This is a genomic window from Roseburia sp. AF02-12, assembly GCF_003461765.1.
GTDB lineage: Bacteria > Bacillota > Clostridia > Lachnospirales > Lachnospiraceae > Roseburia_C > Roseburia_C amylophila.
Genome location: NZ_QTXS01000001.1, coordinates 349,744 through 407,414, shown reverse-complemented (window position 1 = coordinate 407,414; position 57,671 = coordinate 349,744). Strand labels below are relative to the sequence as shown.

The 57,671-nt window shown below is 40.4% G+C and carries 50 protein-coding genes and 1 pseudogene (2 of these 51 only partly in view); 9 read left to right on the top strand and 42 right to left on the bottom strand.

Going from position 1 to position 57,671, the window contains the following annotated elements; genetic code table 11:
• Window positions 1-937, bottom strand: partial view of a GPR endopeptidase gene (gpr, locus tag DV740_RS01905; protein ID WP_117840937.1) — the 5' portion only. Its footprint begins 11 nt before the window's first position; only the first 937 of its 948 coding nucleotides appear in the window; it begins with the start codon at window positions 935-937; its stop codon lies off the left edge, out of view.
• A gap of 192 nt (window positions 938-1,129) precedes the next feature.
• Between gpr and rpsT the strand changes: the two genes are divergently transcribed.
• Window positions 1,130-1,393, top strand: a complete 264-nt coding sequence (gene rpsT, locus DV740_RS01900; protein WP_022243092.1) for a 30S ribosomal protein S20 — start codon at window positions 1,130-1,132, stop codon at window positions 1,391-1,393.
• Between the two features lie 73 nt (window positions 1,394-1,466).
• Here the strand turns inward: rpsT and holA are convergent, their stop codons facing one another.
• The 12 genes from holA to argC all read right to left on the bottom strand — a co-directional run bounded on the left by holA (window position 1,467) and on the right by argC (window position 15,054).
• Window positions 1,467-2,444, bottom strand: a complete 978-nt coding sequence (gene holA / locus DV740_RS01895; RefSeq protein WP_117840936.1) for a DNA polymerase III subunit delta — start codon at window positions 2,442-2,444, stop codon at window positions 1,467-1,469.
• 43 nt (window positions 2,445-2,487) lie between these two features.
• Window positions 2,488-4,893, bottom strand: a complete 2,406-nt coding sequence (locus DV740_RS01890; RefSeq protein ID WP_278336390.1) for a DNA internalization-related competence protein ComEC/Rec2 — start codon at window positions 4,891-4,893, stop codon at window positions 2,488-2,490.
• A 203-nt stretch (window positions 4,894-5,096) separates the two neighbouring features.
• On the bottom strand, window positions 5,097-6,059 hold the full coding sequence (locus tag DV740_RS01885) for a GerMN domain-containing protein (protein ID WP_118087370.1): 963 nt from the start codon (window positions 6,057-6,059) through the stop codon (window positions 5,097-5,099).
• Between the two features lie 10 nt (window positions 6,060-6,069).
• Window positions 6,070-7,518 carry a sensor histidine kinase gene (locus DV740_RS01880; RefSeq protein ID WP_022243096.1) on the bottom strand — a complete coding sequence of 483 codons (1,449 nt, stop codon included), beginning with the start codon at window positions 7,516-7,518 and terminating at the stop codon, window positions 6,070-6,072.
• 33 nt (window positions 7,519-7,551) lie between these two features.
• On the bottom strand, window positions 7,552-8,241 hold the full coding sequence (locus DV740_RS01875; RefSeq protein WP_022243097.1) for a response regulator transcription factor: 690 nt from the start codon (window positions 8,239-8,241) through the stop codon (window positions 7,552-7,554).
• Between the two features lie 8 nt (window positions 8,242-8,249).
• Entirely contained in the window at window positions 8,250-8,825 is a 576-nt protein-coding gene (locus DV740_RS01870) for a ComEA family DNA-binding protein (protein WP_022243098.1), read from the bottom strand.
• 106 nt (window positions 8,826-8,931) lie between these two features.
• A complete protein-coding gene (locus DV740_RS01865) occupies window positions 8,932-10,077 on the bottom strand; it encodes a hypothetical protein (protein WP_118087369.1) in 1,146 nt (381 codons plus the stop codon).
• A gap of 9 nt (window positions 10,078-10,086) precedes the next feature.
• Window positions 10,087-11,280, bottom strand: coding sequence for an aspartate aminotransferase family protein (locus DV740_RS01860; RefSeq protein ID WP_118087368.1), 1,194 nt, complete (start codon window positions 11,278-11,280; stop codon window positions 10,087-10,089).
• Window positions 11,273-12,172 carry an acetylglutamate kinase gene (gene argB / locus DV740_RS01855; protein WP_022243101.1) on the bottom strand — a complete coding sequence of 300 codons (900 nt, stop codon included), beginning with the start codon at window positions 12,170-12,172 and terminating at the stop codon, window positions 11,273-11,275. The genes DV740_RS01860 and argB overlap by 8 nt, the downstream gene beginning before the upstream one ends.
• A gap of 65 nt (window positions 12,173-12,237) precedes the next feature.
• Window positions 12,238-13,461, bottom strand: a complete 1,224-nt coding sequence (gene argJ, locus DV740_RS01850) for a bifunctional glutamate N-acetyltransferase/amino-acid acetyltransferase ArgJ (RefSeq protein ID WP_117947635.1) — start codon at window positions 13,459-13,461, stop codon at window positions 12,238-12,240.
• A 63-nt stretch (window positions 13,462-13,524) separates the two neighbouring features.
• The gene (locus DV740_RS01845; protein ID WP_117696967.1) at window positions 13,525-13,986 is read right to left on the bottom strand and encodes a GNAT family N-acetyltransferase; all 462 of its coding nucleotides are present in this window, start codon (window positions 13,984-13,986) and stop codon (window positions 13,525-13,527) included.
• A gap of 12 nt (window positions 13,987-13,998) precedes the next feature.
• Window positions 13,999-15,054 carry an N-acetyl-gamma-glutamyl-phosphate reductase gene (gene argC, locus DV740_RS01840; protein WP_118087945.1) on the bottom strand — a complete coding sequence of 352 codons (1,056 nt, stop codon included), beginning with the start codon at window positions 15,052-15,054 and terminating at the stop codon, window positions 13,999-14,001.
• 315 nt (window positions 15,055-15,369) lie between these two features.
• On the opposite strand from argC, the gene DV740_RS01835 reads away from it, so the two are divergent.
• The gene (locus DV740_RS01835) at window positions 15,370-16,596 is read left to right on the top strand and encodes an argininosuccinate synthase (protein ID WP_022243105.1); all 1,227 of its coding nucleotides are present in this window, start codon (window positions 15,370-15,372) and stop codon (window positions 16,594-16,596) included.
• A gap of 70 nt (window positions 16,597-16,666) precedes the next feature.
• Here DV740_RS01835 and pdxR read toward each other — a convergent pair whose 3' ends face one another.
• From pdxR to DV740_RS01815, 4 genes are all read right to left on the bottom strand, one after another.
• Complete coding sequence (gene pdxR, locus DV740_RS01830) at window positions 16,667-18,076, bottom strand: MocR-like pyridoxine biosynthesis transcription factor PdxR (protein ID WP_118087367.1); 1,410 nt, start codon at window positions 18,074-18,076, stop codon at window positions 16,667-16,669.
• Window positions 18,077-18,088: 12 nt separating this feature from the next.
• Window positions 18,089-18,940: a DUF2225 domain-containing protein gene (locus DV740_RS01825; RefSeq protein WP_118056799.1), complete on the bottom strand. Its 852-nt coding sequence runs from the start codon at window positions 18,938-18,940 to the stop codon at window positions 18,089-18,091.
• Window positions 18,941-18,955: 15 nt separating this feature from the next.
• Complete coding sequence (locus tag DV740_RS01820) at window positions 18,956-20,626, bottom strand: glutamine--tRNA ligase/YqeY domain fusion protein (RefSeq protein WP_022243108.1); 1,671 nt, start codon at window positions 20,624-20,626, stop codon at window positions 18,956-18,958.
• 120 nt (window positions 20,627-20,746) lie between these two features.
• Window positions 20,747-21,607: a hypothetical protein gene (locus tag DV740_RS01815; RefSeq protein WP_117699271.1), complete on the bottom strand. Its 861-nt coding sequence runs from the start codon at window positions 21,605-21,607 to the stop codon at window positions 20,747-20,749.
• A gap of 250 nt (window positions 21,608-21,857) precedes the next feature.
• Between DV740_RS01815 and DV740_RS01810 the strand changes: the two genes are divergently transcribed.
• The 3 genes from DV740_RS01810 (at window position 21,858) to htpG (ending at window position 29,398) form a co-directional block, all read left to right on the top strand.
• Window positions 21,858-26,105, top strand: coding sequence for a 2-hydroxyacyl-CoA dehydratase (locus DV740_RS01810; protein ID WP_118056800.1), 4,248 nt, complete (start codon window positions 21,858-21,860; stop codon window positions 26,103-26,105).
• A gap of 7 nt (window positions 26,106-26,112) precedes the next feature.
• A complete protein-coding gene (locus DV740_RS01805; protein WP_118056801.1) occupies window positions 26,113-27,069 on the top strand; it encodes a glycosyltransferase family 2 protein in 957 nt (318 codons plus the stop codon).
• A 217-nt stretch (window positions 27,070-27,286) separates the two neighbouring features.
• Window positions 27,287-29,398, top strand: a complete 2,112-nt coding sequence (gene htpG / locus DV740_RS01800; RefSeq protein ID WP_118087366.1) for a molecular chaperone HtpG — start codon at window positions 27,287-27,289, stop codon at window positions 29,396-29,398.
• Window positions 29,399-29,496: 98 nt separating this feature from the next.
• On the opposite strand, the gene DV740_RS01795 is transcribed toward htpG, so the two are convergent.
• The 20 genes and pseudogenes from DV740_RS01795 to DV740_RS01700 form a co-directional block, all read right to left on the bottom strand.
• Window positions 29,497-30,486, bottom strand: coding sequence for a peptidylprolyl isomerase (locus DV740_RS01795; RefSeq protein WP_118087365.1), 990 nt, complete (start codon window positions 30,484-30,486; stop codon window positions 29,497-29,499).
• Window positions 30,487-30,533: 47 nt separating this feature from the next.
• Complete coding sequence (locus DV740_RS01790; RefSeq protein ID WP_118087364.1) at window positions 30,534-31,937, bottom strand: NAD(P)/FAD-dependent oxidoreductase; 1,404 nt, start codon at window positions 31,935-31,937, stop codon at window positions 30,534-30,536.
• Between the two features lie 17 nt (window positions 31,938-31,954).
• Window positions 31,955-32,215: a glyoxalase gene (locus DV740_RS01785; RefSeq protein ID WP_117947628.1), complete on the bottom strand. Its 261-nt coding sequence runs from the start codon at window positions 32,213-32,215 to the stop codon at window positions 31,955-31,957.
• Between the two features lie 18 nt (window positions 32,216-32,233).
• On the bottom strand, window positions 32,234-32,839 hold the full coding sequence (locus tag DV740_RS01780; protein ID WP_242994193.1) for a Maf family protein: 606 nt from the start codon (window positions 32,837-32,839) through the stop codon (window positions 32,234-32,236).
• 531 nt (window positions 32,840-33,370) lie between these two features.
• On the bottom strand, window positions 33,371-36,988 hold the full coding sequence (gene addA, locus DV740_RS01775) for a helicase-exonuclease AddAB subunit AddA (protein WP_118087362.1): 3,618 nt from the start codon (window positions 36,986-36,988) through the stop codon (window positions 33,371-33,373).
• Window positions 36,989-36,991: 3 nt separating this feature from the next.
• A complete protein-coding gene (gene addB / locus DV740_RS01770) occupies window positions 36,992-40,420 on the bottom strand; it encodes a helicase-exonuclease AddAB subunit AddB (RefSeq protein ID WP_118087361.1) in 3,429 nt (1,142 codons plus the stop codon).
• 1 nt (window position 40,421) lies between these two features.
• Window positions 40,422-41,432, bottom strand: a complete 1,011-nt coding sequence (locus DV740_RS01765; RefSeq protein WP_117699096.1) for a LacI family DNA-binding transcriptional regulator — start codon at window positions 41,430-41,432, stop codon at window positions 40,422-40,424.
• 44 nt (window positions 41,433-41,476) lie between these two features.
• A complete protein-coding gene (locus tag DV740_RS01760) occupies window positions 41,477-42,070 on the bottom strand; it encodes a ribonuclease H1 domain-containing protein (protein ID WP_118087360.1) in 594 nt (197 codons plus the stop codon).
• 105 nt (window positions 42,071-42,175) lie between these two features.
• Window positions 42,176-42,853 (bottom strand): DUF6198 family protein, encoded by a 678-nt coding sequence (locus tag DV740_RS01755; protein WP_255415045.1) that lies wholly within the window; start codon window positions 42,851-42,853, stop codon window positions 42,176-42,178.
• Window positions 42,854-42,889: 36 nt separating this feature from the next.
• Window positions 42,890-43,432 (bottom strand): DUF3877 family protein, encoded by a 543-nt coding sequence (locus DV740_RS01750; RefSeq protein WP_118087359.1) that lies wholly within the window; start codon window positions 43,430-43,432, stop codon window positions 42,890-42,892.
• A gap of 98 nt (window positions 43,433-43,530) precedes the next feature.
• Window positions 43,531-44,406 (bottom strand): hypothetical protein, encoded by an 876-nt coding sequence (locus tag DV740_RS01745; protein ID WP_118087358.1) that lies wholly within the window; start codon window positions 44,404-44,406, stop codon window positions 43,531-43,533.
• Window positions 44,407-44,697: 291 nt separating this feature from the next.
• Entirely contained in the window at window positions 44,698-44,934 is a 237-nt protein-coding gene (locus DV740_RS01740) for a hypothetical protein (protein ID WP_117699318.1), read from the bottom strand.
• A gap of 266 nt (window positions 44,935-45,200) precedes the next feature.
• Window positions 45,201-45,515, bottom strand: coding sequence for an XRE family transcriptional regulator (locus DV740_RS01735; RefSeq protein WP_242986319.1), 315 nt, complete (start codon window positions 45,513-45,515; stop codon window positions 45,201-45,203).
• A 250-nt stretch (window positions 45,516-45,765) separates the two neighbouring features.
• Window positions 45,766-45,987: a hypothetical protein gene (locus tag DV740_RS01730; RefSeq protein ID WP_242986320.1), complete on the bottom strand. Its 222-nt coding sequence runs from the start codon at window positions 45,985-45,987 to the stop codon at window positions 45,766-45,768.
• Window positions 45,974-46,222 (bottom strand): hypothetical protein, encoded by a 249-nt coding sequence (locus tag DV740_RS01725; protein WP_117840915.1) that lies wholly within the window; start codon window positions 46,220-46,222, stop codon window positions 45,974-45,976. Before DV740_RS01725 ends, DV740_RS01730 begins: the two co-directional genes overlap by 14 nt.
• 4 nt (window positions 46,223-46,226) lie before the next feature.
• Complete coding sequence (locus DV740_RS01720) at window positions 46,227-46,784, bottom strand: hypothetical protein (RefSeq protein ID WP_242988719.1); 558 nt, start codon at window positions 46,782-46,784, stop codon at window positions 46,227-46,229.
• Window positions 46,785-47,258: 474 nt separating this feature from the next.
• Window positions 47,259-48,146: pseudogene (locus tag DV740_RS01715) on the bottom strand (type IV secretory system conjugative DNA transfer family protein); the annotation flags it as partial.
• Between the two features lie 105 nt (window positions 48,147-48,251).
• A complete protein-coding gene (locus tag DV740_RS01710) occupies window positions 48,252-48,524 on the bottom strand; it encodes a hypothetical protein (protein WP_242986327.1) in 273 nt (90 codons plus the stop codon).
• 448 nt (window positions 48,525-48,972) lie between these two features.
• Entirely contained in the window at window positions 48,973-49,284 is a 312-nt protein-coding gene (locus tag DV740_RS01705; protein ID WP_117699360.1) for a type II toxin-antitoxin system RelE/ParE family toxin, read from the bottom strand.
• Window positions 49,274-49,534 (bottom strand): type II toxin-antitoxin system Phd/YefM family antitoxin, encoded by a 261-nt coding sequence (locus DV740_RS01700; protein ID WP_117699361.1) that lies wholly within the window; start codon window positions 49,532-49,534, stop codon window positions 49,274-49,276. Before DV740_RS01700 ends, DV740_RS01705 begins: the two co-directional genes overlap by 11 nt.
• 300 nt (window positions 49,535-49,834) lie before the next feature.
• Here DV740_RS01700 and DV740_RS01695 point away from each other — a divergent pair, with 300 nt between their 5' ends.
• From DV740_RS01695 to DV740_RS01685, 3 genes are all read left to right on the top strand, one after another.
• A complete protein-coding gene (locus tag DV740_RS01695; protein ID WP_117840908.1) occupies window positions 49,835-50,416 on the top strand; it encodes a methyltransferase family protein in 582 nt (193 codons plus the stop codon).
• A 140-nt stretch (window positions 50,417-50,556) separates the two neighbouring features.
• Entirely contained in the window at window positions 50,557-51,057 is a 501-nt protein-coding gene (locus DV740_RS01690; protein ID WP_197420879.1) for a helix-turn-helix domain-containing protein, read from the top strand.
• Between the two features lie 60 nt (window positions 51,058-51,117).
• The gene (locus DV740_RS01685) at window positions 51,118-51,561 is read left to right on the top strand and encodes a GNAT family N-acetyltransferase (protein WP_117840906.1); all 444 of its coding nucleotides are present in this window, start codon (window positions 51,118-51,120) and stop codon (window positions 51,559-51,561) included.
• 477 nt (window positions 51,562-52,038) lie between these two features.
• On the opposite strand, the gene prfA is transcribed toward DV740_RS01685, so the two are convergent.
• The 5 genes from prfA to rho form a co-directional block, all read right to left on the bottom strand.
• Window positions 52,039-53,112 (bottom strand): peptide chain release factor 1, encoded by a 1,074-nt coding sequence (prfA, locus tag DV740_RS01680; protein WP_022243126.1) that lies wholly within the window; start codon window positions 53,110-53,112, stop codon window positions 52,039-52,041.
• Window position 53,113: 1 nt separating this feature from the next.
• A complete protein-coding gene (prmC, locus tag DV740_RS01675) occupies window positions 53,114-53,944 on the bottom strand; it encodes a peptide chain release factor N(5)-glutamine methyltransferase (protein ID WP_118087357.1) in 831 nt (276 codons plus the stop codon).
• A gap of 18 nt (window positions 53,945-53,962) precedes the next feature.
• Window positions 53,963-54,883: a DUF1385 domain-containing protein gene (locus DV740_RS01670; protein ID WP_118056814.1), complete on the bottom strand. Its 921-nt coding sequence runs from the start codon at window positions 54,881-54,883 to the stop codon at window positions 53,963-53,965.
• An 80-nt stretch (window positions 54,884-54,963) separates the two neighbouring features.
• Window positions 54,964-55,164, bottom strand: a complete 201-nt coding sequence (gene rpmE / locus DV740_RS01665; RefSeq protein WP_022243129.1) for a 50S ribosomal protein L31 — start codon at window positions 55,162-55,164, stop codon at window positions 54,964-54,966.
• Between the two features lie 129 nt (window positions 55,165-55,293).
• Window positions 55,294-56,772 carry a transcription termination factor Rho gene (gene rho / locus DV740_RS01660; RefSeq protein ID WP_117699010.1) on the bottom strand — a complete coding sequence of 493 codons (1,479 nt, stop codon included), beginning with the start codon at window positions 56,770-56,772 and terminating at the stop codon, window positions 55,294-55,296.
• Between the two features lie 208 nt (window positions 56,773-56,980).
• Between rho and DV740_RS01655 the strand changes: the two genes are divergently transcribed.
• Window positions 56,981-57,671: the 5' portion of an NAD(P)-dependent malic enzyme gene (locus tag DV740_RS01655; RefSeq protein WP_022243131.1), read on the top strand. The gene runs 461 nt beyond the window's last position; 691 of the gene's 1,152 nt are visible here — the first part of the coding sequence; it begins with the start codon at window positions 56,981-56,983; the stop codon falls past the right edge of the window.

Below are 57,671 nucleotides of genomic sequence, written 5' to 3'. Positions count from 1 at the left end.
AGAATGCCAGATTCAGTCCCTCTGATATGGTATAGCTCAGCCTTTTTACCGCTTCATCAATATCTTTTGGGGTTACAAACATTGCATTCAAATGTGGAGATAAAAGTTCTCTTGCCAGCTCATGCTTTTCAATTTCATCCAGACCTGCCAGCCCATTTCCCACACTTTTTAGCTGCGCTGACTCCCGCATGGCTCCGATTAAGTCACTCATGGTATCTGAAACTATCGTTGCGGCATCTACTACGGTAGGAATTCCTATGGCAATTACCGGAATTCCCATGCTTTCTTTATTAATGGCGTGCCTGTGATTGCCCACACCGGAACCGGGATTGATTCCGGTATCCGTAATCTGGATGGTACGGTTCAGACGCTTCACGCTGCGGGCCGCCAGTGCATCCACCACAATTACAATATCCGGTTTCGTCTCTTCAATGACTCCCCGGACAATCTCTCCTGATTCCATGCCGGTCTGTGCCATTACGCCCGGCACAATTCCGCTTATCTGGCTCCTCACCTTATTTCCAAAGGCATATTGTCCATATTCCTTGATAATGTGCCTGGTAATCATCATATTATCTACTACATAAGGTCCTAATGCATCCGGTGTCACTTCCCGGTTACCAAGACCCACTACCAATATCTTGAGTTCTTCTTTTTTCCCCGGCAGCATGGTTTCAATCACTTTTGCCAGCTGCCCGGACACTTCTCTGTGATAATCCTCATCTTCTTCCATCATGTCCGAAGCCTCAATGGTAATATAGGTTCCCTTCGGTTTTTTCATTGCCTTTGCTCCGTTTTCTGTGTCAATGAACACTCTTGTAATCATGATTTCCGGTGAAATTCTCTCCTCATCTACCCGTACTCCCTTTACTTCAATATGATCTTCATCAAATTTTTCTCTCGTCTCTAATGCGAGGTCTGTTCTTATCTGAAACATAGCTTCACTTCCTGTAAACAATTTTTCCAAATAAATTTTCTTTATTATTTTTTACATTTTTTCTCCAAATATGTATTGACAGATGTAAATATGTGGGATAAACTATCATAGTATGTTTACATTAGAACGTCCGTGTCCGGCTTTAATGAAACAACCAAAAACAATAAAACAATCATATTGGAGGTGTACAGGTTGGCTAACATTAAATCTGCTAAGAAAAGAATTCTTGTAAATCAGACCAAAGCTGATAGAAACAAGGCTATTAGATCAAAAGTTAAAACATCTATTAAGAAAGTAGACGCTGCAATCGCTGCAAACGATAAAGAGGCTGCTGCTGCTGCATTAGTTGCTGCAACATCTGAAATCAACAAAGCTGCTACTAAGGGTGTTTATCACAAGAACACTTCTTCCAGAAAGATTTCACGCTTAAACAAAGCTGTGAACAAGATGGCATAATTGCCGGAAGAGCATAGATTATAAACGATTATAAAAAAGAACGTTTCGTACCGTCATTCGAAACGTTCTTTTTTTATGCACTGTATTTTACAATCAGAAGTTCTACGGCTAACTGGTCTGCCATTCTTCCCGTCTTGACATCCTCTTCTGCCTGTCCGCAGTCTTCAATTGCTTCCTTTAACTGATTTATTTTAAAAGCTCCTGCCTGCCGAAGATTCTTCTGCACTGCAAAGCTTGGCATCCCTGCAGTCTTTGCAATACTGACAGCAGGATATCCTTTTGCTGACATACTTTTTATCAAAAGCAGATTCTGGAACTGTCTTGCAATCAGGAATAAAATCCGCATGGGTGCTTCCTTTAATGCCAGTAAATCGTAATATAAGTCCAAAGCCTTCTTCTGATTCCTGGCAGAGATGGCATCAATCATTTCAAAGATTTTATTTTCCGTCTGTCCGGTACAGATTGCCTCTACATCTGCCGCAGAAATCTCTGTCTTATCCAATGTATAACAGATAAGCTTTTCTAATTCCTTATCAATATTTTCCATATCGGAACCGGTCTTTGACAGGAAAAGCTGCATCACGGACTGGGTAATTTTCTTCCCTTCCCGCTGGATTCTGCCCAGTATCCAGCGGACCAGCATATCTTCCTTCGGGGTCTCAAATTCTACGGCACTTCCAGCCCTGGATGCCGCTTTAAATAATTTGGAACGCTTATCCACTTCTTCTTCCACAAAAACAAAGCAGGTGGATTCCGGCACCTGGCTCATATATTCTGCCAGGTCATCACAGCTGTTTTTAAAGAAGCCACTGTTTTCCACCAGAATCATACGCTTTTCTTTAAAAAATGGCAGTGTCTCCGATAAATCAATCAGTTCCTTTGGATTAATATCCTTTCCCTCATATGCTGAAAAATTCATCGTATCATCCGGCTCTACCAGTGCATGTTTTAGCTTATCACGATACTGCCGTTTCAGATAGTCTTCCGTTCCATATAAAAGATATACGTTTTTTAATTGTCCCATTTTAATGTCATTATCTATTGTTTTCATAAAGGATATTATACTATATTTTTACTTCTTTATCAAAGCATACTTACCGAAAGCTTTGAATTGTGATCCTTCCCTTTTCCTCTTCCAGCGAAATCTGACCGCCTTCCATCGTATCAAAAATTTCTGCCGAAGCTTCTTTTAATCGATTTATGGTCTCCTGATGAGGGTGTCCATATCGGTTGTTTTCCCCACAGGAAATCAATGCCAGTTCCGGCGAAAGTGCTTTTAAAAATTTTTCTGTCGAGGAATACTTTGAGCCATGATGTCCTACTTTAAGAAAATCTACTTTCCACAACCGCTGCTTTTCTAAGAGCCAATTTTCTTCTGCTTCTCCGGCATCTCCGGTAAATATCCCGGAAATATATTTCGTCTGATAGAGCAATATCATGGATTTTCCATTCTCATCCTCTGCCTGATACTCTCCGTCCGGAAGGAGGCAGCTTATGGTATCCTCGCCACTTCTTATGCAATCTCCTTCTTTCATATATACGATGGGAATGTTTCTCCGCTCTGCCAGTGCACATATGCTCTGATAATTCTTTACATCCGGCTGTTTTCCAGGCAATATAATATTTTCAACAGAATACTCCGTCTCAAGAACTTCTAACAATCCGTTCACATGGTCTTCGTCATAATGGCTTATAAACCAATAATCTATCTTTGTGATTCCATTGCTTTTTAGAAATGGCAAAATCCGATACGTTCCCACCTTAGACACATCAGTGCTTCCGCCATCCAGAAAAAGATTGGTATCTTCCCCCAGTCGTACATAGATGCCATCTCCCTGCCCCACATCAAGAACTGCCATAAGATGATTACTCTTTACCGGACGAAGAACCAGAAGTAACACCACGCTTCCAATCAAAACAATCGGAAACTTTCTAAGGAGTATATTTGTATTTGTATTTGTATTTCTATTCCCATCTCTGTTTCCGCTTTTCTTTGTCCGGTTTTTTATCAGCAAGCAGGTGGCTGCAAGCATCAGATAATAGAATATGATGCGCTGTATCGGCCACTGTCCTACTATCTTCGTAGCTCCCGGGAGCCGGCTGCACCAGCTGACTCCAACATAAATTCCGTCCAGCAATAATTCCAACATCATGATTACCGGTCCCGCAAACAGCCTTCCTACAACAATTTTTCCCATACACATGAGCAATGTTGCAGTTATTCCATTTATTAAAACTACACTTAACAAAGAAACTATCAGTAGATTCAGAAGCAAAGCATAGACCGGCACTTCATAATAATAGTATGCCACCAGTGGAAGTGTTGTAAGTTGAACGGAAAGCGAAACTAAAAAGTTCTGCCGGATTTGCCGTTTCCATATTTCCCGTATTTTATTTGCCGCCTTATCGCCTGTTTTCCGTTCCTGTGTTTGCTGTTTTTGCTCCCTTGGAAACAACTGTTCAATACATTTTGCCACTACTACCACACCAAGAATTGCAGCTACCGAAAACTGGAGTCCTGCATTTTCAACCAGATACGGGTTTTTCCATAAAAGCACCAGCACTGCCACAGAAAGAGCGGTTCTGCTATCATAGCTTCGCCCGGACAGCTTGGCTGCCATAAGAAGTGCAAACATAATCCATGCCCGGATAGCAGATATTCCCATCCCGGTCATTTTCACATAACAGAACAAAAATACAACCGCTGCCGTACAGGCACAAAGAGAATTTCCTTTTTTTCTAAGAAGTCCATAACAGAACAGTCCAATGCAGGAAATATGCATTCCACTGATTACCAGCACATGGCTGGCTCCTGCCTGTTGAAAGACTGTTGAAACCTCCTTTTCCAAAAGTTCTTTATCTCCTAAAAGCATTGTTCCAAGAATCCCAGCATTTCTTTCCGATAAATTATTTATATAATCTTCTTTTAACTTTTCTTCTATCATAAATAATTTCTCTGCCAGTACATCTTCTCTTCCATATTCCCCACAAATCCTTTCGGCATCAAAATGATAATCCATATTCAGACTGTGATAATATTGAAATTCATCATAATTACCATCATTGGCAGCGCGATTCAGTTGTCGGATATTTCCTTCTAATACAATGGTTGTTCCAATACGACACGATTGGTCAGATGGTTCTTGCTTCAGTCGAACCAGGACAGAATTGGTTTTATAGGTTTTATCTCCAATCCGTAAGAAAACATGATTAAGATATAATCTTGTCTGATTGTTTTTTCGTTCTTTTTTCTCTATCTTCCCCTGTAAAATTGTCTTTTCATTTTCCGTCTGCCAGCCTCTGGAAGCATCTGTTTCTACAAAAAGGCTGGTCTCCTGCTCTTTTAAAATCGTCTCAATGGTATAGCTTTGCTGCTGCATATACCAGATTCTTGCAATTCCCAGCAGAAAAAATCCTATTCCAAGTACTGCTGTAAACCGGTATACCCTCCGTTTTCTTTGCCGCAGGGCATACAGCAGATACATCTGACACCCTGCCACAAAGCTGATAAAGATAACTTTTATGACCGTCGGAACAGACAGGCAGACAATAATACCACACAGGAACAATATCGTTCCATAGCATAAGGGGCGTTTTATAATTTCGATATAACCCCTCCTAAATATTTTTCTAAGATGTTTCTTCTTAATATGCTGCTTATAAGATATGTTACTTATAAGATACTTCTTCTTAAGACCTTCTACTAAGGTGTCTCTTCTGTTTGTGCTTCTGTAGATACCGTCTCGTTCTCATCTGCACTTACCACATAGTCAAGGTTCCGTTCATAAAGCTGGTCTAATGCAAAACTATCCCGGTAAACACCGCTGGTCTTTCCGTTTACAGAAATCTGCACCTTACTGATGGTTGAAATCTCCGATAAAGAGTCTACAATAGAATAAATGACAATTGGCTCCTGTATTTCATAATTCTGATTCAGGAACGCCTCATCTAATGTAACATAGCAGGTTCCATTGGTTGTCGTAACATTGACAAGATTTGTTCCTTCCGGAAGTGGTGCTTTCAAATTCTTATCATCCGGTCCCTTTAAAAGATTCTCCATAATCAGTTTTTCCAAGGAAATGTTACTGCTGTACTGTACTTCTTTTTCGCATTCTACCAGTCCGTTTCCATCAGCATTTGCATAATATAAATGTAATGTTGTTGTCTGAATGGAATTAATCTGTTTTCCCGGATTCTCAACAAAGCTTTCTTCTGTCATCAGTCCGATTACATTATCCCGGCTGTCTGCCAACGGTGCATCTCCCACATAAAAAGATACATATTTTACATCCGGAAGCTGTACCAGTGTCTTTACCACTGCTGCCCGGCACAACACCTCATCCGTAGACTGCATTTTGGAATAATTATCATTAAAGTAAAGGAACAGCTGATTGCTTTCCAGTGACCAGTCTGTAATTGTAACATCACCAGGAACCGGTTTCTGATACTCCACACTATCCGTATTGGTGCACAACGCATCTAAAAGAGTGGCTATCATGTCCTCTGTCTTGCCCTCTTTTAAATCATATGGCTGCTCTACCACTTTTGTTTTTTCTTTATTCAGATAATAAATATGATACGCCGGGTCATCTGTCTCCTGTCTGCCACACCCTGTGAACAGCGATACCAGAAAGATAAAACTCAGCCATCCTGCAATTTTCTTCATGCCAGACCTCCTAGGCAATGTAATTCAGCGGAATCCGCACAGTAAAGAGCGTTCCCTCACCCTCTGTACTAAATACCTTAATTGCACCACGGTGCATTAATATTGCATTTCTTGTAATGGCAAGTCCCAGTCCGGTTCCACCTATTTCTCTGGAATGGGACTTGTCTACGCGGTAGAATCTTTCATAAATATGCTCTAAGGAATCCTCCGGAATACCGATGCCGGAATCCTCTACCTTAAGATAGAAATACTGATAATCTGCATTCAAGGACACATGTACCCAACCGTCTTCCTTATTGTATTTGATTGCATTTTCCACCAGATTGGTAATGGCAAGCGTCAGCTTTACCTCATCAATTTCCGCTGTAACAGGCCGGAAGCTTTCCAACACTAGATCTACATGCTGTTTTTCCGCAATCGGTTTTAATCTCTTTAAAATTAAATCCAGCATCTCATTGATGTTAACTGACGTGATATTCAAATCTGATGCAGACTTGTCCATCTTAACCAGCGAGAGCAAATCATTGATAATTTTATTTTCACGTTCAATTTCATTTCCAATGTCTAACATAAATTCACGATACAGTTCTACCGGAACATCTTCCTGTCCATTCAGTGAGTCTGCCAGTACCTTCATAGAAGTAAGCGGTGTTTTCAGCTCATGGGACACATTGGACACAAATTCCTGTCTGGAGTCATCCAGCATCTTCATTCTGCTATAAAGTTTATTAAATTTTTCCGAAATCTGAACTGTTTCAGAATAATCCTTAATCATCAGCTCCCCATCACTGGTTCCATATCCATTCTGAATCTCAGCAATAGAGGATGCCATATTCTTCAACGGGTTTGTCAGACGAACGGATAAAAATACGCTGACTGCAAACAGTAAAACTGCCCCGAAAATCTGAAGCACTAATGCAGCATTTCTCATATATTCCAGATTGGCAAGAATACTATCTGTCGAAACACTGATAAGAAGCACTCCGATAATACTCTTCTCCCCTGACTCTACGTTATCTGTAGTCAGCGGAATAGTCATTTCCACATAATGATTATCCACATCATAATTCATAGAATCCTCACCGCGGAATGACTTTATGACTTCTTCTGAAATAATTGTTTTATCGGTATCCAGATCATAAGTATCTTTTATAATATGAAAAGAAGAATCTATCAGAAGAATTCTTCCATCATAAATACGTGACATCTGCTGCAACTGTGAAGTGATGCTTTCCGACTCCGCTCCATTGATATAATCTGTGGAGACCATCTGGTTTGCAAGAATCTTTGCCTGACCAATTACATCTACACTCCGGTTAGAAACCGCATGTTTCTCATACGCAGTTAAAATTCCGGTCCGGATTAAAATTCCGGTCAAAATACCAATCAGCATAAAAAGACAAATCAGCCGGAATTTCATGCTTTTCAAAAAATTGCGAATACCTTTTTTTCTATTCATAAGTCTGTACCTTCATCCTCTGCTATATCGCTGTTATTTCTGATAGAAATAACCTACACCCCATTTCGTATGCACATATTTTGGCTCACTCGGATTCGGTTCAATCTTCTCACGCAGTCTACGCACATGAACATCCACCGTTCTGACATCGCCCGGATATTCATAACCCCATACCAGATTCAGCAGATTCTCACGGCTGTATACCTTATTCGGATTCATAACAAGAAGCTCTAACAAGTCAAATTCCTTGGCTGTCAGATTAATCTCTCTTCCCTGGACAAACAGTCTGCGGCTCTCACAGTCTAATTTTAAATCGCCGCTCTCTATCACTTTGGAATTTTCTTCCTTCGGTTCACTGGCAGCAGTTCTTCGCATAATTGCTTTGATTCTGGCTTTCACCTCAAGAATATTAAACGGCTTGGTGATATAATCATCTGCACCATATTCCAGTCCTAAGATTTTATCCATATCATCGCCTTTTGCTGTCAGCATGACGATTGGCATATTAGAAAACTCCCGGATTGCCTGACACACTTCAAATCCATCCATCTTCGGAAGCATGATATCCAGTAAAATCATATCAAACTTATTCTCCTGTGCCAGATGCAGTGCCTCTTCACCATCATACGCACAGGTTACTTCCATTCCATCCTGTTCCAATGAAAAACGGATTCCTTTCACTATTAATTTTTCGTCGTCCACAACCAGAACTTTTTTTGCCATTTTACACCTCAGTTAACCATTATATTATCTTTTATTTTTTCAAAAACGCCATTTTTAATTCCGGGAATATTCATTAAATCTTCAATGGTCTGAAATGCGCCATTCTTTTCCCGGTAAGAAATAATTGTCTCAGCTTTTGATTCTCCAATTCCGGAAAGTGTCATAAGCTGTTCCTTTGATGCAGTATTCAGATTGATTCTGCCATCCTCCGGCTCTGCTGCCGAATCAGCACTCCCTGTCTGCTGCAAAAGGTAAGTTTCCTGATCCGGCACCTTTATCATCTGTCCGTCAACAACCGGTTCTGCCTGATTGAGTGCCTCTTTTGCTGCAGCATCCTTTAAGCCTCCTGCCAGTTCTAATACATCGCAGACCCTGGCTCCTTCTGCCACTTCATATACCCCCGGGTGCACTACCTCACCACAGACATATACATAACAAGAAGCCGGCGGGCATAAGACAGCTTCTGTAACCTCTTCACTCTCCATTTGCGTATCCGGCTCAAAATATACGGTATCTTCTTTTCCACATGCCGTATATATAATCCCACAATATAAAGCCAGAGCTAATAACCCGACTTTTTTCATCCGTATCACTCCCTTACATAAATTCTGTTATGCAAGAAAGTCCCCTAATGCTTACTGTTTTCTATTTTAACGAAAATTTGCCCTTTATACAAGTAGTATTTTCAAATTATTCCTGTGGCAGGCTTCCACCATTCCACAATGCCTTCATCTGCCTTGTAAATTCTGACCAGAACTCACCTGCATTTGCAGCATCCGCTACCAGCTGGCTGTTCTGATACTGCATAAAAGCTGCCTGTTCTGCTTCATCCCGGCTGGCACCTTCATCTGTAGAAATATGACCAGTCATTGCATGCAGGGTATCCACTTCTTCTTTTTCTATAAAAGCAGCAAAATCAGACGCCATATCTTTTTCCCCCGAAAATTCATTTACCAAAAGGATCCCCGTTCTGGCAACCCCCTGCATCGGTGTGGTATCGTCTAACATCGGCAGCCCGCAAACGCCATAATTTTCTGCTGTCATCTTATTTAAATCATCAGAATCAATGATTGCACACAAAGATGCTCCCTGATTAAAATTCTCCACCACCTGATTTCTGTCAATTTCATCCGTATCAATCCCCACAGTTTCTGAAAGGTTTTTAAAGAAAGTTAATTCATCATTATATTTTTCTCCATATGTCGTCAAAAGGGTATAGTCCGTCTCATTCCATTCCACTTCAGTCCCCACAAATGGATAATCATAAAATCCATCTGCCACATTCCATTCCAGCAGATTTCCTACACCTTCTCCTAAAAGGTTATTCTGTCCATAGTCTAAAATTTCCGAAATACTCTCCGGTGCTTCCAGGAAATTCTCTTTCTGATATACCATCACCAGTGTATCAAAAAACAATGGGTATTCTTCTTCCGTTGCAACACCATATAAATACGCCTTGTCTTTTGCATCATTCCAGGCAAGATACAAATCCGGATAGTCTTCTTCCGTCATCGTTGCATCATAAATCTGTTCAAGGTAAGATTCCTCATCTACATAACGGATCCCCACTGCGATACCGGTTTTGGCATAATAATCCACTGCACACTGTTCAAAATAATTCCTGCAGTCTGCATCGCTGTACCAAAAGGATAGCTCCTTTTGTGCTGCTTCATATGCTTCTTTTGTTTCCTGCTCAGATGTTATCTGCTCTTTTCTATCTGTTTTTAACTCTGTTTTGCCAGTTTCTTTGCTGCTGTAAAATGCAGCCGCTGACAGCAGGATAACTCCCACTGCCAGCGTTGTTGTTTCTATAATTTCCTTTGTTTTCTTTTTCATATACCCTGCCTATATACGATCCAGTACTTTTTTCAATTTCGATATCATTTCATCCACATGCTCTTTTTCAATCACAAGCGGCGGCACCATACGGATTACATCTGCGCCAGCGGTTATAATAATTAAGCCTTCTTTTAACGCATCTGTTGCGATGCTTCCAACCGGTTTTGTGCTTACGAGTCCCTGCATCAGTCCCATGCCACGGCGGGCTGTAATAAAATCATATTCTTCTACCAGCTTATCCAGTTCTGTCTCCAGATACTGTGCGATTTCTTTTACATGGTCTGTAAGCTTTAATTCTTCAAATAAGTCCATTACCTTACTGACCGCTGCTCCGACAAACGGATTACCTCCATATGTGGTTCCATGGTCACCCGGTGCCAAGGATTTCTCTGCCACATGTTCTGTCATGGCAAAAGCTCCTACCGGGACACCACATCCCAATGCCTTGGCACTGGTCATAATATCCGGTTTAATCCCATAATGCTGCCATGCAAACATTTCTCCGGTTCTTCCCATTCCACACTGGATTTCATCTAAAATAAGAAGAATATCTTTTTCTTTGCAGAGTGCAGAAATCTCTTTCATAAAGGATTCCTCTGCCGGATAAATACCGCCTTCTCCCTGCACGGTTTCAAAGATAATGGCACATGTTTTTTCCGTTACCTGTGCTTTCACACTTTCAATATCATTAAAATCTGCAAATTTCACACCACCACAGAGTGGCTCAAATGGTTCTCTGTAATGGGCATTTCCGGTTACGGATAATGCACCCAGGGTTCTTCCATGGAAGGAATGGTTCATGGCTATAATCTCATGGTCTGCATGACCATCTCTGGTATAGGCATATTTTTTTGCTGCCTTAATTGCTCCCTCAATGGCTTCTGCTCCACTGTTGGTGAAGAAAACCCTGTCCATTTTGGAAACTTTTAAGAATTTCTCTGCAGCTTCCATAATCGGGACATTATAATAAAGATTTGAAGTATGTGTAATTTTATCAATCTGGTCTTTCAATGCCTGCTTATACGCTTCATTGCTGTATCCTAACGCTTCTACCGCAATACCTGCCGCAAAATCAAGATACTTCTTTCCATCGGTATCATAAAGATATACGCCCTCACCATGATCTAATACCAGAGGGAAACGATTATAAGTATGTAATAATGCTTTATCTTCACAATCCATATATTCCTGTTTATTCATGATAAAACTTTTCCTCCGCATCTCCTAAAATTGCTGTTCCGATTCCTCGGTTTGTAAAGATTTCCAGTAACAGACAATGTGCAATTCTACCATCTAAGATATGTACTCTGGACACACCATTTTCAATGGCATCGATACAGTTATTTAATTTTGGAAGCATTCCGCCGCCAATATAACCATCTTCAATCAGCTTGTGTGCATCTGAAATCTTAAGTTCGGAAATCAGTGTAGATTTATCATCCGGATCTTTGTATACACCTTCAATATCTGTAAGGAATGCAAGCTTTTCTGCCTGTACGGCACGGGCAATTGCACACGCTGCATCGTCCGCATTGATATTGTAAGTATCATAATTATCATCAAGACCTACCGGGCAGATAATCGGCAGGAAATCTTTTTCGAGAAGATCATATAAAATCTTTGGATTTACTTCCTTAACTTCACCCACATACCCGATATCCTGTCCATTGGATAATTTCTTATTTACCTTCAGCAGTCCACCATCTTTACCGCTGATACCTACTGCGTTCACGCCAAGCTTTTCTACCATCTGAACCAGTGATTTATTGACTTTTCCAAGAACCATCTCTGCAATTTCCATGGTAGGTGCATCGGTTTTACGAAGTCCATTGATAAATTCCGGCTCCATTCCGGCTTTTGCAACCCATTTGCTGATTTCCTTACCGCCACCATGAACGATAATCGGTTTGAAACCAACCAGTTTTAAAAGAGTTACATCCTGGATAACGCTCTGCTTTAACTCTTCATCTACCATTGCACTTCCGCCGTATTTTACTACGATAATTTTGCGGTTGAAACGCTGGATATATGGCAATGCCTCAATTAATACCTCAGCTTTTTTCAATATTTCCTGCATACTGTTTTCTTCCATCTGACCAATCCTCTTTCCTTTTCTTAAAAAATCTTTTTTCATATATTTTTTCAATCAAATCTTTTTTAAGAACGATAATCTGCATTTATTTTAATATAATCATAGGTCAAATCACAGCCCCATGCTGTTGCACAGGCTTCACCCATCTTCATATCTGCAATGGCAGTTACTTCTTTTTCAGATAAAATCTTAGTTGCCTCTTCCTCGGAATAATCTACGGCAACACCATCTTTGATAATCATCAGCTTGCCGGCTGCACTTTCAAAGTAAAGGTCAACCTGCTCCGGATCAAATTCCACGCCGGAATAGCCCAATGCACATAGGATTCTTCCCCAGTTAGCATCATGTCCAAAGATTGCAGCCTTGGTAAGGCTTGATGTTACTACGGATTTGCTTAAGATAACCGCATCTTCTTTGGATGCCGCATGCACTACTTTTACTTCAAATAAAGCAGTTGCGCCTTCGCCATCTCCTGCCATCATCTTAGCCAGTGCTTCATTGACATAATAAAGTGCTTCACAGAATATTTCGTAATCTTCATTCTTCTCTTTGATTTTTTCATTGCCTGCAAGGCCATTTGCCAGTACCAGGCAGGTGTCGTTGGTGGAAGTATCTCCATCTACGGAAATCATGTTATAAGTATCTGTTACGGTACTGCTCAGTGCTTCCTGCAACATTTCTTTTGAAATTGCCGCATCTGTTGTGATAAAGCTTAACATGGTACACATATTCGGATGAATCATGCCAGAGCCTTTACACATTCCACCGATGGTAACCTTCTTACCGGAAAGCTCTACCTCCACTGCAGCCTCTTTCTCATGGGTATCTGTTGTCATAATGGCAAGTGCTGCATTATGTCCACTAGTTAAATCACCACTTAATTTTTTACTCATCTGTTCCACACCGGCACAGATACGGTCAATCGGAAGCTGCTTTCCAATTACTCCTGTGGATGCCACAAGAACTGCATCCTCCGGAATATCCATTAACTCTGAAGTTTTCTTTGCGGTATCTTTGCAATATCCTAATCCTTCTGTTCCGGTACATGCATTGGCAATTCCGGCATTTACTACAACTGCCTGTGCAAATGCACTGTTCTTTACAATGTCCTTATCCCATTTTACCGGTGCTGCCTTTACGACATTCGTGGTAAATGTTCCGGCAACTGCACATGGCTCTGTGGAATAAATCATTGCCATATCTGTTCTGTCTTTATACTTAATACCTGCTGCTGTGGATGCAGCCTGAAAACCTTCTGCTGCGGTAACGCCGCCTTCTACTTTTTTCATAATATGCCTCCTGTCCTGCTTTCCTCTGTCTTTTATCTTAAGCTGTCTGCTTTCCAAATTTATTTATGGATTAAATACAGTTACATTTTCTGGATTCAAATCAAATTCATAATAATTCATATCCTTCCGGAATGTCCAGCCCATATTCTTCCAGAATCCATTGCCCAGCTCATTACTGGTAAATGCCACCAGATTTACTTTGTTGATGCCCTCTTTTTTCAATGCTTCCATTGCCATCATTGCCATTGCTTTTCCAATACCATGTTTCCGGTAATCCTCATGGACGCATACATGATAAAAGCATCCTCTTCTTCCATCCTGTCCGCAAAGAATAGCTCCTACGATTTTTCCATCCATACATGCCACAATACTGGTGTCCGGATTTCTTCGGATAAAACGTTTCACATTTTCTTCCGAATCATCAATGCTCCGGATGCCAAATCCATGAATGCTCATCCAGAGTGCATGGACTTCATTAAAATCGTCTTCTTTCATTGTTCTTAATATATATGTAGCTTCTGCCATATTCTCTCCTGCTTACGGGAACATCGGTACCAGTTCGAGACCTTCCGATTCCTTTAATCCAAATAATAAATTCATATTCTGAACCGCCTGACCGGCTGCTCCTTTTACCAGATTATCCAGCGCACCCATCATAATCACTCTTCCGGTACGCTCATCTACTACAAAGTTCACATCTACATAGTTGCTTCCTTCTACCCATTTGGTTTCCGGGCACACACCATCCTCTAATACCCTGACGAATTTCTCGTTCTTATAATATTTTTCATAAGCTGCACGAAGCTCTTCTTTGGTTGGATAACTTCCGTCTGCTTTCTTCACCAGTGATGCGTACTCTGTTGCTAAGATACCACGGTTCATCGGAACAAGATGTGGTGTAAAGCTGATGGTAATCTCTTTTCCGGCTGCATAACCTAACTGTTCTTCAATTTCCGGTGTGTGTCTGTGGGTTGCCACGCCATATGCCTTCATATTTTCATTTACTTCACAGAACAGATTATTGACCTTTGCTCCACGTCCTGCACCGGAAGTACCGCTCTTTGCATCCACAATCAATGTATTGGCATCAATCAGGCCCTCTTTTACCAACGGATATGCGGTTAAAATAGAACAGGTGGTATAGCATCCCGGGTTGGCTACCAGTCTTGCATTTTTCACCTTTTCACGATTGATTTCGCAAAGTCCGTAAACGGCTTCTTCAATAAACTGTGGACTCTTATGCTCAATTTTATACCATTTTTCATAAGTAGCCACATCTTTAATACGGTAATCTGCGCTCAAATCAATTACCTTTGTCTCGGATAAAATCTTCTCATTCAATACAGAGCCAAGGAAACCCTGCGGTGTTGCTGTAAAGATAACATCTACCTGCTTTACCAGCTCTTCTATATTATCATCGAGACAGGTATCCTCTACGATTTCAAACATATTACGATAAACATCTGCATACTTCTTATCTATATAACTTCTGGAGCCATACCACTTAATCTCTACGGAAGGATGTCCCATAAGAATCCTTACCAGTTCTGCTCCTGCATATCCGGTTGCTCCGATAATTCCTGCTTTAATCATTTTTACATCTTCTTTCTTCTTAAGATTATGGCACACACGAAATCTGCATGCCATTTACAGTGCATAATTATACATTCGTTTTATACATTATGCAAGTATTATTTTCTGTTTTCACGCTTTTTCAGTTAATTTGTGATTCTATAAGTCTTCTTTTATTAATATATTATCCGTTTTTTATACATAAATATGTACCCTTTGTATATAATTATGCATTTTTATAAGTATATTATGTATATTTTTTCGCTTGCGTATTTAATTTTTTTGTTGTATATTAGTCCTAGTTAAAAAACATCTGAAGAAAGGATACCTATTATTATGAAAGAAAAAGTTGTTTTAGCGTACTCTGGTGGACTTGATACAACCGCTATCATCCCATGGTTAAAAGAAAATTATGATTATGAAGTAATCTGCTGCTGCGTTGACTGCGGACAGGGTGAAGAGCTGGATGGCCTTGATGAAAGAGCAAAATTATCCGGTGCAACCAAATTATATATTGAAGATATTACAGATGAATTCTGTGATGACTATATTGTTCCATGTGTTCAGGCAGATGCCGTATATGAGAACAAATATCTCTTAGGAACTTCTATGGCTCGTCCTGGTATTGCCAAGAAATTAGTTGAAATTGCACGAAAAGAAAATGCTGTTGCTATCTGCCACGGTGCAACCGGTAAGGGAAATGACCAGATTCGTTTCGAGCTTTCTATCAAAGCACTTGCTCCTGATATTAAAATTATTGCTCCTTGGCGTGATGACAAATGGAAAATGGATTCCCGTGAATCCGAAATTGAATACTGCAAAGCACATGGCATTCATCTTCCATTCTCTACTGACCAGAGCTACAGCCGTGACCGTAACTTATGGCACATCAGCCACGAAGGTCTTGAGTTAGAGGATCCTGCAAATGAGCCAAACTATGACCACCTTTTAGTTCTTGGTGTTTCTCCGGAAAAAGCTCCGGATGAGGGTGAATACGTAACCATGACCTTTGAAAAAGGTGTTCCTACTGCTGTTAATGGAAAGAAAATGAAAGTTTCCGATATCATCCGTGAATTAAACCGTTTAGGCGGCAAACATGGAATTGGTATCATCGATATCGTAGAAAACCGTGTTGTTGGTATGAAATCCCGTGGTGTATATGAAACTCCTGGCGGAACTATCCTGATGGAAGCACATCGTCAGTTAGAGGAACTCGTATTAGACCGTGCTACTATGGATGTAAAAAAAGATATGGGCAATCGTATGGCTCAGATTGTTTACGAAGGAAAATGGTTCACACCTTTACGTGAAGCAGTTCAGGCATTCGTTGAGTCTACCCAGGAATATGTAACCGGTGAAGTAAAATTCAAGCTCTACAAAGGAAACATCATCAAAGCCGGAACAACTTCTCCATACTCTCTCTACAGTGAGTCACTGGCAAGCTTTACAACCGGAGACCTTTATGATCACCATGATGCAGATGGATTCATCACACTGTTTGGTCTTCCATTAAAAGTTCGTGCTATGAAAATGCAGGAATTAGAAAAAAATAACCAGAAATAGAATTTTCTAACGCAATATAGAATGTAAAAAAGGCATTACATTCGACAGCCGCCGATATGTAATGTCTTTTTTATTTATCCAGAATCTCTCTTAATACAGCAAGACCCTGTTCCATTTCATCTTCTGTCAGATTACCATATCCAAGCACCAGTGTCGGAACTTTCTTTTCCTTTGGCCTTTGAATCACATATTCACCCAGTCCATGAATTTCAATATGCTGCTCTCTCGCCTGCTCTACCACTTCTTCTTCCTTCCACTTCACATCCAGTTCTACCAATACATGCAGGCCGGCATTATCACCGTAAATGCGGCAGACCCAGTCTTCCTGCTTTAAAAGACGCATAAAAGTATCATGCTTATTCTTATAGTTATTACGCATACGGTTCAGATGCCGTTCAAAATGCCCTTCTTCCATAAAATGGCACAATACTTCCTGACTGTTCCGCGGCACCGTACAGGCATAGAAACCACAGGAACTGTGGTACCGCTCCATCAGGGAATGGGGCAATACCATAAAACTGATTCGAAGAGAAGGTGCAATACTTTTTGAAAAAGTTCCTATATAAATCACATGCTCTCCGGTATCATTTCCCCACAAAGCCGGAATCGGCTTTCCTTTATAACGGAACTCACTATCGTGGTCATCTTCTATGATATAACGTTCTTCTCCTTCAGACGCCCACTGTAAAAGTTCCAGCCTTCTTCGCAGCGGCATGACATTTCCCAACGGGAACTGATGGGATGGCATGACATAAACCATATCCGGATTTTCTTTCCGGATAGCCTCCATACAAATTCCATCTTCATCAATTTCTTCTGCCAGCACCCGATATCCCATATTACAGAAAGTATAATATGCCTGCAAATAAGTATAATTCTCCATTGCCACTTTCTTATCCCGCCCCATAATCTGAGCTAACAATAACAGAAGATACTCATTACCGGCACCAATAAGAATCTGTTTTTCATCGCAGACTACCCCTCTCGCCTGATAGAGATAGCGGCTGATTGCCATTCTAAGATTCAGTTCTCCCTTTGGATTTCCCGAAAGCAATAAATCCGGGTTATCCTCCGGCACTACACTCTTATGCATCCGATACCATATTCCATAGGGAAAATGCTTCCGGTCAATCTCATAAGGAGAAAAACTGATTTCATACTGCTTTTTCTGCCGCTCCATGAGTCTTCCCTCTTCTGGCTTTTCCTGTCCACGGCTCAGTTGATACAGCATGCTGATATCGCATACAAAATAGCCTGCGCAGGGTTTTGGTTCAATATAACCCTCTGCTGTAAGCTGTTCATATGCCAGTTCCACGGTACTCCTGCTGATTTGCAGATTTTTGGCCATAAAACGAGTAGACGGTAATTTTTCCCCCGGGGAAATCTTACCGTCTGCTATATCCTTACGAATGTATTCGTAAATCTGCTCATAAAGTGCGCGTGGAGAATCCGGCTGTAAATCAATCCATAATTCCTTCATCCCGTTATCCACCTATCGATTTTTCTTAAGCTCTTTTAAAATAATTTCTTTTAATTCCAAGGATTTATCCTTAATCTTACGATTTGCACTTGCGGAACTCAAAACACGGCTTAAGCATTTTGATGTTACATCATACTGCTTATAATGGAATGCCATATTTGCAAGAAGATAATCCATCGTACTCTGATCCATTCCACAAATCGGGAACATCTCTGTACTTACTGCCTTCATCATGCCATCATAGGCCTCTTTATAGAAAGATTCCTCTTCCTGTCTGCAGGCTGCTGCCTCTTCTTTTTTACCGGCAGTCTCTAATTCCTCTGCTTTGGTGCGAAGCAACCATGCAAGAATCAGACAGTTATATGCTTTTTCACTGGTTCTCGCTTTCTTTACCATCGAATTAAACAAGGATAACTTATGCATTTCAATTGCCTTATCATAATCCCATGTTGCATCGTCAGATGGTGCCTGCGGATGAAAATTCCGGCTAATCTGTTCCTTAATCAATTTAATCTGACCCATGGTAATATGTTCAAAATAACGATTCAGAGAAGTATATCCGCAATTCGGGCAGGATGCCACATCATATTTCAAAGAATCCACATACTGCTGTCTCGGTCTCAAATCTGCATCCGGCTCCAATCGCTTCACCTTACCGGCTTTTACCATTTTCGTCTTAAATTCTTTATCACATACCGGGCAGCGCACGGTCTTATCTAAAAGGAAATCCTCTTCCTTTGGCTGTGCTACGGCTGTTTCTACTTTTTCTTTTGTTTTCTTTTCTGTTGCTTTCTCATCGGCATAAAGGTCTGTACTGTCAGTTGCCTTTATTCCGAATTTTTCCAATCCAGTAAATAAATTCATATCTATTCCTCCGCTCTACTGCTGAGCTGGCAGTTTATAAGAACTCTTTAGTGAAACGATGCGGTTAAATACCAGTGCATCTTCTTTTGAATCTTTCGCGTCTACACAGAAATATCCCTGTCGTACAAACTGGAAGCTGTCATATCCTTTTGCATCTGCAAGACCTGGCTCTACATAGCACTCTTTTAATACGGTAAGAGAATTCGGATTTAAGTTCAGGCTTCCGTCTTCGTTATATACGCCCAACTCTTCGTCCACAATATTCTCGTATAATCTTACTTCTGCTTTCACTGCGGTTGGTGCTGCTACCCAGTGAATGGTTCCTTTTACCTTTCTTCCATCCGGGCTGTTTCCGCCTCTGGATTCCGGGTCATAGGTACAGTGAATCTCTGTCACTTTTCCGTTCTCGTCTTTTACAAAGCTGTTGCATTTCACAAAATATGCATGCATCAGACGCACTTCGTTACCCGGGAACATACGGAAATATTTTCTCGGCGGTTCTTCCATGAAATCTTCTCTGTCAATGTAAAGTTCTCTTGCAAACGGAACCTTACGGCTGCCTAGAGCTTCATTTTCCATATTATTGACCACATCAAAGTATTCTATCTGATCTTCTGGATAATTGTCAATAATAACCTTAATTGGATCTAATACTGCCATCACGCGGGAACGTTTTAATTTCAAATCCTCACGGATACAATATTCTAACATTGCATAATCTACCGAACTGTTTGCCTTAGAAACGCCGCACAGCTCTACGAACATTTTAATAGACTCCGGTGTAAAGCCTCTTCTTCTCAAAGCGGCAATGGATACCAGACGCGGGTCATCCCATCCATCTACAATATGCTCCTCTACCAGCTTCTTAATGTAACGCTTACCGGTTACCACATTGGTAAGATATAATTTTGCAAACTCAATCTGCTTTGGTGGATTCTCATACTCTAACTCACGGACAACCCAGTCATATAAAGGTCTGTGGTCTTCGAATTCCAGCGTACAGATAGAATGTGTAATTCCTTCAATGGCATCCTCGATTGGATGTGCAAAATCATACATCGGATAAATGCACCATTTATCCCCTGTATTCTGATGAGTCATATGTGCCACACGGTAAATAACTGGGTCACGCATATTCATATTTGGAGAAGCCATATCAATTCTGGCACGCAATACCTTTTCACCGTCTGCATACCTGCCATCTTTCATTGCTTCAAACAGTTCTAAGTTCTCTTCTACACTTCTACCGGCTGACGGATCTTCTTTTCCCGGCTCCTTTAAGGTTCCGCGGTACTCGCGCATCTCTTCTGCGCTTAAGTCAGAAACATATGCTTTCCCTTTCTTAATCAGTTTTACAGCTGCTTCATACATCTGATCAAAATAATTGGATGCAAAAAACAATCTGTCGCCCCAATCCGCACCCAGCCATTTAATATCCTCTTTGATTGACTCTACGAATTCGCTTCGCTCTTTGGTCGGATTGGTATCGTCAAAACGCATATTAAATAAGCCGTTATATTCCTGTGCAAGTCCATAATTTAAAAGAATAGATTTGGCATGTCCGATATGCAAATAGCCATTTGGCTCCGGTGGAAATCTGGTATGCACCGTTTTGCAATGTCCTTCTGCTAAATCTTTGTCGATAATCTGCTCAATAAAATTCTTGGAGACAGCTTCGTTTTCCATTTTGTCTTCCTCCTGGGTTCGTTTCTTCGCTAATATATCTATTATAAAGTCAAACGTCTGCTAAATCAATAACGATTTTTGGAGTTCCGTCAAAATGTTGTCCGGTCGCATTTTCCTTTTCTAGCTGTGCTTAATATGCTGATGGGTAAACAGATGATCCTGACAATATTCGTAATTGCCATCGCACTTGGAGCAGAAACGGAATTCCAGGTTTGGATCATCCAGCTCGGTTCTTCCGCAGACTGCACATTTATGCTTTGTCACCATGCTGCCTCTCCTCGGTTCCTGCATCTGAGCCTTAAATACCTGCTTCCGGTGAATTTCCTTCGGGGATACCCTTCTGTAATTTCTGGTAGACAGGAAGAAAATCAGGAAGTTTAAAATAGACATAATGATAGCAATTCTTCCGCCCCAGCTGGTTAAAATCAGATTAATTGCAATCAATACTGCGTATACCACTGCCATCCACTTCATTTTTACCGGAATAATAAAGAACAGTAAAATCTGCATTTCCGGATACATGACCGCAAAGGCAAGGAATATGGTCAGATTGATATAATTCGTAGTGAAAGTAAGGCTTGAAATCAATGAAATTGTTTCTAAGCTTCCTGTTCCGGCTGCTGCATATATTCCATATAAAATAAACGCTCCGATTACGGTAAATAACATTCCGCCGAAAATATAAACATTAAAACGGAATGTGCCCCAGCTCCGTTCCAGTGCAGAACCAAGCTGATAATAAAGAAGCGCCATAATCAGCAGTGAGAATACTCTGGTGTCTGTCGGCATCAGAATCCAGGTAATCAGTCTCCATACCTGTCCATGCAGAATATGATAAGGGCTTAAGGTCAGCATCAACATAAAATTCGGATTTACCGTATAAATCACAAATCCGATGCAATATGCTGCAATCAGATAAATCATCAGATTCGGGATGGCGTATTTTCCAATTTTGCGCTCCATTTTATTCAAAAAATTCATATTACACCTCATATTTCATAAATTAGTTTATTGCAATCTGTCTACTATTATAGAAGTATCCCCAAAGATTTGTCAACGACACCGGGACTTCTTCATAAAAATTTCAGATTCCCCACTATTTCTAAACAATCCATAAATTCTTTTATTAGGAATTGTTTTTTGAAAAATACTGTCGTATAATGGATTTTGTTTTGGAATTTATGAAACACATTATTAATATGAAGTAACAGACTAATACAGGGTGATTATTATGGAAAACAAAAATCTTAACAAACTGGGAATAGACATCGGTTCCACAACCGTTAAAATTGCTGTTCTTGGAAAAAATAACGAGCTGCTGTTTGCAGACTATGAAAGACATTTTGCCAATATCCGTGAAACCTTAACGGATTTATTAAAAAAGGCATTTGATAAGCTTGGGAATTTAAAGCTGGCACCGATGATTACCGGTTCCGGCGGACTTACCCTTGCCAAGCATCTTGGCATTCCGTTTGTGCAGGAGGTTATTTCCGTATCTACTGCCTTACAGGACTATGCGCCACAGACTGACGTTGCCATTGAGCTTGGTGGTGAGGATGCCAAAATTATTTATTTTGAAGGTGGTAATGTTGAGCAGCGTATGAATGGTATCTGTGCCGGTGGTACCGGTTCCTTTATTGACCAGATGGCATCTTTGATCCAGACAGATGCATCCGGTCTGAATGAGTATGCCAAAAATTATGATGCCATCTATCCGATTGCTGCACGATGCGGTGTATTTGCAAAAACCGATATCCAGCCATTGATTAATGAAGGTGCTACCAGAGAGGACTTATCTGCTTCTATTTTCCAGGCAGTCGTAAACCAGACCATCAGTGGTCTTGCCTGTGGAAAACCAATCCGTGGTCACGTTGCTTTCTTAGGTGGACCACTGCACTTCCTTTCTGAATTAAAGGAAGCTTTCATCCGTACCTTAAAACTGGATGATGAACACATTATTGCACCGGAAAATTCCCACCTGTTTGCAGCCATTGGTTCTGCATTAAATTATAAAGAAGATGTCACTTACGATTTATCCGATATTTTAGACAAATTGTCTTCTGATATTAAAATGGAATTTGAAGTAGCCCGTATGGAGCCTCTTTTTGCAACCCAGGCTGACTATGACGCCTTTACTGCCCGTCATAACGGACACAATGTAAAGACAGCGGACCTTTCTACTTACAAAGGAAACTGCTATCTTGGAATTGATGCCGGTTCCACCACAACCAAAATTGCACTGGCAGGAGAAGACGGTTCTCTTCTCTATTCTTTCTATAGCAGCAACAACGGAAGTCCTCTGGCTACTGCAATCAAATCCATCAAGGAAATCTATTCCTTATTACCGGCGGATGCACATATTGTACACTCCTGCTCCACCGGTTATGGAGAGGCTTTATTAAAAGCTGCCCTTATGTTGGATGACGGTGAGGTAGAAACCGTTGCCCACTACTATGCAGCGGCATTCTTTGACCCGGATGTAGACTGTATCTTAGACATCGGTGGTCAGGATATGAAATGCATCAAGATTAAGAACCAGACCGTTGACAGTGTTCAGTTAAATGAAGCCTGCTCTTCCGGATGCGGTTCCTTTATCGAGACTTTTGCAAAATCATTAAATTACAGTGTGCAGGATTTTGCCAAAGAAGCTTTATTTGCTGAAAACCCAATTGACCTTGGAACCCGTTGTACCGTATTTATGAATTCCAAGGTAAAACAGGCTCAGAAGGAAGGTGCAAGTGTTGCTGATATTTCCGCCGGTCTTGCTTATTCCGTTATCAAGAATGCTCTTTTCAAGGTTATCAAGCTTTCCGATGCAAAGGATTTAGGTGAGCATATCGTAGTTCAGGGTGGAACCTTCTACAATGATGCGGTACTCCGGAGCTTTGAAAAAATTTCCGGCTGTGAAGCAGTAAGACCTGATATTGCAGGAATCATGGGTGCTTTTGGTGCTGCTTTAATTGCAAGGGAGCGTCATGAGGAAGGTTACCAGACTTCCATGCTTTCCATTGATGAAATCAATGCACTGACCTTTGATACCAAGCTGACCCGCTGTCAGGGATGTACCAACCACTGTCTTTTAACCATCAACCGTTTCTCCGGCAACCGTTCCTACATTACCGGTAACCGTTGTGAACGTGGACTTGGCAAAGAAAAGAATAAAGAAAATATTCCAAACCTTTTTGAATATAAGAATGAACGGCTTTTTGCTTATCCTCCACTGAAGAAAGAAGAAGCCACCCGCGGAACCGTAGGACTTCCGAGAGTATTAAATATGTATGAGAATTACCCATTCTGGGCAACCTTCTTTGCAGCTTTAAAATTTGAAGTAGTACTCTCTCCACAGTCAACCAGAAAGATTTACGAGCTGGGTATTGATTCCATTCCAAGCGAGTCCGAATGTTATCCGGCCAAACTTGCCCACGGTCATGTATCCTGGCTGATTCAGCATCAGGTAGATTTCATTTTCTACCCATGTATTCCTTATGAAAGAAATGAATTCCCGGATTCTAACAATCACTACAACTGCCCAATTGTTACATCCTATGCCGAAAATATCAAGAATAATGTAGATGAAATTACTTCAGGTCAGGTTCGTTTCTTAAATCCGTTTATGGCATTTACCAACCTTGACGTTCTGACCGAGCAGTTAGTACATACCTTTACCGAAGAGTTCTCCATTCCGGCAGAAGAAATCAAAGCTGCCGCGAGAACTGCATGGCAGGAGCTTTCCAATGCCAGAGAGGATATCAAACGCAAGGGCGAAGAAACTTTAGCATATTTAAAAGAGACTGGGAAACGTGGTATTGTACTTGCCGGCCGTCCATATCATGTGGATCCGGAAATCAACCATGGTATTCCGGAACTGATTAATTCCTATGGTCTAGCTGTACTTACAGAGGATTCCGTAGCACATCTCCATGAAGTAGAGCGTCCGCTTATCGTTATGGATCAGTGGATGTATCACTCCAGACTGTATGCTGCAGCAAACTTTGTAAAGACACAGGATAACCTTGATTTAATCCAGTTGAATTCCTTCGGTTGTGGATTAGATGCCGTTACAACAGACTGCGTCAATGACATTCTAAGCAAATCCGGCAAGATTTATACCTGCCTGAAAATCGATGAGGTAAATAACTTAGGGGCTGCAAGAATCCGTATCCGTTCTCTTCTTGCTGCTATCCGTGTCAAAGAAAAACGTCATGAAAAACGTACCATCGTTCCCGCTAACTTTAACCGTGTAGTATTTACCGAAGAGATGCGTGACAGTTACACAATTCTCTGTCCGCAGATGTCACCGATTCATTTCGAACTCTTAGAGCCTGCTTTCCAGGCTGCCGGATATCATCTGGTTGTACTTGATAATGATAACCGCGACTCTGTGGATGTGGGATTAAAATATGTAAATAACGACGCCTGCTACCCTTCCCTTATGGTTGTCGGTCAGATTATGAGTGCTGTTATGTCCGGAAAATATGACATGACAAAGACTGCAATTTTAATCTCACAGACCGGTGGTGGATGTCGTGCCAGCAACTATATCGGATTTATCCGCCGTGCCTTGGAAAAAGCCGGTTATAAAGACGTTCCGGTTATTTCCATCAACTTAAGCGGCTTAGAGAAAAACCCTGGCTTTAAGTTCACACCACAGCTTATCCAGCATGGTCTTTATGCCCTGGAGTTTGGCGATATTTTCATGCGCTGTCTCTACCGCACCAGACCTTATGAGGAAGTACCTGGTTCTGCCAATGCACTTCATGAGAAATGGAAGGAACGTGTCATTGCATTTATTTCCAGGAAGGGCTTTGTCTCCCACCGGAAATACAAGAAGATGTGCCGTGAAATCATCCGTGACTTCGACCGTCTTCCGATGAGAGACATTAAGAAACCTAAGGTTGGTGTCGTCGGTGAGATTCTGGTTAAATTCCTTCCAGCCGCAAATAATTATCTGGTAGACTTACTGGAGTCCGAAGGTGCTGAGGCTGTTGTTCCTGACCTTACCGACTTCCTGCTCTACTGCTTCTATAACCAGAACTTTAAAGCAGAACACCTTGGCATGAGCAGGAAATCCGCAAGAGTCTCAAACCTCGGTATCAGATTCTTCGAATGGCTCCGTTCCGCTGCCCGTGATGAATTTGAAAAGAGTGAACACTTTGATCCGCCTGCCCACATTGAAACACTGGCAAAATATGCTTCTGAGATTGTATCCCAGGGTAACCAGACCGGTGAAGGCTGGTTCTTAACCGGCGAAATGTTAGAGCTGATTCATACCGGGACCAATAATATCGTATGTACACAGCCATTTGCCTGTCTGCCAAACCATGTGGTTGGTAAAGGTGTTATCAAGAAGCTGCGTCACCAGTACCCTCTTTCTAACATCGTGGCTATCGACTATGACCCGGGTGCCAGTGAAGTAAACCAGTTGAACCGTATCAAACTGATGCTCTCTACTGCCAACAAGAACCTTGCAAAGGATTGATTCTTTTATGCAAACAATGACGATTATTGTACCCTGCTATAACGAAGAAGAAGCACTTCCGTATTTTTACGAAGAGATTGCAAAAATCAGGCAACAGCTTACAGAGATTTCTCTTAAGCTGCTGTTTATCAATGATGGCTCAACGGACAATACCCTTGCCATTCTAAAAAAACTTGCTTCTTCCGATAACAGTGTATATTATATTTCCTTTTCCCGTAATTTTGGAAAAGAAGCGGCTATTTATGCCGGTCTGAAAAATTCAACCAGTGATTATACTGCCATTATGGATGCAGATTTACAGGATCCGCCTTCCCTGCTTCCTTCGATGCTTCACGCCATCCGGGAAGAAGGCTATGATTCGGTTGCCACACGACGGGTAAACCGCAAAGGAGAACCGCCTGTCCGCTCTTTCTTTGCCCGGATGTTCTATAAGCTTATCCGCAAAATGTCCGATACAGATATCGTAGATGGTGCCAGAGATTTCCGGTTGATGAACCGTCCTTTTGTGGATGCGTTGTTAGAATTAAATGAATACAACCGCTTTTCCAAGGGGTTATTTGGCTGGGTCGGTTTCCGTACCAAATGGATTGAATTTGAAAATACAGAGCGGATTGCCGGAGAAACCAAATGGTCTTTCTTCCAGTTGGTCCGCTACTCCTTAGACGGAATGATATCCTTCTCTACCGCTCCGTTAAAGCTTGCATCCTTTACCGGAATGTTTATGTGTATCATTTCCTTCCTTGCGATTATCTTTATTATTGTAAGGCAGCTTTTATTCGGCGGCTCCGCTTTCGGCTGGCCGTCCATGGCATGTATCGTTATCTTTATCGGAGGTATCCAGCTTCTGTGCATCGGAATCTTAGGTTCCTACCTTTCCCGCACTTATATGGAGGTCAAAAAACGGCCAATTTATGTCTGCCAGGAAAGCAATTTAAGCCCAGATAAAGCTGTTAAATCTGAATGAAAAAAATGATTAAACAGAAAGTTTATAAACTTTTAAGAAATCCGCAACGTCCAATAAATACTGGTGTTGCGGATTTTTGTTAGCACTCTTTTTTAAAGAGTGCTAATTTTCTATTGACTTTTAAATTTGCAAAGTATAATATTTCTATTAGGATTTGTAGTCTGACACTACAAAATAAAACAAGAAAGTATATAGAGAAAGAAAAGGAGTGTTTTAAATGAGTAATAAACATGGAAATTTATCAATTAGCAGCGATAACATTTTTCCGATTATAAAGAAATGGATGTATTCCGATCATGACATTTTCTATCGTGAACTGATTTCCAATGGCTGTGATGCCATTACCAAATTAAAGAAGCTGGAAATGATGGGAGAATATACCCTTCCAGCCGATTATAAGCCTGAAATCCACGTTATTGTCAACCCGGACGATAAAACCCTTACCTTCATTGATAACGGTCTTGGAATGACCGCTGACGAGGTAGAAGAATATATCAACCAGATTGCCTTCTCCGGTGCTACTGATTTTCTGGAGAAATACAAAGATAAAGCCAATGAAGACCAGATTATCGGTCATTTCGGACTGGGCTTCTATTCCGCTTTCATGGTTGCAGATGAGGTTCACATTGATACCCTTTCTTATAAAGATGGTGCTACTGCTGTTCACTGGGAATGCGATGGCGGCACAGAATTTGATATGAAAGACAGTGACCGTACCGAAGTCGGCACCAAAATTACTCTTTTCTTAAACGAAGATGCTTTGGAATTTGCCAACGAATATCGTGCAAGAGAAGTCATTGAGAAGTACTGCTCTTTCATGCCGGTACCAATCTATCTGACCAAGGCAAATGCCGAGCCACAGTATGAGACTATCCAACCGGAAGATAAATTAGATACCGATACTGTCATTGAAACAATCGTGGAAGAAGCAAAAACTGAAGAAAAAGAAAATGAAAATGGCGAAAAAGAAGTCGTAGAAGTATCTCCAAGAACCGAAAAGCTTAAGATTTTAAAACGTCCGGTTCCATTGAATGATACGAACCCACTGTGGACTAAGACTCCGAGCGAATGTACCGATGAAGAATACAAAGCTTTCTACCGTAAAGTATTTATGGATTATAAAGAGCCTTTATTCTGGATTCACCTGAATATGGACTATCCATTTAACTTAAAAGGTATTCTGTACTTCCCGAAGATTAATACGGAATACGATTCCATCGAAGGAACTATTAAATTATATAATAATCAGGTATTTATCGCAGATAATATTAAGGAAGTGATTCCGGAATTCTTAATGCTCTTAAAGGGCGTGATTGACTGTCCTGACCTTCCGCTTAATGTTTCCCGTAGTGCTCTGCAGAACGATGGCTTTGTAAAGAAGATTTCCGATTACATCAGCAAAAAAGTTGCAGATAAATTAATCGGTATGTGCAAGACCGAAAAAGAAAGCTACGAAAAATACTGGGATGACATCAGCCCATTTATCAAATTCGGCTGCTTAAAAGATACCAAGTTCTGTGACAAGATGAATGATTACATTCTCTTTAAGAACTTAGACGATAAGTACCTTACTCTTCCGGAGCTTCTGAAAGAAGACGAAAAAGCAGAAGAAAATACGGAAGGAAATACCGAAGATACAAAGGCTGAAGATACCGCTTCAGACAATGCGTCTGATGCTGATAAGACCGCTGATACTGCTTCTGACTCAGACGAAAAGGATGAAAGAAAACCGATTTACTATGTTACCGATCCGGTTCAGCAGGGACAGTATATCAAGATGTTCAAGGAACAGGGCATGGATGCAGTTATCTTAAATCACAATATCGATACCTCCTTCATCAGCCAGTTAGAGCAGCGTAATGAGAAATTCAAATTCATGCGAATCGATGCAGACCTTACCGATTCCCTGAAAGAAGAAAATGCTGAAGAGACTAAAGAGACTGAAGAAACACTGTCCAAAGTATTCAAAGATACTTTAAAGAATGATAAGCTTACGATTAAAGCTGCCAAACTGAAAAATCCCGACATTGCTTCTGTTATTACTCTCTCCGAGGAAGGCAGACGTATGCAGGATATGATGAAAATGTATGCCATGAATGGCATGGGCGGTATGGATACTTCCATGTTTGCGGCAGACCAGACACTGACCTTAAATACCAGTCATCCTCTGGTCCAGTACATCTTAAATCACAAAGATTCCGAGCATGTACCAATGTTCTGTCAGCAGCTTTACGATTTAGCTGTTTTAAGCAACCAGCCATTATCCGTAGATGCTATGACAAAATTCATCCAGCGTAGCAACGATATCATGATGCTGCTGGCAAAATAAAAGTTCAAGAAGAACTACCCAAAAGGGAATCTGATTTTCATCAGATTCCCTTTTATAGTTGCCAGCGGCAGATTCTGTAGATTTTTTCTACTATTGTTCTACTCTTCTAACTGATAATACTTATCCAGCACTTCAAAAAAACTGTTGGTGGTTATGGTTCCGTCTGTTTTAAGTTCCAGTTCATCCCAGACTTTTTCATTGAGGCTTGAAGATAAATCTGCCACAAAAGCGTCATATTCGTCATTAAATGCCTCTTTCTCACGCTTTTTAACAATCTTATCCTTATTTGCATCCGTCAGCTCCTGATTGAATTTATTGATGCACTTGATAAAATAATAACCATCCTCTGTCGCAATGCTTCCTGATATTTCATCATCATTTAAGTTAAATGCAATATCCTCTACTTCCTTTGGCATCTCATCTCTTCCAAAGGTAATATCAATCTGGGCAGCCTCATTATAATCTGCTGCTACTGTCCGGAAATCCTCTCCATTTGCCAGTCTGGATGCCACCTCTCCTGCACGGTTCTGATCCTTTACATAAATCTGCTGTACTTCCATGACCCTTGCTTCATCATCACTGACTTCCTCATTGACACCGGTTGTTAAAGATGTATACACCTTGCTTGCCAGTGCATAATTCTCATAGAGTTTCTCTATGGTTGCCTCACTGACATCCATATAACTTTTTTCCTCTTCATTCAATGACTCATAATATTCTTTTGCAGCCAGCTTCAGATTGATCTTTTCCTCTTTACTTAAAGTAATTTCCTTCTGCTCTGCCAGCTGGTCCATGCAGATTACCCGGGTCATTTCCGATAATGTAACGTCCTTCACATACTGCTCTAAATCATCGGTCTGATACTGCTGTTCCCACAAATCGATTCCATAGACATTTCCATATAGATTCTGGTAGTTACAAAGATATACCTTGGCTTCTGCCAAAGATACCTTTTCATGCTCTATCTTAAAAACTTCATTAGAGGATAAGCCTGTTGTAAATACAATGTCCGTTTTCCCAAGACTGCATCCACCAAGCAATACGGAAATGCCTAAGACCACTGCGGCAATTTTACTCTTTCGTCCCATGAATTTTCTTCCTTTTCTTATTCGAAAACCAATTCTTTGGTATGTTTTTATGCTTCAAGACTCTTTAATATACTTCTTGCCACGCTGATTCCGTTTGCAGATGCCTGCTGTAATCCTCTGGTTACGCTTGCACCATCACCGATGGCACGCAGACCTTTAATGCTGGTTTCAAAATCTTTGCTGACAACAACTTTATTGGAATAGAATTTTACTTCTACACCATAAAGTAATGTTTCATCACTGGCAATACCAGGTGTAACCTTATCCAGTGCCTCTAACATTTCTTCGATATCTACCATAATACGATGTGGAAATACCAGTGATAAATCTCCCGGCACTGCATCCTTTAAGGTTGGAATCAGATTGTTTCTCGCCAGGCGTTCCTCTGTAGTTCTTCTGCCCCGCTTAAAGTCACCAAATGTCTGTACTAAAATTTTGCCATCACAAAGCATGTTGGAAAGCTGTGCAATCTGCTTACCATACTCAATCGGAGTCTTAAATGGCTTGGTAAAGTTCTTGGATACCAGCAATGCAAAGTTGGTATTATTTGTTTTCATATCTTTCGACTTGTAAGCATGTCCATTTACAACCGCAAGTCCGTCATCATAATATTCGGTTGCTACTTCACCGGATGGGTTTGTGCAGAAAGTACGCACTTTATCGTCAAAGGTTGGTGTATGATAAACGAGTTTTGCTTCATAAAGGTTTGTATTTAAGAAATCCATAACCTCATCACGCACTTCCACACGGACACCGATATCAACCGTACCTACCTTGGTTTCAATCTCTTTTTCCTTACAGATATGTGAGAACCAGTCTGCACCTTCACGTCCTACTGCAGAAATGATTTCTTTCGCATAATATGTATCTCCCTTTTCTGTTACAGCACCGGTTACGGCATTGTTTTCTACCAGAATATCCGCTACCATGGTATTAAAGAGAATCTCCACACCAAGGTCTAACAAATGCTTCTGCAGACGTGCATAAATCTTATATCCTTCTTCTGTTCCAAGATGACGAATCGGACACTCGATTAATTTTAAGTTGGCATTGATTGCTTTTCTGCGAATCTCGCGGATTTCTTTTTCCTTATCCACACCATAAACATTGGTGTCTGCACCGAATTTCAGATAAATATCATCCGATTCTTTAATTAAGGATAATGCTTCTTCATATCCTAAGATTTCCGGCAGATTGCCACCTACATCCGGTGATAATGATAATTTACCATCTGAGAATGCTCCCGCTCCGGCAAATCCGGTTGTAATTGAGCATGGCTGGCATCCTACGCAGACCTTTGTCTTACGTTTCGGACACTGACGTTTCTCAATGCTTCTTCCCTTTTCTATCATGAGAACCTTTAAATCCGGTCTCTTTTCCTTTAATTCATAGGCACAGAAAATTCCGGACGGACCTGCACCGATAATAATTACATCATAGTTATTATTCATATAAAATCCCCTTTCATTTATGCTTCCACAACCAGATATCTGCCATCCGGCAGTGAAAAAACTTCTTCTGCTTCTTCAATTTCATGATTGCTCATTCCGGATACATCCGCACCGCTTTCGTCTAAGAACTGTTTTACTTCTTTGATGCTGTCACAGATAACTGCCATACAGTCCTCTAAAAACGCTTCTGCCTCCTCTAAACTTTCTGCCACATTTTCATCAAATAACTGTGACTGATGTTTTAAAAAGTAATTCAGACATACCTCATCATATTCCATTTATTCTTTCCTCCTGTTTTATGAAAATTTATATACATCAATACCTAATTGTTTCAATTCCTGATAAATCCGGGCAATCGGCAGACCTACTACATTATTGTAATCACCTTCGATTTTTTCGATAAACGCAGCTGCTTTTCCCTGAATTCCATATGCACCTGCTTTATCCATCGGTTCCCCGGTATCTATATAGCGGTTCAGTTCTTCATCTGTAACCGGATACATGGTAACTTTCGTACATTCATAAAAGCTGTATTGTACTTTCTTTCCATCCTCCCGCATCCAGAGTGACACTCCGGTATAGACTTCATGGGTGCTGCCGGAAAGTCCCTTTAACATTGTAAATGCATCCTCCCGGTTCTTCGGTTTACCCAGCACTTTGCCATCCTTTACCACGACGGTATCTGCTCCGATTACCAGACTGTCCTGTTCTCCTACTTTGGCTTCTATCATCTTTTCATAAATTTCCCCCGCCTTCTGCTTCGCCAGATTCATAACTATCTCGGAAGGCGTATCTCCCACCTGTTTTTCTTCCCCCTGTGCCGGAAATACCAGAAAGGTAAGTCCAAGCTGCTCTAAGAGTTCTTTCCTTCGCGGGGAAGCTGATGCTAAAATTATTTTCACGTTTTTTCTCCTTGTGTTCCGGTATATTATAAGTGAGTGGATGAAAAAGTTTACCGGAAAAGGTTTTGTTTGGAGAACATTTGCTTTTTTCATTGAAATACCAGTAGTTCTTAGGCATATGTTTTCCTTGATGATAAACTGTCTTTCCGTTGCTTGGACTGACACGTCGCACTGTCCGTTGTCTGCGGATACCGCATACGCCTGTAAGGGGCACTAAGAATTTCGGCTAATATATGAACTTCGTCTGGCAACCGGCACAAATTCACATCCGTGTTCATCTGTGCCTCGCTGGTACATCCCTGTACCAGCGTTGCCTGGTTGCAGACGAAATTCCAAGTGCCCCTAACAAGCCTATTCATGTATCCGCAGGCAGCGAACCGTGCAATGTGTCTGTCAAACATTGGAAAGACTGTATTTATAGAAAAAAGGAAAACATATGCCTTAGAACTCGGTATTTCAATGGGCAAGCAAATGCCTTCAAACAAAAGCCTTTCCTATACAAACTTTTTCTCCTTCATCACTTATGACACCTTATACTTCAATTGCCTGATTCAGCCGGAAGGAATAAAGATACTTCTCCTTCACCGGAAGCGGGAATATCCGTTCTAACGCTTCTGCATATAAATCCAGCTGTTCTTTATACATATCCCGCAGCCTTGTGGCACTATCTACCCGGTCTGTCTTATAATCAAGCAGTACGATTCCATCTTCTTCCACCCAGAAAACATCTATGATTCCCTGGATTAAAACCATCTCTTCTTCCATCTCATGATTTCCCATGACAAACGGCTTCTCGCGGAACAAATCATCCCGCATTGCAGCTGCTTTCATACGGGGTGCAAGCTGCGATTTTAAGAATAATTCCACGGATGGCATACGGATTAATTTTTGCATATCCTCAGATACTTTACCCATTTGTACCAGTCCTGTCAACTGCTTTTTTATATTCTCTGCAAATTCATCGGAACGATCCGGCATTTTCGTAAAATCATAGCATTCCATCAGACGATGCATTGCTGTTCCACGCAGTGCTCCCTGATTTACTTCTGCTTTTCCTTCCATAAATGCCGGAACATATGGGGTAGATACTTCTTCTAAGAATTTCGGTGTAACATCCTCTTCTTCCTTTGCTGCAAGCTCCCTCATTGCCCGGTGTTTTAATTCCGATACAGAATATTTTGTCACCAGATGAATGGCATCCGGGTGCGGATACTGATAGGATAATTGTTCCTTTATCTTTTCATACAGAGTATCCGAAACTTTCTCCGCCTGCTGCACACGCTGCCTCAATGACACATGTTCTGTTATCTGATGCGCCGCCTCGTCCTCTAACATGCTCCATGGTGTCACATAGGAAACCTTGTCCCAGCTGCCACTGGCGGCTGCCGCCGGAAGGATCCACTCCAGGAAGGTCTTTGCTTCTGCCCGCTCCTTAAAATTAAGTTCTTTTCGGTTACTTCCGCAATAAATTTCTCTTATCTGCTGCAGCATTTCTTCATCCTTGATGCAGCCCGTTATAATCAATTTTTCTTTGGCTCTTGTAAATGCCACATATAAGACACGAAGCTCCTCACCGAGACTTTCTAATTCTGTCTGCCTTGCAATTACCTTCTTAAAAAATGCAGGTACTTTTATCCGCCTGTCTTCCTCAATAATATCAAGTCCAACGCCAAGGTTCGGATGCAGAATCATCTTGCTGCGGCTGTCCTGCTTATTAAAGGATTTGCCCATTCCACTGACAAAGCAGACCGGAAATTCCAGTCCTTTACTCTTGTGGATACTCATAATATTTACGGCATCCTCATTTTCTCCCACAAGCTCTGCTTCCCCAAAGTCCACATCATACTTCTGCAGCTCATCAATGTATCTTATAAAATGATAAAGTCCGCGATAACTGGTTTTCTCATAGGCAATGGCTTTTTCTGACAGCATATGAAGATTTGCAAGTCTCTGTCTACCCGCCGGCAATGCCGATGCATACCTGGCATATCCCGTTTCCTTCAATACCTTCTGCAGCAGTTCGTGCATTGGTATATCCATGGTCTGTCTACGAAGTTTTTTATATGTTTCGGAAAAACGTTTTAATTTTGCCCGCATGTCTTCATCCGCTGTTGATTCTTTTTCTGTCAGCTCTTCTTCCGCTTCCAAAAACATCTTTACGCACTGATGATACGGCTTGTCCTCTGCCAGTAACCGGAGTCTTGCAAGCTGCTCATCGGAAAGACCTGCCATTGGGGATTTTAATACTGCTGCCAGTGGAATATCCTGTCTTGGATTATCTAATATCCTAAGATAATTTAATACCGTCCTGATTTCTAATGTGGAAAAATATCCGGTTCTTGAAACCGTATGTGCCGGAATTCCATTGGCATTTAAAACCTCTGCAAAAAGGTCCGCCCATTCACTTAAACTACGCAGTAAAATTACAATATCGCCATAGCGGACTTTCCGGAATTCTCCGGTTTCTTCGTCTACCACCTCTTCTTTGCCTACCATCTTCCGAATCCGGTCTGCAATTAATTTTGCTTCCAGTTCCTGTTTTGAAATCTGCTGTTTTGTTCCCTCTTCCAGTTCCTGTGTAGTTGTAAGAAGAATCTCACTGTCAAAAGCATCCTCTTTCTCGCCCGCCGGATAATCTGCACCACAATACAATGCCGCCTCATCGGTATAATCCACACCGCCAAGATTCCGTTTCATAATCTGATAGAAAATATCATTGGTAAAAGTAAGCACGCTGTCTCTGCTTCGAAAGTTCTTATGCAGATCAATCCGCTGGCAGGGTGCATCTGTTGTCTCATAAGTATCAAACTTTTCCATGAAAAGCTCCGGTCTCGCCAGACGGAAACGATAAATACTCTGTTTTACATCTCCTACCATAAAAAGATTATTCTGTCCGACCACTTCTCTTGAAATTGCCCGGAGAATCGTCTCCTGCACATAGTTGCTGTCCTGATACTCATCAATCATAATTTCTTCATAGGCATTTTGAAATTCCTTTGCAGTCTCCGTTGGTTTCCCGGTCTCTTCCTCTACCAATATCTCTAATGCAAAATGCTCAAGGTCTGAGAAATCCACCAGATTCTTATCCTGCTTTCTTTCTGCGAAAGCATCGATAAAACGCTCCGTCACTTCAGCTAACGCTTCTGCTGATGGCTGCACCAGAGTGAGCTGCTCTAAGATTTCCTGAAAATTAAGGGCAAAGCAGTCACTTTTTAACTTTCCGATTCCATCCTTAAGCTTCTTACGTTCTGTCTTTACCTGCTCCTGCTTTTCCGGACTTCCGATATAATCCTTTGCCCTGCCTAATGTTACAAATTTACATTTTCCTAATTCTTCATAAAAATCCTGATAAGTACTGCAGGAAAGCAAATCCTCCATCAGCTCTACATCCTGCTCACAAGCGTCCTCATACATGTAAGGACCGTCTGCGTCCTGACAAAGCTCAAGATAATGCTCTGCCTGCTCTAAATAGCCCTTTACCATCTGCTTCCCATATTCTACCGTCATTTCAATAAAAGGCGCCTGCTCTAATTCCTGCTCTGTTTTTATCTCATAGCAGCTTAACGCTTCCCGAAGCCACTGCTTCGGCCATGGATAACTCTGTGCATAGGAATAAAGTTTAAAAATCATATCCCGCACCGGTGCATCACTTCTACTGGTTCCATAACAGGAAATGAGATGCAAAAAACCCGGATGTTTTCCTTCATAACACTGTTCAAACAATCCGGTCATTACATCTTCCCGAAGAAGCTTTAACTCGCCTTCATCTCCAATCCTGAAATTCGGCTCCAGACCGATTTCATGAAAATGATTCCGAAGCACATAAAGGCAGAAACTGTCTATGGTAGTAATCTGCGCATTCTGCACCAGTGCAGCCTGCTGCTGTAATCTCACATCGGAAGGATTCTCCTGCAATGCCTTTTCCAAGGCTTTTGCTACACGCTCTTTCATCTGGGCTGCCGCCGCATTGGTGAAGGTTACCACCAGAAGATGGTCAATATCTACCGGATGCTTCTTATCCAATACCAGCTCTTTGATTCTCTCTACCAGTACGGCTGTCTTTCCGGAACCTGCTGCCGCAGACACTAAGATATTACGGTTTCTTAAATCAATGACCTGCTGCTGTTCTTTTGTCCATGTCATTCCCATTTCTTAAAAAACCTCCTTCATGCGTTCATAGATTTCCTCGGAAGATAATTCTTCCAACCGCCTTACTTCATATCCCGGAATCTTTTTATCAAATCCACAGACCGCAGCATATGGACAATAATCACAGCTGCTCCGGTTCTTTAATAGATACGGATTCACCTCTGTATTTCCCTTTAAAATAGCATTTCCAGCTTCTGCAATCCGATAGCTGGCATAATCCGCAATCAGCCTAAATTCTTCCTTGTCCACAGCCTTATCGCTCTTTCGCACCGTTCCGTCCTTATTTACAGAAATCGGAAGGACATTGGATTTACCGGAAAGTTCCACATCCATGGCACGGTAAATATCATCCTCTGTATTTACCACTCCATCCAGACGTAAATTTTCCAATATCTTTCTTCGAATCTCTTCTTCAGATTCACTACCGGTTCCTTCCACCATCGGATCATCAATATGATAGTAGAACATACCTGCCGGCACTATCTCTTTTGCCGGATTTTGCTTTGCAAATAATTCCATGGCTGCATTCATATAAACCACAAGCTGAAGCTTCAGGCCATGGTACAGAGATAGCAGTTCAAAACCGGTATTACCGGATTTATAATCAATAATCTTTACATATAACTTATCTTTGTCTTCATAAGTATCAATACGGTCAATTCTTCCCTGGAGCCGCATATGCTCTTCTTCACTGAGTTTAAAATTCACTGCATTTAAATCATCCGCATAGGAAAATCCCACCTCAAACTGCGATGGTTCAAATTTTCCCTGACGAATCTGGCTGGTCAGTGCCCAGATGGTCCGTGCAAAAATCTTTTTCATCTTTGCTACCTGATAACGGTTTGCCGCTGTATCTGCCATGGCTGCATTTCCACTGGAAGCAATTGCTTCTTCCATTGCCCGCTCCATAAGCTGTTTTTGTGCTTCTTCTGTAATATCAAACCAGCTATAGGATGATTCTTTCAGATACCGGCTATAATTTTCCAATGCCTGATGATAGATATTTCCCATATCCGCCATACGGAATTCAAAGAGTTCCCGTTCCTGTAAACGCAGTCCATAAGTCAGGAAATGGGCACAGGCACAGGCTGCATACTGTTCCAACCGCGTAACACTGTTCTTTAACTCATTTCCATAAAGAGCCTTTGCCACAGTTCGGCTGATTGGCTCTGCATGATATTTAAGCTCTGCTGCATCAAGAATAGCTTTTACCTGCTCCCGATATGCCGGTTCCTCTTCATACCAGTGCAGCAAAGCCTGCCAGAGTACTTCCTTCTCATCATTCCACCCGGCATCTTCCTGATACAGTCCCTCTAACAGAAATGCCATGCTGCTCTCCGGTGTTACCAGTGTTTCATCAACCTGTTCTCCCGTTATCAGCTCTGCTTTTAACCCCGGGAACAGTCCCTCAATCATATGAATAAAATAGGACGGGCGCTTTGCACTTCCATCACTGCCTACCCTTGCATAGGTAAGATAAAGTTTTTTCGATGGCTTTGTCACTGCAAGATAAAGGTAAAAACGCTGGATAAAAACACGTTCCCTTGCTGTAGGAGCCAGTTCCATATGATTTTTCGCAAGTTCTTCTCTTTCCAGCTGGGAAATGATGCCGCCACGATTATCGGATTTTGGCACAATACCATCATTGACTCCCACGATAAATAATACTTTTATATCATCAAGACGGGTTCTTTCGATATCACCAATCATCACGCAGTCATAGCCACCCGGAATCACGCCTACTTTGGCAGCTTCAAAGCCAGCCTCTAAGACCTTGGCATATTCGGATATGTCCATGACTTCATCACCCAGAAGCGTTGCCATCTTATCCAAAATATCCATTACAATGCGATAAATCTGTGCATATTCCTTTGCCTTGGCTAAGTCCTTCGCCTCTTTATACTGATTCTCCCGGTATTTTAACTGCTGCTCTATCTGTAAGGACACAATAAACTGATAGAGTGCTGTCGTGCATTCCCGTACGGTAGCACCTTTTTTATGAAATACAGCCGCCAATTCCGAAAATGGCTCCATTACACGGATCCGGAGTTCATTTAAAGCTTCTAAATCTTCTTCCGCAACCTCATGGGTGGTATAAATAAATCTTGCCTCCCATTTTTTCTTTCCACGGATGCCTGCTGCCAGTACATAATTTTCCAACAGGTCAATCTCATCCTCACTGATTTGGGATAATCCACAGCGCAGATAACGGAACATTGCTTCCTCCGAAAAATTGTCCTCGATTACCTGCAAAAGAGACCGGACAAATTCCAAAAATGGATGCAGTAAAATATTTTTCGTTGTATCTAAGAAAAACGGAATGCCAAACTCCTCCATAATCTGCGGCACATAGCTTCCATACTCTTCTATGGCACCGGAAATAATGGCAAAATCCCGGTAGCGATATGCTCCGGTATGCACCAGCCTTGCAATCTCTTCTGCTGCATACTGCAGTTCTCTTCTTGGATTTGGCAGGGATAAAATCTCTATGCCTTCTTTGATTTCTTTCTCATCCTTCTTTTCGTAGCTATGATGTCTGGTACGGAACAGATTCTGCTCTAAGAACCGTAGTACCGGCGCCTCCCGGAACCGGTCAGCTTTGGGATTCTTTAATACCACCGGCTCTGTTACTTCAAAATGCTTCTCTTCTGCCATTTTCATTAGGCTGGCTACAGTCTTCTTACTCATGGCAAACAGCTCCTGCATATCATGATAGGAATAAATATCCTCTGCCGGGTCAATGGTTACTGTCACATATATATCTGATACAATTCCCATCAGGCGGTATAGCACGTTATTCTGAATCGGTGTAAATCCGGTAAATCCATCGAAAACCAGCACGGCATCCTGTAAAAGCTTTGATTCTTCTGCCATATCACAGAAGGCTTCTAAAACTTCTTCAGCAGTAATATACATCCCGGAAATTGCACTTCGAAAACCCCTGTACATGGTCAGGATATCCTGCAGTTTATAGGAAAATGCCGGTGGCATATTCTGCTCTTCAATAAATGTTTCCAAAGTATCCGGATCGATATTATACTGTGTCAGCTCTGATATCAGGGACTTCACTTCACTGATATATCCCATCTTTTTCATATTTCCCTGCATGACACATAAATCATCCATCCGCTCTTCGGCAACCTTACGCAATACAAGGTTTTTCCCGGTCTCTTCTAAAACTGCCATATTCGTCTTTCCTAATTCATCGAAAATACGATATGCCAGTCGCTGGAAGCTGACCACATCTATATTCATAATACTGTTTTTTTCCTGTAACCGAACAAGTTCACGCTGCGTCTGCATCGTGAACTGTTCCGGTACTACTACATAATAATTTTTCTTTAAATTCTTCTGAGCTTCTTTGACTGTTTTGCGGAATACATAGTCTGACTTTCCGCTTCCAGCACTGCCCAGCACAAATTGCAGTGCCATATCAGATTCCTCCTACTGATTCTCCTACCAAAAGTTCTCCATTGATAATCACACGCTCCACCAGCGTTGTCTTAGGCTGCTCGATTCTCTGTACCAGACGTTTTACGGCCTCTTCCCCAATCTTTCTGGTATTCTGCCGTATAGTCGTAATCTTTGGACTCATCATCTGGGATACTTTTGTTCCATCAAAACCTGCAATAGAAATATCATCCGGTACTTTAAGTCCCATTTCATCAATTACATTAATCCCACCAATTAATGCTGTATCATCCGGGTAGAGAATACAGGTCGGCGGGTCAGGCAGATTTAAAAGTTCCCTGGTTGCCTTTGCCACAAGCCTGGTATCTAAATATTCTCCTTCCTTTAAATAGTCATCCGGAACATTCAGATTAAAGCTCTCCATTGTCTGGAAAAAGCTGGTCAGACGATCTCTGGTAACAGCCGAATGTTTTTCCCCATAAATGTATGCAATTTTCCGGTGTCCCTTGGAATAAATATAACGTACCAGTTCATTCATCCCTTTTACATTATTAGAAGAAACAACCGTGCAGTTGTAATATACATAATCCACAGTAACAATCGGAATATTACTCTGCAAAAGTTCCTGTACCTCCGGTTCCTCAAACCTGGCACACACAATTCCAACTCCGTCAAAATTCCGGTATTTGCAGTGTTCAAGATATGACATCTTATGATTCACATGCTCATTATTAATAAAAGTGATATCATAGCCTAATTCTTCCGCCTTTTCTTTAAATCCATTTAAGATGCCAGAGAAATATTCATGGGTAAGCCCTCTTCCGGCCTCCTCTTTAAAAAGTACTCCTAAGTTATAAGAACGGTTCGTCTTTAATGCCCTTGCTGCCGCATTCGGAAAATACCCCATCTCCTGTGCTGCTTCTTTAATCCGTATCCTGGTCTTCTCTCCAATATCGCTATGTCCATTCAACGCTTTACTTACTGTTGCCGTTGAGACACCACAACGCTTCGCTACGTCCTTTAATGAAACCATTTCTTTCCTCCTGTTTTATCCCCGTATCCACTCTTCTGCAGATACTATAGCTCAATTCCGACTGCCTCTTTTGCCAGCCGGTCTGCTTCTTCATTTCCTTCTACTCCTGAATGCCCTTTTACTTTTACAAAATGAAGTGTAATTTTATCCTTTATGCCCTGAATATAGTCATAATAGGCAATGGTTCCTTTCTTATTCCGTTTCCATGCTCCTGTTGCCCACATTTCAATGCCCATATAGTCATAATATATCGTAAGCTCTGCCAGTCCAAGCTCCACTGCCTTCTCAATGGCAGCCATGCTTCCTAATACTTCTCCTGCCACATTACGCATGGATGCCATTTCTTCTTCCTCTCCTGCTCCCTGCAGCACTTCTCTTTTCCCATCTGTCATCAGAAAGCCGCCGTATCCGTATACCTTAGTTGCAATATTATAAGAGCCATCCACAAAGGCATAATTTTCCGGCTCTTTTTCTACTGTCTGCTGCTTCTGACCGATATATTCTTCTGCTGCTTCCTTCGTCGGAAAACTTTTAAACTCCGCTCCGGAAAAGCCAGCGGTCTGCTGCTTACACATATCCCAGCTCATATAAATACCAGGTTTCTTTCCTTTTCGGACTGCATAAAACTTTGCTGCCATTCTTCTTCCTCTTACTATCTTTTATTTCTGTGAATTTTCTTCTTTTCTTAACTTACATCATTAATTCTATTCTATCATTTTTCCCTTTGAAAGGCTAGGACAAGCTTAGGATTCGTAACGATATTTTCCAAAGAAATGATTGTATACTGCAATTACTCTTCCCACTCCAAGTACTGACAATAGTGTACCGGCTCCAATCCCGATAATTTCTCCCTTTATAATAAGTCCAGCGATACAGGTTATCGTAACGTTACACACATCAAAGCAGTTTTTGGTAAACCCTACCGACTTTCCGGTAAAGTCTGCAATTGCCTGTACAATTCCATCTCCCGGATTTGGTATGATACGCATATTTAAAGACATTGCGGCTCCTACACCTGTCAATATGATTGCCAGTATCAAAAGCATCAAACGTGCCGGAACGCTGCCCCAGAAAGTACCTGCACAGTCTTTGGCATATTCAGGAACGAATCTTGCAAAAAGGTTCATAAACCGGGTAAATACAATACTAAGTGGTATCTGCAGAATATCCAAAAACAGGCGTTTTACATATTCTCCTTTTTTGCGCCGGATGGTATGTAATATCATTTCTATCAATACAAAAATGCTATATAAAATCAGCGTCATATTGCCCAAATTCATTCCACTGATTACCGATACACTGTATGCCACCGAAATAATCGGAGATACGCCAAGTCCCGTCTTGGTATTTAATATAATTCCCATGGCAAGTAACAGTAATCCTGCCACATATACGATTCCTCTGTTTATTTTCTTTTGCAACTTCTCTTCCTCTTTTCTTTTATCATAAAATAGTTCTTACTCTGCACTTTCAGAAAACAAATCCCGGTAATCCTCCGGCATAAAGCGATGATAGATGATATGGCAGCCTTCGTCCTTAAAGCAATAATAATAGGAATCCTCTCCGCTTTCAAAATAAATGAGATAGTCAAAATCCTCTGTCTCAATCTCTTCAAAATGAATCTTTTCACCTGTCTCCAAAAACAGCCGGTAAATTGCTTCTATTGTACAGGAATGGCTCTGCAGCAGTGTAACCAGCTTTTTGATAAATGCATTTTCTTCCATATGCTCACGCACATATTCTGCGCCTTCTTCCGGTACTACAAAGCAAAAGCGGTCCTTGTTTCTGCTAATTTCTACTCTGCCAAGCCGTATTCCTGCTGCTTCATAAAATGCTTTTTCCAATTCTTCCGTTGATTTTCCGCTCACTTCTTCTCCCAGAAAATGCTTTAATGAACTCAAAGGATAATATAACCGGATTTTTTCTTTCCGGTATCCAAGTTTTACCTGCTCCTCCTGTATGAAATCCATAATTCCTTTTTCTAATCTGCTATAATCCATTGTATGCTCCTTTAGACGTGGAAAAACAGAACCACCTTTCGACGATTCTGTTTCGTTTTCTTTTATTATCTGTTGGATTTACCTATTCTATTTATCTTCTAATCCACATTCACATAATCATAATCTCGGTCCAGTTCAATCGCCACACTTCCATCATTAATTGTTCCATCAAATGTATGTGCCTCATCTGTTCCAAGACCGTTTACGATTCCATTTTCATATTCTTCTGCACTGCGTTGTGTCTGTAATACAAAAAGCAGTCCTTTATATTCTGCCGGTGCCGTTACGGTATAAGTTTCTTTGATTTCATAATATGTAACCATCGGATACTCGCTGCCGTCTTCCACCGACCAGTCACCAAACGTTGTCTCTGTATCTTCTGTGGCTGCCACCTGATATGTTGTGCCGGCACAAGCCACTTCTGCCATCATAGCCATGGAACTGTCTGTTGCAGCTACATGCTGCGGCAGCACCATTCCGGTAGTTGCATCCACGAGGCTGATGTCTTCATATTCGATATAAGCTTCTGCATCCGTCTGTATGCCATTCCACGGAATCTTTGCAGATAAAGTAACCGTATAAACTGTATTTCCTTCTTCGTCTGCCTCAGTACGATTCCAGCTTATCTCATACTCCGCCTGATTTAAATGATTGGTAAAATCAGATGCCTGCACAAAGGTCTCACCATCCATGGTTCCTGCCATATTGTATACATTGACATTTTTTATCACAGCGGTATTCTCTTCGGTTTCCATTTTGTGCTGATACATACCGGATGAAACATACCAGGTATCTTCCTTAAGATTTCCCTGTGCCTCTGTCTCCGTCTCTGTGGCATGGAGCCCTTCCACTGCTTCTGTTTCTGTATTTCCTGCTGCTTCCTTGTCTGTATCTTTCTCCTTTGGTCCGCATCCATCCAGCATTCCTAATACGACAATGCAAATCAAAGCTGCCGCCCATATTTTCTTCTTCATTTCCTGCTCCTTCACTCTATCCATAACACAATATATTCATTCTTATCCCCGCATGCGATTGGTTGCACACGGACTTTACGATTATACCGTAGATGAAGGGGAAGTGCAAGGAGTTAATAGAAAGATAATTGTGGTATATACTCTGTAGTTATATTTAGCAAAAAACAGCCACCAATCGTTAGATTTGAAACCTAACTTTTGGTGGTGGCACACAATAACCTCTCCTGTATTACTTTTATATTATTCTTTATAAATTATTCCAATATATTCCCATAATAATTTTGGGCTAACTTAAAAATCGTATTGAGATGATTCTTTCCCTTCATAACTACCATTTGGGATTGTTTTCTTAAATGCAACTCCAATCGGCAAAATCCCCCTTATTATTCCCTGCCGAATAAACTGCTGGTCTTTTCCCATTAGTTTAGCAACTTCTATAATAGGAACATTCTTACCTGAAAACTCTGGAAGAATATAATAGATTTTATTATTAAACTTATTAGTTTGCTCCTGTGTTTCCTGTTCCATATGTGCTCACCTCATCTATATATTCTACTTCTTCAAATAGTATTTCCAATTGAATTTCTCCCTTTTTACAAAAGTGTGTCTGATGCATACTAACTCATTTTTATTCGCTTTCCCACACTTTTATTCATTTTCTATTCATTTCTTACTAATGGGTATTCTTTTTTACTCTAAGTTGTCGTGCAATTTATTAAATTTGAATTTTGAAAAAGCCAGCACCTTGAATGGACTGGCTCTTTCAATGTCTCCTGTAATTGACAAACTTGAATTTATCGCTTCTTATAGGTAATTACGATTCCAATAACAGAAGCAATGAAAGCAAATGGCGCTAATCTCACAAAGACAAATTCAAATCCATGTAATATTGTTCCTGCAACTGCAAATTCCGGGTTATTATAATCCCACCCTAGATAAGAACTTTTCATAATCGCAAGAGCAATAAAAACAAGCACTATAAACGCACATAGCGAGATAAATATCCAACGGATCGTTTTTACTTTGACCATGTTTCTCTTTGCCAACTGTAAATTAATTACCTCTAATTTTTCAGAGATTGCTTTTAGGTCATCTGTCATTGACTCCATTACAGTTTCTCCAAGCAATACACTTACAGAAGTATCCAATTCATCTGCTAATGTAATCAGCATATCCGAATCTGGAACTGATAAACCTGCTCGTGTCAACCCTAGACCAAAAAAAATTTAATTTTTTTGTACCCTCAAATATCACTTTCCATTATACCTGCTATTGCAGTATATTGAAAGCAATATTTATGCCTGCATAAGAAAGGAGTGCCACATTTTCTCGGCACTCCACACTCTTTAAACATCCATCTTACCTGAAAAATGGATCATCTGTATTCCATACAATCTCTATATTGTCCTCTCCATTGATAATCACTTTTTTGATTACCTTCTGGATTTTCTCTCTGTCAAAAGATTCCATATTGATGATACTTTCTAACTGTGTCTCAAACTTACTGGAAGAATTATCTTCTGGCGGTATTTCTGTTTTAAGCTGTTCAATTTCCTGATGCAATTCATCAATCTTCTCCATGGTAAAAAGAGTCTTCTCTTGGTAGTACACCAAATAAATCACTTATATCCTCTTCTGTCAATCCCATCTCTTCCAACTGTACTACTATGCTTTCCATCCCATCAAATAGAACTCCCAACTGTTGCTCAGTTATTGTGGACGAACCTGAAGCCATTGCGGTATAACTTTGAGAAAGTACCAGACTGACCGCAAGCACAATTGAACACATAAATTTTACAATCTTTGTTTTTGCCATACTTTTATCCTCCCATGTTTTGATTCAGTTTTTCTTGATTCCAATAAAAACTTAATTTTACTAGCAAGCCTTTTCTTTCCACATCTATAGTTGCATAAAGTTCATCACCTCCATAAACATAAAGCTCATCATCAACCGATTTCCATACAACATTTATATCACTTAAATTGTAATCTCTAAATATAAATACATTTTCTTCCACAATTTGTTTTGATATTATTTCTATGTCTTCTGTATTTTTTACATAATACTCTAGTATAAAATCACCATTATGCTTATAGTCATCTTCCGCATAAATAACATTACCCTCAAAATAATTTTTTTTGCCCAAATACAATTCTAAGGAGTTCATTCCATAATCAAATGTATGATCCACCCCTGATGCCGAACCCATCATTGTACACAATATTCCAAAAAATACCACCCAAAATCCATAGATAAAATAAAATTTTTTCTTTTTGCATTTTTTATCTCTATATCTGCCAAAGCACATTACATGCGTTATCTGATGTGCGAAGAAGAACGTTAAAAATAATGATAGCGCTAAATAGTAAACTTTCAAATTGTTCTCACCTCTCATCATGCATAATATATTCATTTAGTTATTCATATATTTCTCTGTATAAAAACCATAATAATTATTATACAAAAAAATTTAATTCTAATGTTGAAAAATATTGTTTACTTTTTTTTGCTTCTATTTGTAAATGACAAAATAATTTTGTACACAATAATATAAACTAAAATCAATATATAGTATCGTGAATCACGAACTGTTCCAATAGCAATAAAAAATATAGTAGTCAATATAATTAGTATTGAAAAAACAGTAAAAATAATTTTTTTCATAAATATCTCCTATCGAAATTGTAACCCTTAATTGCATAAAAACGTTATACAACAATTAATGTGTTCATTCTACTTATTCTTTAAATTTAGTTGTACGCTTTACTTACCTAAAATATCAACGAATTTAACATCATTTTCATTTACATAGACACAGTATAACATAATTCCTGTGCCTATGCGATATCATTTAATGCTTATTCCGATATGAACTCATCTTCTCCACAGTTACCTCCGCATAAAAGTAAGTAAGAATCGTTGCCTTCGGAACTCCTGCAGCAAGTGCTTTCTTCACCTCTTCCTTCTGCTCCGGTGTATATGACCAGTGTAGCATTCTGTTTGTGATGGTATCCTCCCACTTAGGCTTTTCCCTCTCAGGATTCCTTACAGGCTTAGCTCCAGTACTTCCATTAGACGCATTGGCACTTTCTGCAGCATCAGACTTCTGCGATTCATCGACATACTCAAGCTCATTTGCTTGCTCCCTGTCAATCTTTGCCTTCTGCTCTGCTTCATCCTGCATTGAGAATCTTCTGCTTAATTCCGCATCACCAAGCATCATAAACTGCTCATAGGTAAGAGAATCTATATACACATTCTCGCCCTTATCCTTCAGTTTTTCATAATACTTAACTGCCTTATCTGACAGAATCTCAAATGGTGGACCGATAAGATTATCTGCTCCCATTATCTGATGAACATAAGGCTCTCCCTTGCCATCTGCTGTCTGGTTAAACATCGGATGATTGAATGGTATGAACTTATTGTCCATGATAGGAACAAAACCACGGATAAAGATAATACACTTTTTGTTATCCAGCTTTCTGACCTCATCGGGTGTAAACAGTTCTCTTCCTAATACATCATAGTTTCTTGAAGAGCTTCCCTGTCTGCCCTTTGTCTCCCCGCTTGACTTCTTATCAATCGTCCCTTTGCACAAAAGCTCCGAGACATACTTGTGTGTACTCTGCTCATTGCCTCCAAGATAAATGAAAGTATCGCAGTTGCCGGGAATTGTCTCCCAGGTATCTTTGAAAAGTGCCTTTAACTGGGCAAAGTTCTGAATGATGATGCGTGACTTATACAAATGCTGTCGCATTTAAGGTTATGCCGGATACGGCATTATGTTCGTAACAATGGGACTTTTTTACAGCCCCTCTGCACTATGTTAAATATTACAATTTCAATCCAAAGAAGTTATGATTATATCATTTTCAACATCTGTATGCAGTATCTTATTCCGAATAGTTCTGGCTGCTTCAAGCACCTTCGATATCAGTAGTACAAGTTCCGTAATCGCCATATTAAGTATCAATGCTAATCGTTGTGGTTTGTTTCCATACAGTTCAATCGACCTTTTTATCGGTTCTGTGATATGTTCCCTTTTTTTCTGTAAAATCTCATCCATAGGAACATCACTTATGATTGCTCTGTCAACCTCCCGATTCCAGTCCATCCGCAGTTTATTATCCTGCTCAATCTGTTCAGTTTTGGGATTATTTTTTCCAATCTTCTTGGTAGCAAGATATGGACCATTACAATCAAATACTGTAGCTCTTCATTGGTGAGTGCCATGGCATGAACCTCCTTGCATAAACAAAATTCATACCCTTAAATGCACCCTATGAATATAAAAAGGCTTCCCAGATTATCTGGAAAGCCTTATGGTATTGTATTTGAATTTGGAATACTTGATTTTCTAATTGCATACGCAATTCGTGAAATGTATAATTATACTGTTGATACATCAGACACACAAATGTAAATAGGGACTTGAATTTTATTTATACGGAACTAACAGACCTGTCATTTTTATTAGTTGCAATATCTTCCATTACTAAATTTTACTTTGCAGTATTTCTATTATACTAAATTTAATTTGTAGGATGAATACAACACATTTTTTATAATTTACTTTGATAATTCTCTAACTGATGAAAAATACCAACTACATTTACAACATCCGCTCTCACATCAAAAACGATAATATAATTCATCTGTGACACAACTGCCTCACGATATCCTCTTTTAGCAAGATATGCATCTCTGCACTCTGCGAACTGAAATGGATTAACCTCTAGCCTGTCACAGATAGTATCTATACTATCCAACAGATGCTTTGCTGCCTGTTCATTCCTTAAGCAATAAATTAAATGATACACAAGATTATCAAGCAGTTCATTCGCATGTTCAGTAACATTTATTTTATATGCCATACTTCGCCCTCATTTCTCTAAGCGCAGTTCTGGCATCCTTTACCTGTCCTTCCTCTATTTGCTTTTCAGATATTTCAATATCTCTGTACATAGCAATCTGTCTCATGGTTGACTCATAAGTCTCCATGCTCATAATTACCATATCTCCATATCCATTTTTCGTAATATAAATTGGTTCCTCTGCTTTATGACACATATCAGATATCTCTGATGTATTCTTCAAATCTTTAATTGGAATTATTTGTGGCATAATGTACACCTCCTATTCATGGTCTAATTATACCATAATTATGTCTTTTTTCAATTTAATTATCACGTAAAGTGAAATTTTTAATTTTTAATTTCTATGTCCCTATTTACATTTGTGTGTCTGATGTATCAACAGTATAATTATACATTTCACGAATTACGTATGCAATTAGAAAATCAAGTAGTCCAAATTCCATAAAATGAAATTTTAGGGCAAATTACAGACATTGGCTTGGCTGTAGTATTTTTTAACAACGTGTGTTAGACTACTGTTATACAAATCGGAGTTTGGAGGTACACGATGATAATAAAAATTGTTACAATTTCACTGATGGCAGTGTTCTACATCTGCTATTTTGCAAAGCTGATTAGTCAGAAAAAGCAAGGCATAAAGACAGATCAATTAGGAAAAGGAAAAGAGGGATTTGTCAAATTTATAGAAGTGGCTCTTAAAATAATCACATATTTGCTTCCTGTAATACAGATTATCAGTATTGTGTTTTATTCGGGAACAGCACATATTGTGTTGCAATTTACAGGAGTTGTAATAACAATGTTCGGTGTACTTGCTTTTATTGTTTCTGTTACACAGATGAAGGAGAATTGGAGAGCAGGTGTGCAAAAAGAAGAAAGGACCATTTTGGTAACAGCGGGCATCTATTCTATTAGCAGAAATCCTGCATTTTTGGGTTTTGATTTAATGTATATAGGAATATTGTTTTCGTTCTTTAATTGGTTCCTTTGCTTTGCCACAGGTTTTGCAGTGGTATTTTTTCATTTGCAGATAGTCAATGTAGAGGAAGATTTTTTGATAGAAGCATTCGGAAATGAGTACCTGCAATACAAATCAAAAGTATGCCGATATTTAGGAAGAAAAAGATAACTTGAAGTTCCTGGGGCTAAAGCCAATATAAATAATACTAGACAGATTTGTCCAATAGCGTAAATACGGCATTTTCTCGCTTTGTGTCGTGTTATGTTTAGTAGAATAATATTACTCTGTCAATGAAAGGAGGAAACAGTATGGATCAGAAAAAGATTGGACGTTTCTTAAAAGAACTTAGGAAAGAAAAGAATATTACACAGGAACAGCTTGCTGAAAAGATAAAAGTTTCAGGCCGAACGGTTTCTAGATGGGAAACAGGTTCTAATATGCCTGATATTAGTTTGTTGGCTGAATTGGCTGATTTTTATGATGTTAGTATACCTGAAATCATTGGTGGAGAAAGGAAAAGCGAGAATATGAATGAAGAAATAAAAGAAACAGTATTGAAATTATCTGATTATACAGAGACAATTAATCAAAAAATTAAAGGAAAGTTATTTGTACTTACGGTTATTGCAATAATAGGAATGATTGCGTTTGTGATTATTGAATTTACAGGACTAGATACACCTGGAAGTGTCTATGAAAGAGTAGCAAGTGCAGGTCTTGGGTTAGATTGTGGTATGTTAATAGTCCTTGCAATGTATCTTTCTGGACTTTTAGGAAAGATTAAGGCAAGACGAAAAATGAAACGATAGTACAACTGTAAATAAAAAGTCTGATAGACCGTAAAATTCTAGTTTGACGGAGTAATAGATATGAAAATCCGAGAAGTGAATGAGAATAAAAAGCAATTTATAGCATTATTGTTATTAGCTGATGAGCAGGAAAATATGATTGATCACTATCTTGAAAAAGGTACTATGTATGTACTTGAAGATGGTAATGTAAAAGCTGAATGTGTCGTTACTGATGAAGATAATGGAATACTTGAAATTAAAAATATTGCAGTTGATCCTCAGAATCAAGGACAGGGCTATGGGAAAGCATTGATTGACTTCCTTGTAAGTAAATATTCAGATGAATATTCTATTTTGCAGGTTGGAACAGGTGACAGCCCGTTGACCGTACCGTTTTATGAAAAATGCGGATTTGTCCGATCTCACAATATTCCGAATTTCTTTACGGACAATTATGACCACCCAATTTATGAGTGTGGTGTACAGTTAATAGATATGGTATATTTGCAAAGATGTTTATAACTTCCAGTTTGTCAATTACAGGTGACATTGAAAGAGTCAGCCCATTCAAGATGCTGGCTCTTTCAAAAATTCCATTCTAATAAATTGCACGACAACTTAAAGTAAAAATGAATACCCATTAGTAAGAAGTGAATAGAAAAATGAATAAAAGAGTGGTGTTTCGTATAATTATGAGTTAGTATGCATCAGACACACTTTTGTAAAAAGGGAGATTTCTATTTACTCTTCCATTCTTGTTTTTCTTATAGACTCTAATACTTGACTCTCCAAAGTATCCTAATACCCACAACAAAGAATGTACCTTGGCACATTCTCGCACCTGCGGCGGTCGCTTGCGACATCTACCTTATACGCCGCAGTGCGCATCCTCGCGAAGCGTTTTTTACTTTACAGGAAAGCAATTTCCTGTAAAGCAAGAAAAAAGCAATCCGTTGACCTAACCAAAAGACCGCTTTTCTTGATTCTTACTAATTCATATTAATTCTCATTCATCTTAGCTAATTTTGCTGCTTGGTCGGCTGCGATCAGCGCATCTAAGATTTCCTGGATATCGCCATTCATAATCTTGTCCAGTTTATAAAGGGTAAGATTGATTCTGTGGTCGGTTACACGTCCCTGTGGGAAGTTGTAAGTACGAATCTTCTCAGAACGGTCACCGGTACCAATCTGGCTTCTTCTGGCTTCTGCTTCTGCATCATGCGCCTTCTGGCATTCTATGTCGTATAATTTGGCACGTAAAAGTGCAAATGCTTTCTCTTTATTCTGAAGCTGTGATTTCTCTGTCTGGCTGTAGATTACAATTCCGGTTGGGTAATGAGTCAGACGAACTGCAGAGTCTGTAGTATTGACACACTGTCCACCGTTTCCGGATGCACGCATAACGTCGATTCGGATATCCTTTTCATCAATCTGGACATCTACTTCTTCTGCTTCCGGCATTACTGCTACTGTAATAGTAGAAGTATGGATACGTCCACCGGACTCTGTCTCAGGTACACGCTGTACACGATGTACACCAGATTCATATTTCATAACAGAGTAAGCACCCTGTCCGGTAATCATGAAAGTAACACTCTTCATTCCACCGATTCCGATTTCTTCGCATTCCATCGTCTCAACTTTCCAGCGTCTGCTCTCTGCATAATGGACATACATACGGTAAATCTCAGCTGCAAACAAAGCTGCCTCATCTCCGCCGGCACCGGCACGGATTTCCACAATGACATTCTTATCATCATTCGGATCCTTTGGAAGAAGAAGAATTTTCAGTTTCTGCTCTAATTCTTCTACTCTTGCCTTGGAATCATTTAATTCCTCTTTGGCAAGTTCTTTCATCTCTTCATCTGTCTCTTCGTCCAGCATTGCAAGAGAATCTTCAATATTCTGCTTGCACTGTTTATATTCTTTATAAGCTTCCACGATAGGTGTCAGGTCACTCTGCTCCTTCATCAGCTTACGAAAACGCTCCGGATTATTTGCCACATCCGGTTCACTTAACTCACTCATCAACTCTTCATAACGAATCAATAAATCCTCTAAACGATCAAACATTTTAATTTCCTTTCCCTTTTACCACACGATCATTTCGTGCAAGGTCTTTGATTACTTCAACTTCTGTAAATCCTGCGTTACGCATCAGCTCAGAGACTGCTTCTCCCTGGTCATAACCAATTTCCATGTAAACATATCCGCCAGGATTCAAATAACCCTTTACCTGTCCGGCAATCTTCCGATAAAAATCAAGACCATCCGCTCCGCCATCCAATGCGTTTTCCGGCTCAAAATCCCGCACCTCCGGCATCAGTGACAGAATCTCTCCTGTCGGTATATAAGGCGGATTCGCCATGATTACATCAAAAGTCTCGGTAATATTATCAAATAAATCACTGCGTATCCAGTCCGCATCCACTTCATGCATCTTTGCATTTTCTTTCGCTACCAGCAATGCAGTTTTCGAAATATCACTTCCAACACCGGTAAGTTCCGGTGCATTTTTCAACACACTGATTAATACACAACCAGACCCTGTACAAAGGTCTAATACTTTCATCCCCGGCTTTACAATCTTCAATACCTGCTCCACTAAAGTCTCGGTATCCTGCCGCGGTATCAGAACATTGGAATTTACTTTGAATCGAAGCCCCATAAATTCCTGTTCTCCAATAATATACTGTAGCGGAATATGTTCAGCTCGTTTCTGTACTGCAATCTCATATTCTTTCTGAGCATCCTGTGTAATATCTTCTTCCCCGTGAACGTAGTAGTAACTGCGTTCAATCCTGCATACCATCTGTAAAAGATACCATGCATCCAGTGCGGCATCCGGCACTCCTGCATCTGTAAGACACTTTGTACCAAATTCCACTGCCTCTCTATAAGTCATATATTACGCCCTTTTCTTTTACATTTCGCTCAAATATTTTTTCCAGTCAAATACTGCTTCCACGGAAGCAATACCAACCTCAATCATAGAATCATCCGGTTCTCTTGTTGTAAGCCTCTGCAGCCACAATCCAGGTTTACTTAAGAAATTCACTACCGGATTATCACTTTTTCCGGCAAGCCGGATAAATTCATATGACACACCAGCAATCACCGGTATCAGCAGCAAACGAAGCACTACCTTCAAAATCCGGCTCTTTACATCAATAAATGCAAAGAAAATAATACTGATAATCATTACAAACAGGAGAAAACTTGTACCACACCGCTTATGCAGTCTGGAACTCTTTCTCACGTTTTCTACATTCAGCTCCATTCCATGTTCAATGCAGTTAATGCATTTGTGCTCTGCTCCGTGATACATGAATACACGCTGGATATCCTTCATTAAGGAAATTGAAGCAATATATGCCAAAAAAATCATCATTCGGATGATACCTTCAATCAGCGCCAGTGCCACATGGGATGTAATAAATTTCTGAAAAATCAAAGAAAGATAATATGGCAGAATCATAAAGATTCCAATGGCAAGTACAAAGGAAAATGCAACAGTAATACCCATTTCTGCCTTTTCTTTTTTTGCTGCTGCCTCTTTTGATAATTCTTTCTTTTTTGCTTTGGTGTCTTCCTCATCCTCTTCAAAGAAAGATGCGGAATATGTAAGCGTTGATATTCCAAGTGTCAAAGACTCCACAAAACTTAACACTCCACGTAAAATCGGAATGTTCCGCAATGTCTTGTTTTTAATCAGTCCATAATACTCTTTGGTATCAACGGTAATCTCTCCATCCGGCTTCCGGACTGCCACGGCGTACTTTTCCTTATTTTTCATCATTACGCCTTCTAAAACTGCCTGTCCACCGATTCCCGAATATTTCATGTGTGACCTCTCTTCCTGTTTCTAAAAAAAGGTTGAGATTAGAAACCTCAACCTTATCTTTCAGTCACATTGTGCAATTTCTATTTCATGCCGTATTTCTTATTGAACTGCTCAATACGTCCACGAGCCTGGTTAGCTTTCTGCTGTCCAGTATAGAATGGATGGCATTTGGAACAAATTTCAACGTGAATATCCTCTTTGGTTGAACCAGTTACGAATGTGTTACCACAGTTACATGTAACTGTTGCCTGATAATAATCTGGATGGATTCCTTCTCTCATGTCTCTCACCTCTCATATATGAATTGCTTCGCAATTACGACATTTGTCTAATTTAAGTGCGATACTGTTTAGTTTCCGAATAAACAGCTTATTCATTGTAGCATAGGAAAAGCTGTTATGCAAGTGTTTTTAAACAAATTTTGTCTTTTTTACAGTCTGGATATATTCCCGGTTGTTTTTCGTCCGGACAAACATATTCAAGATGCTCTCAACCGCTTCATCGGTACGCATGCCATTGATTGCCTTACGCATAATAAATACGGCCTCCTGCTCTTCCTGTGTCAGTAAGAGGTCTTCTCTTCTTGTACCGGATTTTACAATGTCAATTGCAGGGAATACACGTTTCTCAGATAACTTACGGTCAAGCACCAGTTCCATGTTACCGGTTCCCTTAAATTCCTCGTAAACAACATCATCCATCTTGCTTCCGGTATCTACCAGTGCTGTTGCAAGAATCGTAAGGCTTCCGCCCTCACGCATATTACGGGCTGCACCAAAGAAACGCTTCGGCATATGGAGGGCTGCCGGATCAAGACCACCGGATAAGGTTCTTCCACTTGGCGGAACTGTAAGGTTATATGCTCTTGCAAGTCTTGTAATACTGTCTAAGAGAATCATAACATCCTTCTTATGTTCTACCAGACGTTTTGCTCTCTCAATTACCATCTCGGATACTCTCTTATGATGCTCCGGCAATTCGTCAAAGGTAGAATAAATAACTTCTACATTCGGTCCTTCAATTGCTTCCTTAATATCGGTAACTTCCTCCGGCCGCTCATCAATTAATAAGATAATCAGATGCATCTCCGGGTTATTCTGCTTTACTGCCTGTGCCACACCTTTTAATAATGTAGTCTTACCTGCTTTTGGTGGGGAAACAATCATTCCACGCTGTCCCTTACCAATCGGAGATACTAAATCTACAATTCGCATTGCCATTGCACTATGGCTTGTCTCAAGCCGGATTCTCTCATCCGGAAAAATCGGAGTTAAATCTTCAAAATTCTTCCGCTTTACAGCCTCTGACGGATGCAGGTCATTAATAGAAGTAATGTATAATAATGCAGAGAATTTTTCAGCCTGTGTCTTAATTCTGGTATTTCCGGTCACAATATCTCCGGTTTTCAGATTGAACTTACGAATCTGGGACGGAGAAACATAGACATCATGCTCTCCCGGCAGATAATTTTCACAACGGATAAATCCGAATCCATCCGGCATAACTTCAAGAATTCCATGTGCCTTCACACCGCTGTCTAAGTCCTTGTTTTCTTCTGCCACACGCTCCGTTTCATCTTTTTCCGAAATATGCTCATCCGGTGTATGTCTTACTGTGCTTCGACGCATCTCGCCCTCATGTCCCCTCGCTGCATTTTCCCGGTGCGGACGTTCTGCGCGATAGGTTCTGGTTTCTGCTACCTGCTCCGTAGTTTCTGTTGTACCTTCTGCTTCTTTCTTGGCTTCCTGCACCTTTGCTTCCTTTTCATCTTCCGCCAGCATCGCTTCTACTAACTCAGCTTTCTTTAAGGTAGAAATTCCTTTCATTCCCCTTGCTTTTGCCAGTTCACGCAACACTGCTGCAGAAAGACTTTCATACTTCTCTCTCATTCTATTCTCCTTACCTCTTGCTTATTTGATTATCTGCTAAATAATTGGGATTTCTTTTTGAAATAAAAATAATTGGAACGTAAGATTCGTCTTTTCGTATTATACAACAGTTTCTTTCAAATAGGAAGTCCTTTTTCTTGCTTTAAAAATTTTTTAATGATATGATACTAGACGGAAGTAATCAATGGCTAAGAAAAGGAGACGAACTATGGATACCAACGAAAAAGCAATTGAAATGCATAAAAAATGGAATGGAAAATTAGAAACCATCTCCAAGACACCGGTAAAGACCCGGGAAGATTTATCTATCGCATACACACCTGGTGTTGCGGCACCTTGCCGTATCATCGCAGAAAATAAAGAAGAAGCTTATACTTATACCATGAAAGCCAACACCGTTGCCGTTGTCTCAGACGGAAGCGCTGTTCTCGGTCTCGGAAACATCGGACCGTACGCAGCCATGCCGGTTATGGAAGGAAAATGTGTACTGTTTAAAGAATTTGGAAATGTCAACGCTGTTCCAATCTGCCTTGACACACAGGATACCGAAGAAATTATAAAAACTGTTAAAAATATTGCTCCAGGATTCGGCGGCATCAACTTAGAGGATATTTCCGCCCCACGTTGTTTTGAAATTGAAGAGCGTTTAAAGGAAATGCTTGATATTCCGGTCTTCCATGACGACCAGCATGGTACTGCTATTGTTGTTCTTGCCGGAATCATCAACGCTTTAAAAGTAACCGGAAAAGAAAAAGAAAACTGCCGCGTTGTTGTAAATGGTGCCGGTTCTGCCGGTGTTGCCATCACCAAACTGTTACTGACTTACGGCTTTAAAAATGTTATTATGTGTGACCGCATGGGAATCATCGGCAAAGATTATCCTGACTTAAACTGGATGC

Excerpts from the sequence above, each read along its gene's own strand:
- rho (WP_117699010.1), bottom strand. The coding sequence starts at position 56,772 with ATGAGAGAGAAGTATGAAAGTCTTTCTGCAGCAGTGTTGCGTGAACTG.
- DV740_RS01740 (WP_117699318.1), bottom strand. The coding sequence starts at position 44,934 with ATGGAACAGGAAACACAGGAGCAAACTAATAAGTTTAATAATAAAATC.
- DV740_RS01735 (WP_242986319.1), bottom strand. The coding sequence starts at position 45,515 with ATGGAGTCAATGACAGATGACCTAAAAGCAATCTCTGAAAAATTAGAG.
- argB (WP_022243101.1), bottom strand. The coding sequence starts at position 12,172 with ATGGAAGAAAACAGTATGCAGGAAATATTGAAAAAAGCTGAGGTATTA.
- DV740_RS01765 (WP_117699096.1), bottom strand. The coding sequence starts at position 41,432 with ATGGTTTCATTAAAGGACGTAGCGAAGCGTTGTGGTGTCTCAACGGCA.
- DV740_RS01690 (WP_197420879.1), top strand. The coding sequence starts at position 50,557 with ATGGATCAGAAAAAGATTGGACGTTTCTTAAAAGAACTTAGGAAAGAA.
- DV740_RS01835 (WP_022243105.1), top strand. The coding sequence starts at position 15,370 with ATGAAAGAAAAAGTTGTTTTAGCGTACTCTGGTGGACTTGATACAACC.
- argC (WP_118087945.1), bottom strand. The coding sequence starts at position 15,054 with ATGATTAAAGCAGGAATTATCGGAGCAACCGGATATGCAGGAGCAGAA.
- DV740_RS01860 (WP_118087368.1), bottom strand. The coding sequence starts at position 11,280 with ATGAATAAACAGGAATATATGGATTGTGAAGATAAAGCATTATTACAT.
- DV740_RS01870 (WP_022243098.1), bottom strand. The coding sequence starts at position 8,825 with ATGAAAAAAGTCGGGTTATTAGCTCTGGCTTTATATTGTGGGATTATA.
- DV740_RS01685 (WP_117840906.1), top strand. The coding sequence starts at position 51,118 with ATGAAAATCCGAGAAGTGAATGAGAATAAAAAGCAATTTATAGCATTA.
- DV740_RS01875 (WP_022243097.1), bottom strand. The coding sequence starts at position 8,241 with ATGGCAAAAAAAGTTCTGGTTGTGGACGACGAAAAATTAATAGTGAAA.
- DV740_RS01885 (WP_118087370.1), bottom strand. The coding sequence starts at position 6,059 with ATGAAGAAAATTGCAGGATGGCTGAGTTTTATCTTTCTGGTATCGCTG.
- DV740_RS01795 (WP_118087365.1), bottom strand. The coding sequence starts at position 30,486 with ATGGGACGAAAGAGTAAAATTGCCGCAGTGGTCTTAGGCATTTCCGTA.
- htpG (WP_118087366.1), top strand. The coding sequence starts at position 27,287 with ATGAGTAATAAACATGGAAATTTATCAATTAGCAGCGATAACATTTTT.
- prfA (WP_022243126.1), bottom strand. The coding sequence starts at position 53,112 with ATGTTTGATCGTTTAGAGGATTTATTGATTCGTTATGAAGAGTTGATG.
- addB (WP_118087361.1), bottom strand. The coding sequence starts at position 40,420 with ATGGCACTGCAATTTGTGCTGGGCAGTGCTGGAAGCGGAAAGTCAGAC.
- argJ (WP_117947635.1), bottom strand. The coding sequence starts at position 13,461 with ATGAAAAAAGTAGAAGGCGGCGTTACCGCAGCAGAAGGTTTTCAGGCT.
- DV740_RS01670 (WP_118056814.1), bottom strand. The coding sequence starts at position 54,883 with ATGAAATATTCGGGAATCGGTGGACAGGCAGTTTTAGAAGGCGTAATG.
- DV740_RS01815 (WP_117699271.1), bottom strand. The coding sequence starts at position 21,607 with ATGAATTTTTTGAATAAAATGGAGCGCAAAATTGGAAAATACGCCATC.
- DV740_RS01700 (WP_117699361.1), bottom strand. The coding sequence starts at position 49,534 with ATGCCACAAATAATTCCAATTAAAGATTTGAAGAATACATCAGAGATA.
- DV740_RS01705 (WP_117699360.1), bottom strand. The coding sequence starts at position 49,284 with ATGGCATATAAAATAAATGTTACTGAACATGCGAATGAACTGCTTGAT.
- DV740_RS01760 (WP_118087360.1), bottom strand. The coding sequence starts at position 42,070 with ATGGCAGCAAAGTTTTATGCAGTCCGAAAAGGAAAGAAACCTGGTATT.
- addA (WP_118087362.1), bottom strand. The coding sequence starts at position 36,988 with ATGGGAATGACATGGACAAAAGAACAGCAGCAGGTCATTGATTTAAGA.
- DV740_RS01810 (WP_118056800.1), top strand. The coding sequence starts at position 21,858 with ATGGAAAACAAAAATCTTAACAAACTGGGAATAGACATCGGTTCCACA.
- DV740_RS01710 (WP_242986327.1), bottom strand. The coding sequence starts at position 48,524 with ATGGACTGGAATCGGGAGGTTGACAGAGCAATCATAAGTGATGTTCCT.
- DV740_RS01785 (WP_117947628.1), bottom strand. The coding sequence starts at position 32,215 with ATGGAATATGATGAGGTATGTCTGAATTACTTTTTAAAACATCAGTCA.
- DV740_RS01790 (WP_118087364.1), bottom strand. The coding sequence starts at position 31,937 with ATGAATAATAACTATGATGTAATTATTATCGGTGCAGGTCCGTCCGGA.
- DV740_RS01825 (WP_118056799.1), bottom strand. The coding sequence starts at position 18,940 with ATGAATTTATTTACTGGATTGGAAAAATTCGGAATAAAGGCAACTGAC.
- DV740_RS01805 (WP_118056801.1), top strand. The coding sequence starts at position 26,113 with ATGCAAACAATGACGATTATTGTACCCTGCTATAACGAAGAAGAAGCA.
- rpmE (WP_022243129.1), bottom strand. The coding sequence starts at position 55,164 with ATGAGAGAAGGAATCCATCCAGATTATTATCAGGCAACAGTTACATGT.
- DV740_RS01725 (WP_117840915.1), bottom strand. The coding sequence starts at position 46,222 with ATGGCAAAAACAAAGATTGTAAAATTTATGTGTTCAATTGTGCTTGCG.
- DV740_RS01845 (WP_117696967.1), bottom strand. The coding sequence starts at position 13,986 with ATGGCAGAAGCTACATATATATTAAGAACAATGAAAGAAGACGATTTT.
- DV740_RS01695 (WP_117840908.1), top strand. The coding sequence starts at position 49,835 with ATGATAATAAAAATTGTTACAATTTCACTGATGGCAGTGTTCTACATC.
- DV740_RS01880 (WP_022243096.1), bottom strand. The coding sequence starts at position 7,518 with ATGAATAGAAAAAAAGGTATTCGCAATTTTTTGAAAAGCATGAAATTC.
- DV740_RS01750 (WP_118087359.1), bottom strand. The coding sequence starts at position 43,432 with ATGGATTATAGCAGATTAGAAAAAGGAATTATGGATTTCATACAGGAG.
- DV740_RS01745 (WP_118087358.1), bottom strand. The coding sequence starts at position 44,406 with ATGAAGAAGAAAATATGGGCGGCAGCTTTGATTTGCATTGTCGTATTA.
- DV740_RS01865 (WP_118087369.1), bottom strand. The coding sequence starts at position 10,077 with ATGAAAAAGAAAACAAAGGAAATTATAGAAACAACAACGCTGGCAGTG.
- holA (WP_117840936.1), bottom strand. The coding sequence starts at position 2,444 with ATGAAAACAATAGATAATGACATTAAAATGGGACAATTAAAAAACGTA.
- pdxR (WP_118087367.1), bottom strand. The coding sequence starts at position 18,076 with ATGAAGGAATTATGGATTGATTTACAGCCGGATTCTCCACGCGCACTT.
- prmC (WP_118087357.1), bottom strand. The coding sequence starts at position 53,944 with ATGACTTATAGAGAGGCAGTGGAATTTGGTACAAAGTGTCTTACAGAT.
- DV740_RS01730 (WP_242986320.1), bottom strand. The coding sequence starts at position 45,987 with ATGGAGAAGATTGATGAATTGCATCAGGAAATTGAACAGCTTAAAACA.
- DV740_RS01820 (WP_022243108.1), bottom strand. The coding sequence starts at position 20,626 with ATGGAAAACGAAGCTGTCTCCAAGAATTTTATTGAGCAGATTATCGAC.